53 protein-coding genes (1 of these 53 only partly in view) are annotated in these 56,796 nt (G+C 61.7%); 30 read left to right on the top strand and 23 right to left on the bottom strand.

Annotated features, from left to right (window positions below; translation table 11 throughout):
• Positions 1–729, bottom strand: the 5' portion of a protein-coding gene (locus ABL914_RS03015; protein ID WP_391561670.1) for a M14-type cytosolic carboxypeptidase. The gene continues 414 nt to the left of window position 1, outside the view; the window shows 729 of its 1,143 coding nt (coding positions 1–729); its start codon is at positions 727–729; the stop codon falls past the left edge of the window.
• Positions 726–1,316 (bottom strand): DUF4136 domain-containing protein, encoded by a 591-nt coding sequence (locus ABL914_RS03010; RefSeq protein ID WP_391561669.1) that lies wholly within the window; start codon positions 1,314–1,316, stop codon positions 726–728. Before ABL914_RS03010 ends, ABL914_RS03015 begins: the two co-directional genes overlap by 4 nt.
• Before the next feature lie 115 nt (positions 1,317–1,431).
• On the opposite strand from ABL914_RS03010, the gene galE reads away from it, so the two are divergent.
• The 3 genes from galE (at position 1,432) to ABL914_RS02995 (ending at position 3,354) form a co-directional block, all read left to right on the top strand.
• Positions 1,432–2,439 carry a UDP-glucose 4-epimerase GalE gene (galE, locus tag ABL914_RS03005; protein WP_391561668.1) on the top strand — a complete coding sequence of 336 codons (1,008 nt, stop codon included), beginning with the start codon at positions 1,432–1,434 and terminating at the stop codon, positions 2,437–2,439.
• Between the two features lie 69 nt (positions 2,440–2,508).
• Positions 2,509–2,634 carry a type B 50S ribosomal protein L36 gene (gene ykgO / locus ABL914_RS03000; protein WP_004210176.1) on the top strand — a complete coding sequence of 42 codons (126 nt, stop codon included), beginning with the start codon at positions 2,509–2,511 and terminating at the stop codon, positions 2,632–2,634.
• 105 nt (positions 2,635–2,739) lie between these two features.
• On the top strand, positions 2,740–3,354 hold the full coding sequence (locus ABL914_RS02995) for an HAD family hydrolase (RefSeq protein ID WP_391561667.1): 615 nt from the start codon (positions 2,740–2,742) through the stop codon (positions 3,352–3,354).
• Positions 3,355–3,451: 97 nt separating this feature from the next.
• On the opposite strand, the gene ABL914_RS02990 is transcribed toward ABL914_RS02995, so the two are convergent.
• Positions 3,452–3,802: a hypothetical protein gene (locus ABL914_RS02990; protein WP_391561666.1), complete on the bottom strand. Its 351-nt coding sequence runs from the start codon at positions 3,800–3,802 to the stop codon at positions 3,452–3,454.
• 203 nt (positions 3,803–4,005) lie between these two features.
• Between ABL914_RS02990 and ABL914_RS02985 the strand changes: the two genes are divergently transcribed.
• On the top strand, positions 4,006–4,521 hold the full coding sequence (locus tag ABL914_RS02985) for a winged helix-turn-helix transcriptional regulator (RefSeq protein WP_391561665.1): 516 nt from the start codon (positions 4,006–4,008) through the stop codon (positions 4,519–4,521).
• 140 nt (positions 4,522–4,661) lie between these two features.
• On the opposite strand, the gene ABL914_RS02980 is transcribed toward ABL914_RS02985, so the two are convergent.
• Positions 4,662–5,429, bottom strand: a complete 768-nt coding sequence (locus ABL914_RS02980) for a hypothetical protein (RefSeq protein WP_391561664.1) — start codon at positions 5,427–5,429, stop codon at positions 4,662–4,664.
• 7 nt (positions 5,430–5,436) lie between these two features.
• A complete protein-coding gene (locus ABL914_RS02975; RefSeq protein ID WP_391561714.1) occupies positions 5,437–6,945 on the bottom strand; it encodes a YifB family Mg chelatase-like AAA ATPase in 1,509 nt (502 codons plus the stop codon).
• A 172-nt stretch (positions 6,946–7,117) separates the two neighbouring features.
• Between ABL914_RS02975 and ABL914_RS02970 the strand changes: the two genes are divergently transcribed.
• The 6 genes from ABL914_RS02970 to yihA all read left to right on the top strand — a co-directional run bounded on the left by ABL914_RS02970 (position 7,118) and on the right by yihA (position 11,206).
• Positions 7,118–7,822, top strand: coding sequence for an alpha/beta hydrolase (locus tag ABL914_RS02970; RefSeq protein WP_391561663.1), 705 nt, complete (start codon positions 7,118–7,120; stop codon positions 7,820–7,822).
• 160 nt (positions 7,823–7,982) lie between these two features.
• Positions 7,983–8,117, top strand: a complete 135-nt coding sequence (gene rpmH, locus ABL914_RS02965; protein ID WP_309623789.1) for a 50S ribosomal protein L34 — start codon at positions 7,983–7,985, stop codon at positions 8,115–8,117.
• A 14-nt stretch (positions 8,118–8,131) separates the two neighbouring features.
• Positions 8,132–8,494 carry a ribonuclease P protein component gene (rnpA, locus tag ABL914_RS02960; protein WP_391561662.1) on the top strand — a complete coding sequence of 121 codons (363 nt, stop codon included), beginning with the start codon at positions 8,132–8,134 and terminating at the stop codon, positions 8,492–8,494.
• Complete coding sequence (yidD, locus tag ABL914_RS02955; RefSeq protein WP_391561661.1) at positions 8,491–8,700, top strand: membrane protein insertion efficiency factor YidD; 210 nt, start codon at positions 8,491–8,493, stop codon at positions 8,698–8,700. The genes rnpA and yidD overlap by 4 nt, the downstream gene beginning before the upstream one ends.
• A 70-nt stretch (positions 8,701–8,770) precedes the next feature.
• On the top strand, positions 8,771–10,567 hold the full coding sequence (yidC, locus tag ABL914_RS02950; protein ID WP_391561660.1) for a membrane protein insertase YidC: 1,797 nt from the start codon (positions 8,771–8,773) through the stop codon (positions 10,565–10,567).
• A 3-nt stretch (positions 10,568–10,570) separates the two neighbouring features.
• Entirely contained in the window at positions 10,571–11,206 is a 636-nt protein-coding gene (yihA, locus tag ABL914_RS02945) for a ribosome biogenesis GTP-binding protein YihA/YsxC (protein ID WP_391561659.1), read from the top strand.
• On the opposite strand, the gene ABL914_RS02940 is transcribed toward yihA, so the two are convergent.
• From ABL914_RS02940 to ABL914_RS02930, 3 genes are all read right to left on the bottom strand, one after another.
• Positions 11,203–12,546, bottom strand: a complete 1,344-nt coding sequence (locus tag ABL914_RS02940; RefSeq protein WP_391561658.1) for an alkaline phosphatase family protein — start codon at positions 12,544–12,546, stop codon at positions 11,203–11,205. The genes yihA and ABL914_RS02940 overlap by 4 nt on opposite strands.
• Entirely contained in the window at positions 12,546–14,822 is a 2,277-nt protein-coding gene (locus ABL914_RS02935; protein WP_391561657.1) for a TonB-dependent receptor, read from the bottom strand. Before ABL914_RS02935 ends, ABL914_RS02940 begins: the two co-directional genes overlap by 1 nt.
• Positions 14,823–14,941: 119 nt before the next feature.
• Positions 14,942–15,370: a VOC family protein gene (locus ABL914_RS02930; protein WP_391561656.1), complete on the bottom strand. Its 429-nt coding sequence runs from the start codon at positions 15,368–15,370 to the stop codon at positions 14,942–14,944.
• Between the two features lie 55 nt (positions 15,371–15,425).
• Between ABL914_RS02930 and ABL914_RS02925 the strand changes: the two genes are divergently transcribed.
• On the top strand, positions 15,426–16,100 hold the full coding sequence (locus tag ABL914_RS02925; RefSeq protein ID WP_391561655.1) for a glutathione S-transferase family protein: 675 nt from the start codon (positions 15,426–15,428) through the stop codon (positions 16,098–16,100).
• A 36-nt stretch (positions 16,101–16,136) separates the two neighbouring features.
• Here ABL914_RS02925 and ABL914_RS02920 read toward each other — a convergent pair whose 3' ends face one another.
• Positions 16,137–16,586 (bottom strand): cupin domain-containing protein, encoded by a 450-nt coding sequence (locus ABL914_RS02920; protein WP_391561654.1) that lies wholly within the window; start codon positions 16,584–16,586, stop codon positions 16,137–16,139.
• A gap of 50 nt (positions 16,587–16,636) precedes the next feature.
• Here ABL914_RS02920 and dapE point away from each other — a divergent pair, with 50 nt between their 5' ends.
• The 3 genes from dapE to ABL914_RS02905 all read left to right on the top strand — a co-directional run bounded on the left by dapE (position 16,637) and on the right by ABL914_RS02905 (position 19,647).
• Positions 16,637–17,776 carry a succinyl-diaminopimelate desuccinylase gene (gene dapE / locus ABL914_RS02915; protein WP_391561653.1) on the top strand — a complete coding sequence of 380 codons (1,140 nt, stop codon included), beginning with the start codon at positions 16,637–16,639 and terminating at the stop codon, positions 17,774–17,776.
• Between the two features lie 64 nt (positions 17,777–17,840).
• The gene (locus ABL914_RS02910) at positions 17,841–19,175 is read left to right on the top strand and encodes a dicarboxylate/amino acid:cation symporter (protein ID WP_391561652.1); all 1,335 of its coding nucleotides are present in this window, start codon (positions 17,841–17,843) and stop codon (positions 19,173–19,175) included.
• Positions 19,176–19,182: 7 nt separating this feature from the next.
• Complete coding sequence (locus ABL914_RS02905; protein WP_391561651.1) at positions 19,183–19,647, top strand: GNAT family N-acetyltransferase; 465 nt, start codon at positions 19,183–19,185, stop codon at positions 19,645–19,647.
• Between the two features lie 19 nt (positions 19,648–19,666).
• Here the strand turns inward: ABL914_RS02905 and nth are convergent, their stop codons facing one another.
• The 4 genes from nth to ABL914_RS02885 are packed head-to-tail and all read right to left on the bottom strand — an operon-like array spanning position 19,667 to position 24,152.
• On the bottom strand, positions 19,667–20,305 hold the full coding sequence (nth, locus tag ABL914_RS02900; RefSeq protein WP_391561650.1) for an endonuclease III: 639 nt from the start codon (positions 20,303–20,305) through the stop codon (positions 19,667–19,669).
• Positions 20,302–21,504 (bottom strand): M48 family metallopeptidase, encoded by a 1,203-nt coding sequence (locus tag ABL914_RS02895; protein ID WP_391561713.1) that lies wholly within the window; start codon positions 21,502–21,504, stop codon positions 20,302–20,304. The genes nth and ABL914_RS02895 overlap by 4 nt, the downstream gene beginning before the upstream one ends.
• A gap of 27 nt (positions 21,505–21,531) precedes the next feature.
• A complete protein-coding gene (gene dapB / locus ABL914_RS02890; protein WP_391561649.1) occupies positions 21,532–22,263 on the bottom strand; it encodes a 4-hydroxy-tetrahydrodipicolinate reductase in 732 nt (243 codons plus the stop codon).
• 14 nt (positions 22,264–22,277) lie between these two features.
• Positions 22,278–24,152: an acyltransferase family protein gene (locus tag ABL914_RS02885; RefSeq protein WP_391561648.1), complete on the bottom strand. Its 1,875-nt coding sequence runs from the start codon at positions 24,150–24,152 to the stop codon at positions 22,278–22,280.
• A 65-nt stretch (positions 24,153–24,217) separates the two neighbouring features.
• Between ABL914_RS02885 and ABL914_RS02880 the strand changes: the two genes are divergently transcribed.
• Positions 24,218–24,925 (top strand): NAD-dependent deacylase, encoded by a 708-nt coding sequence (locus tag ABL914_RS02880; RefSeq protein WP_391561647.1) that lies wholly within the window; start codon positions 24,218–24,220, stop codon positions 24,923–24,925.
• Here ABL914_RS02880 and ABL914_RS02875 read toward each other — a convergent pair.
• On the bottom strand, positions 24,911–25,684 hold the full coding sequence (locus ABL914_RS02875) for a HesA/MoeB/ThiF family protein (protein ID WP_391561646.1): 774 nt from the start codon (positions 25,682–25,684) through the stop codon (positions 24,911–24,913). The two genes, ABL914_RS02880 and ABL914_RS02875, sit on opposite strands and share 15 nt — an antisense overlap.
• A 102-nt stretch (positions 25,685–25,786) precedes the next feature.
• On the opposite strand from ABL914_RS02875, the gene ABL914_RS02870 reads away from it, so the two are divergent.
• On the top strand, positions 25,787–27,475 hold the full coding sequence (locus tag ABL914_RS02870; protein WP_391561645.1) for a class I adenylate-forming enzyme family protein: 1,689 nt from the start codon (positions 25,787–25,789) through the stop codon (positions 27,473–27,475).
• Here ABL914_RS02870 and ABL914_RS02865 read toward each other — a convergent pair.
• Positions 27,472–27,816 (bottom strand): hypothetical protein, encoded by a 345-nt coding sequence (locus ABL914_RS02865; RefSeq protein WP_391561644.1) that lies wholly within the window; start codon positions 27,814–27,816, stop codon positions 27,472–27,474. The two genes, ABL914_RS02870 and ABL914_RS02865, sit on opposite strands and share 4 nt — an antisense overlap.
• Before the next feature lie 81 nt (positions 27,817–27,897).
• On the opposite strand from ABL914_RS02865, the gene ABL914_RS02860 reads away from it, so the two are divergent.
• The gene (locus tag ABL914_RS02860) at positions 27,898–28,668 is read left to right on the top strand and encodes an SDR family NAD(P)-dependent oxidoreductase (RefSeq protein WP_391561643.1); all 771 of its coding nucleotides are present in this window, start codon (positions 27,898–27,900) and stop codon (positions 28,666–28,668) included.
• Here ABL914_RS02860 and dnaA read toward each other — a convergent pair.
• The 3 genes from dnaA to mutM form a co-directional block, all read right to left on the bottom strand.
• On the bottom strand, positions 28,665–30,143 hold the full coding sequence (gene dnaA / locus ABL914_RS02855; RefSeq protein ID WP_391561712.1) for a chromosomal replication initiator protein DnaA: 1,479 nt from the start codon (positions 30,141–30,143) through the stop codon (positions 28,665–28,667). The genes ABL914_RS02860 and dnaA overlap by 4 nt on opposite strands.
• 465 nt (positions 30,144–30,608) lie before the next feature.
• Positions 30,609–30,869, bottom strand: coding sequence for a 30S ribosomal protein S20 (rpsT, locus tag ABL914_RS02850; protein WP_391561642.1), 261 nt, complete (start codon positions 30,867–30,869; stop codon positions 30,609–30,611).
• A 177-nt stretch (positions 30,870–31,046) separates the two neighbouring features.
• Positions 31,047–31,862, bottom strand: coding sequence for a bifunctional DNA-formamidopyrimidine glycosylase/DNA-(apurinic or apyrimidinic site) lyase (gene mutM / locus ABL914_RS02845; protein WP_391561641.1), 816 nt, complete (start codon positions 31,860–31,862; stop codon positions 31,047–31,049).
• A 111-nt stretch (positions 31,863–31,973) separates the two neighbouring features.
• Here mutM and ABL914_RS02840 point away from each other — a divergent pair, with 111 nt between their 5' ends.
• The 5 genes from ABL914_RS02840 (at position 31,974) to ABL914_RS02820 (ending at position 35,742) form a co-directional block, all read left to right on the top strand.
• Positions 31,974–32,495, top strand: a complete 522-nt coding sequence (locus ABL914_RS02840; RefSeq protein ID WP_391561640.1) for a DUF1993 family protein — start codon at positions 31,974–31,976, stop codon at positions 32,493–32,495.
• A 228-nt stretch (positions 32,496–32,723) separates the two neighbouring features.
• Positions 32,724–33,455 carry a class I SAM-dependent methyltransferase gene (locus tag ABL914_RS02835; RefSeq protein ID WP_391561639.1) on the top strand — a complete coding sequence of 244 codons (732 nt, stop codon included), beginning with the start codon at positions 32,724–32,726 and terminating at the stop codon, positions 33,453–33,455.
• A complete protein-coding gene (gene ubiB, locus ABL914_RS02830; protein WP_391561638.1) occupies positions 33,452–35,002 on the top strand; it encodes a 2-polyprenylphenol 6-hydroxylase in 1,551 nt (516 codons plus the stop codon). Before ABL914_RS02835 ends, ubiB begins: the two co-directional genes overlap by 4 nt.
• A 3-nt stretch (positions 35,003–35,005) precedes the next feature.
• Positions 35,006–35,278 carry a hypothetical protein gene (locus ABL914_RS02825; protein ID WP_391561637.1) on the top strand — a complete coding sequence of 91 codons (273 nt, stop codon included), beginning with the start codon at positions 35,006–35,008 and terminating at the stop codon, positions 35,276–35,278.
• The gene (locus ABL914_RS02820; protein ID WP_391561636.1) at positions 35,275–35,742 is read left to right on the top strand and encodes a YbaK/EbsC family protein; all 468 of its coding nucleotides are present in this window, start codon (positions 35,275–35,277) and stop codon (positions 35,740–35,742) included. The genes ABL914_RS02825 and ABL914_RS02820 overlap by 4 nt, the downstream gene beginning before the upstream one ends.
• A 60-nt stretch (positions 35,743–35,802) precedes the next feature.
• Here the strand turns inward: ABL914_RS02820 and ABL914_RS02815 are convergent, their stop codons facing one another.
• Together ABL914_RS02815 and ABL914_RS02810 are read right to left on the bottom strand one after the other, a co-directional pair.
• Entirely contained in the window at positions 35,803–38,277 is a 2,475-nt protein-coding gene (locus ABL914_RS02815; RefSeq protein ID WP_391561635.1) for a TonB-dependent receptor, read from the bottom strand.
• Between the two features lie 110 nt (positions 38,278–38,387).
• Positions 38,388–39,998, bottom strand: coding sequence for a sulfotransferase (locus ABL914_RS02810; protein ID WP_391561634.1), 1,611 nt, complete (start codon positions 39,996–39,998; stop codon positions 38,388–38,390).
• A gap of 76 nt (positions 39,999–40,074) precedes the next feature.
• Between ABL914_RS02810 and ABL914_RS02805 the strand changes: the two genes are divergently transcribed.
• Positions 40,075–41,361, top strand: a complete 1,287-nt coding sequence (locus ABL914_RS02805; RefSeq protein ID WP_391561633.1) for an amino acid permease — start codon at positions 40,075–40,077, stop codon at positions 41,359–41,361.
• Here the strand turns inward: ABL914_RS02805 and ABL914_RS02800 are convergent.
• Both ABL914_RS02800 and ABL914_RS02795 read right to left on the bottom strand, forming a co-directional pair.
• The gene (locus ABL914_RS02800; RefSeq protein ID WP_391561632.1) at positions 41,336–42,934 is read right to left on the bottom strand and encodes a phytoene desaturase family protein; all 1,599 of its coding nucleotides are present in this window, start codon (positions 42,932–42,934) and stop codon (positions 41,336–41,338) included. The two genes, ABL914_RS02805 and ABL914_RS02800, sit on opposite strands and share 26 nt — an antisense overlap.
• Positions 42,935–42,985: 51 nt before the next feature.
• On the bottom strand, positions 42,986–44,176 hold the full coding sequence (locus ABL914_RS02795) for an aromatic ring-hydroxylating dioxygenase subunit alpha (RefSeq protein WP_391561631.1): 1,191 nt from the start codon (positions 44,174–44,176) through the stop codon (positions 42,986–42,988).
• Positions 44,177–44,234: 58 nt separating this feature from the next.
• Between ABL914_RS02795 and ABL914_RS02790 the strand changes: the two genes are divergently transcribed.
• Entirely contained in the window at positions 44,235–44,870 is a 636-nt protein-coding gene (locus ABL914_RS02790; protein ID WP_391561630.1) for a TetR family transcriptional regulator C-terminal domain-containing protein, read from the top strand.
• Here the strand turns inward: ABL914_RS02790 and ABL914_RS02785 are convergent.
• On the bottom strand, positions 44,842–46,263 hold the full coding sequence (locus ABL914_RS02785) for a M20/M25/M40 family metallo-hydrolase (protein ID WP_391561629.1): 1,422 nt from the start codon (positions 46,261–46,263) through the stop codon (positions 44,842–44,844). The two genes, ABL914_RS02790 and ABL914_RS02785, sit on opposite strands and share 29 nt — an antisense overlap.
• 130 nt (positions 46,264–46,393) lie before the next feature.
• Here ABL914_RS02785 and ABL914_RS02780 point away from each other — a divergent pair, with 130 nt between their 5' ends.
• From ABL914_RS02780 to ABL914_RS02755, 6 genes are all read left to right on the top strand, one after another.
• Positions 46,394–48,769 (top strand): putative bifunctional diguanylate cyclase/phosphodiesterase, encoded by a 2,376-nt coding sequence (locus ABL914_RS02780; RefSeq protein ID WP_391561628.1) that lies wholly within the window; start codon positions 46,394–46,396, stop codon positions 48,767–48,769.
• 132 nt (positions 48,770–48,901) lie between these two features.
• Positions 48,902–50,341, top strand: a complete 1,440-nt coding sequence (gene zwf / locus ABL914_RS02775; protein WP_391561627.1) for a glucose-6-phosphate dehydrogenase — start codon at positions 48,902–48,904, stop codon at positions 50,339–50,341.
• A complete protein-coding gene (gene edd / locus ABL914_RS02770) occupies positions 50,334–52,148 on the top strand; it encodes a phosphogluconate dehydratase (protein ID WP_391561626.1) in 1,815 nt (604 codons plus the stop codon). The genes zwf and edd overlap by 8 nt, the downstream gene beginning before the upstream one ends.
• A complete protein-coding gene (gene glk, locus ABL914_RS02765) occupies positions 52,145–53,119 on the top strand; it encodes a glucokinase (protein WP_391561625.1) in 975 nt (324 codons plus the stop codon). The genes edd and glk overlap by 4 nt, the downstream gene beginning before the upstream one ends.
• 17 nt (positions 53,120–53,136) lie before the next feature.
• Positions 53,137–53,742 carry a bifunctional 4-hydroxy-2-oxoglutarate aldolase/2-dehydro-3-deoxy-phosphogluconate aldolase gene (gene eda, locus ABL914_RS02760; protein WP_391561711.1) on the top strand — a complete coding sequence of 202 codons (606 nt, stop codon included), beginning with the start codon at positions 53,137–53,139 and terminating at the stop codon, positions 53,740–53,742.
• Positions 53,739–56,510: a phosphoenolpyruvate carboxylase gene (locus ABL914_RS02755; RefSeq protein ID WP_391561624.1), complete on the top strand. Its 2,772-nt coding sequence runs from the start codon at positions 53,739–53,741 to the stop codon at positions 56,508–56,510. The genes eda and ABL914_RS02755 overlap by 4 nt, the downstream gene beginning before the upstream one ends.
• Positions 56,511–56,796 lie beyond the last annotated feature (286 nt).

Genomic DNA, 56,796 nt, shown 5'->3' with positions numbered 1-56,796 from the left:
AACTTCGGGGCTTTTTTCCGCGCTGGGGCTGGCCCATTCGCGGTTAAGGTTCATGCCGGCGGCATTGGTGCGCAAATGCCCGCGATACGATCCATCGGGATTGGCATTGGGCACAATGTGGAACCGGCACAGCTGCCGCAGTTTGCGGCCCACCGGATCAGCCGGATCGGTCAGGCAATCAAGCGCGCCTTCGATCCACCATTCAGCCATCGATTCGCCAGGGTGCTGGCGGGCATAGAGCCAGACCTGCCGATCACCCTCACCCAGTTCAAGGCAATCGATCGGCTGGCCATCCAGGCTGCGGCCCAGCACCCGGTGATCAACCCCCAGTTCCAGGGCAGCGCCCGATATCAGATCGTGGTGGCGGTCCATCGAATAAGGCGCGAAATAGGCGAACCAGGCCACGTTGGCATCGGGGATATAGCGCACGGTCAGGGTGCCGCCATCTTCGCTCTTGTCGTATGAGCTCGTCGCCCGGCCCCAAAATTCGCGGTCTTCGCTGACCGCCGCATTGTAGCCATCCCATCCGCCCGGATAGGCCGATGCGCCCAGCCCGGTGATCTTCAGTTCCAGCTCGCGGCCCGCACAGCCAGAGACGCGAAAATGGAACCACTGGAAGAAGTCTGACTGGTGGTCCTTGCGGATCTTGAGCCGGGCCGTAGTGCCACTGATAGAGAGCACTTCGATATTACCGCTGTCGAATGCAGCGTCGATCTGGATTTGAGTCATTTGACCTCGATAGTCTCGCCCGACCGGCCGGGGAAGCCCTGGAACAAGGCTTCGCTCATCTTTGGTGCACCCAGCGCAGTTGCCGCCAGCGGCGATTTGGCCGAGACCACAAAGCTGGCACGGCCTTCCCACAGCACTGTTCCCGCTGTGCGGTCCCTTATCCTCACCGCCAGATCGGTTGCGATCTGCTGGCCGGGCTTGGGCGAGAGGTTAAGCCCGATACCCAGCCCTAACCCGCCGCCATGGGTGCCGGCCGATCCGCCCAGCCCGACACTGACCGGGCTGGATCCGGCCGGCTCTATCGTCCGGCGCGAAAGGATCATGGTGGCCACTTGCGCGCCCACGCCGGGCGATGCCTCGGTATAGCCCAGACCGATCAGCTGGCGCATGACCGCAGCCTTGTAGGCCTGCCATTCCAGGCCGTTGCCGTCGGCCCCGGGGGCCGGTTCGACAGAGATCGTGCCCTTACCCAGTGCAGAAATGTCTGGCCCATGAAAACGCGTCACCTCAACCGGGCCGACCGGGGTGACGCAGGCCCCAAGGCTGGCGATCATGGCGGCGGCAAGGCCAATGCGGATCAGGTTCATGGGCAAGCGTTCCTTGGCAAAGTGGCTGGCAGTCTGCCGCTTCCCCCCATTGCTGGCAAGCAATGCCGCATCATTAACCATTTACTCGGCTGAAAGTGCTAGGCGCAGCGATGATATGATCAACAAATGCCCTGTGCTCGTTACCGGCGGTGCCGGCTATATCGGCAGCCATGCTGTCCTTGCTCTGGCCGATGCCGGATGGCCGGTGGCGGTGATCGATAACCTGACTACCGGATTTCGCTGGGCCGTGCCCGAAGGCGTGCCGCTGTATCAGGGCGATATCGAGGACGCCGATCTGCTGGCACGGATCTTTGCCGAACAGGGCACAGCTGCGGTGATGCATTTTGCCGGATCGATCATCGTGCCCGAATCGGTTGAGAACCCGCTCAAATATTATCACAACAATACCGCCAAAAGCCGCGCGCTGATTGGCGCAGCGGTGGCCGGCGGGCTCTCGCATTTTATCTTCAGTTCGACCGCGGCAACCTATGGCATTCCGGCAGTCTCTCCGGTGAATGAGGATTGCCCGCGTTTGCCGATCAATCCTTATGGCATGTCAAAGCTGATGACCGAGATCATGCTGGCCGATGTGGCCAAGGCCCACCCGCTTAACTTCTGCGCGCTGCGCTATTTCAATGTCGCCGGGGCCGATCCGCGCGCCCGCACCGGGCAATCGACTGCCGGCGCGACCCATCTGATCAAGGTTGCGGTTGAAGCTGCGCTGGGCATGCGCGAAAAAGTTGATGTATTCGGCACCGATTTCGCGACCCCTGACGGCACCGGGGTGCGCGATTACATTCACGTTTCTGATCTGGCCGCCGCCCATGTGCTGGCGCTGGAAGCCCTGATTGCCGATCCGGCGGCATCGCTGACCATGAATTGCGGCTATGGCCGGGGCTATTCGGTGCTTGAAGTGCTGGATGCGGTGGACCGGGTGACCAACCAGACTATCCAGCGCGTCCTGGGCCCGCGCCGCGCCGGTGATCCCGATTCGCTGATTTCGGATAATTCGCGGATCAAAACCGCGCTGCCGTGGGTGCCTAAATATGCCGATCTTGATACAATCGTGGCCCACGCGCTGCAATGGGAGCGGAAATTGGGCGAGATACGGGGTAAGAGTTGACTTGGCAGCGAACCGCACTTAACGGCGCACCTTCAAATTCAAGCGGCGATGCCCGCACCCGAGGAAACCATGAAGATTCGCAACAGCCTCAAGTCGCTTAAAGGCCGCCACCGCGATAACCGCGTGATCCGCCGCCGTGGGCGCACTTATGTGATCAACAAAACCAATCGCCGCTTCAAGGCGCGCCAGGGCTAATCACCCAATGGCGGGGGTTGCAAACGCAGCCCTTGGCATACATTCCGGCCCGCCTTTCCGATGGGAAGTGCGGGCCGGAATCGTTTTAACCGGAGGACCTTGGCAATGACCGGGCGAATCGAAGCCGTGGTATTCGATGTTGGCAAGGTGCTGGTCGAATGGGAACGCGATCTGCCGTTTCGGCGTCTGATCCCGGATAGCGCGGCCCGCGAATGGTTCATGGCCGAAGTTATTCCGATCGCGTGGCACGGGATGCACGATGCCGGGCGCGATGCCGAAACGATGATCGCACAGCGCAGCGCGGAATTCCCCGATCAGGCCCACCTGATTCGCGCCTGGCTAACCCATTTCAACGAAACCATCCCTGGCCCGGTCCCCGGCAGCACCGAAATTGTTGAAGAACTGCACGCCGCCGGGGTGCCGCTGTTCGCGATCACCAATTTCGGCGCCGATACCTGGGCCGGTTTCGCGCCTACCTATCCACTGTTCGGACTGTTCAGTGATATCGTGGTTTCCGGGACCGAGAAGCTGGCCAAGCCTGACCCGGCAATCTACGCTCTGGCGGCGCGGCGCTTTGGACTTGATCCTGCGGCGATGCTGTTCATCGATGATAGCCTTGCCAATGTGCAAAGCGCACGGGCTTGCGGCTGGCACGCGCACCACTTTGCGGGGGCAGACGGCCTGCGCGCCGATCTGGTAGAGCGCGGGCTGCTAGGTTGAGCCCGGCAAAAAGGAGGCCCCCGTTCTTGCGAACGAGGGCCAGGGGGGTGTCAGGGGGCTGACTTCGATAAGTTCTGGGGTAAATTCCGGGCTGCGATCAGGCAGCCTTGGCGTTGCATTCGGCCAGTTCTTCAGCGCTGAACGCACCCTTGGGGCCGGAAAACGCGGCCAGCGGGCCGAATGCCTTGGCAACCTTGATGCAGGTGTAGATCGAGCGCGATCCATCGATTTCGCCGCTGCAGGCATCGCCTTTGCAGTTCCACACCACGCCGTTGATGATCTTGGCCTTGGGTGCTTGAAGCGCGGTGCTGAGCTGCGCCTGATAGCGATCTACCCCGGCAGCATGGGCATTGGTGGTGGTGGCGGTGAAGCTGGCAAGTGTGCCAGCAAGGGCCAGGCCAGCGGCCAGAAGGCTGCGGGTAAGTGGGCTGTAATTGGTAGCGATCATGGTTCGTATCCCTCTAAAACGTGAGGCAAGCAGGGATCGAAAGGGTCCTGGGAGGGGAGACTCGATTTGCGTTGCTAATTGCTACCTATAGTGATAGGTTTTCAGTTGCAACTAGAAACTGTGCAGTGCGGCAAAGATTTTTTTGTCGGTTGCAAAGCGCAATTGAGTTATAGCCGCACCAAGGGACAAAGAGGGATCGCCAGATGGGCAATTTGCACGAACCGCTGAACGATATGCAGAACTGCGGGCTTCCCGCAGCGCTGGAAGTAATGGGTGAACGCTGGAGCTTCATGATCCTGCGCGCCGGCTTCAATGGCCTGCACCATTTCGAAGAGTTCCTCTCTACCCTGGGGATCGCCCGCAACATCCTGTCCAACCGGCTTGCCCGGCTGGTCGAACACGGGATCATGAAGCGTCAGGCGCTGGCCGAAGATCGCCGCAAGATCGAATACCGGCTGACCGAAAAGGGCCTAGATCTGCTGCCCGCCATGCTGGCGCTGCGCCAGTGGGGTGAAAAATACGGCTGCGGCATCCCCTCAAACCCGGTGCTGTGCGACGAGCGCGATGCCCAACCGATCGCGCTGATCGGCATCCACGCCCACGATGGTCGGCGGCTGGACTATTGGGAGCTGGAATGGCGCGATGCCGCCGATGTCGGCAAACCGGCGGTGAACCATGAGGATCACGCGATCAAGCCGCAGCTTAATGTGCTGCGGTAGGGTTATCGGTCCATAAGATTGACAAAACTCGAATTTATTGTTACCCACCTCATCAAGCCGAGCATCTCGGCACCGAGCTAAAGGCGGTTGCAACGAAGTTAGCTTCTGCGCACCGCCGACCTGATCGTACCATAGGGCCGCTAATTTAGCGGCCCTATGTATTTTGAGCGTCCCGAGACAAAACCAAGATAGACATTGAAAACTCGATAATTGAGAGCCTTACGAGACTCCTTATTGAGTTTGTTGGGAGTTCCTGGGCGATCGCGCGTGATCAGATGATTGGGATCCAAGGTATCTATAAGTGCATGAAGCACACAGAAGTACTGAAGGACGCGTTGTCGCACTTCAGATTCGTGCAACTCCCCTAGGACGGCAGTCAACGGCTGTAGCCACCGCGCAGACAGTGGGTCCGGCTCTACACTTCGAATAAATTCGACAAAATTCATCGTCCGGCCCTCAATCAGCGCAACTTCACCTAAAGCCCTTTGCGAAGCTCGATCAATCAGGCGAACTTTCCTCGATTGCAGACAATTCAGGAAAGCTTGCGTTTGCCGGCCTCTGTCGGTGCGCGCAATCTCAACCGAAAGACCGCGAAAACGAACGACTTCCACCTCTGCCCAAAACTGCACGAAGAGATAAACGAGACTCGCGATTTCTGAATCAGCTAGCGAACGATCCGACTTTTTGCGGATTGGCAGAAAATCCTGCTCGGCCAAGGACCTCAACTTCCCGACCAATTCATCTGAAGCACGCAGGAGCGGCTCAAGACTCTGATCGACATTACGCTGGTGATCGCGCTTGCCTACCCGCCATTCCTTGATCTCCTTGTAAATCAATTCAATCGCCGCAAAGCTGCCCGCACCACCAAACGCAGCTGCGAACACTGCCCACCAACTCTGCTCTGCCATATCCCCCCTAACTCCGCGGCGCTGTCCGCCGATAACTAAGCGCCTCGGCTACGTGGATCCGCCCCACGCCTTCGCTTCCCGCCAGATCGGCGATCGTGCGCGCCACGCGCAGCATCCGGGTATAGCCGCGCGCCGATAGCCGCATTGCTTCAGCGGCTTGCAGCAGCAGTTTGCGGCCCGGATCATCGGGGGTGGCGTGGCGTTCCAGCATATCGCCATCAAGTTCGGCATTGCTGCGCTTGCCGGTGCCGGCCATCCGATCAAGCTGGATCGCCCGGGCTGCACCCACCCGCGCGGCCACTTCGGCGCTGCCTTCGGCGGGCGGGGGCAGCGAGAGATCGGCAGCGCTGACCGGATCGACATCAACGTGCAGATCGATCCGGTCAAGCAGCGGCCCCGAAACCTTGCTTTGATAATCCGCCGCACATCTTGGCGCGCGGCTGCAGGCCAGCGCCGGATCGCCCAGATGCCCGCAGCGGCACGGGTTCATCGCCGCCACCAATTGCACCCGCGCAGGGAATGTAACGTGGGCATTGGCCCGCGCCACATCGACCACGCCGGTTTCCAATGGCTGGCGCAGCGAATCGAGCGCCGCGCGCTGAAATTCGGGCAGCTCATCCAGGAAAAGCACCCCCAGATGGGCCAGGCTAACCTCACCCGGCTTAACCTTCAGCCCGCCCCCGGTCAGCGCCGCCATCGAGGCCGAATGGTGGGGGCTGCGGAACGGGCGGGTCCGGCTGATCCGGCCTTCCTCGAGCAGACCAGCCACCGATGAAACCATCGACACTTCCAGCGCCTCTGCCGGGCTTAGCGGTGGGAGAATGCCGGGCAGGCAACTGGCCAGCAGGCTTTTTCCCGCGCCGGGCGGACCGATCATCAGCAGGTTGTGCCCCCCTGCAGCGGCGATTTCCAGCGCGCGTTTGGCCACTTCCTGGCCTTTTACCTGTTTGAGATCCGGGCCAAAACCGGGGCTTTCAGCCTCTCCAGGCTGCGGCCGGGCCAATTGCTGCGTGCCTTTCAGATGGTTCAGCAGGCTGGTCAGATTGGGCGCGGGCACCACCGGCACGCCGCTGGCCCAGGCCGCTTCGCTACCCTGGATCGCCGGGCAGATCAGCCCGGCATCCTGGCCCCCGGCATGCAGCGCCGCCAGCAACACGCCTGGCGAGCCAACTATCCGGCCATCCAGCGCCAATTCGCCCACCGCAAAGAAATCGGCCAGTTGTTCCGCATCGGTAACCCCCATCGCACCCAGCAGCGCCAGCGCGATCGGCAGATCATAGTGCGAACCTTCCTTGGGCAGATCGGCCGGCGACAGATTGATGGTGATCCGTTTGGGCGGGAGCGACAGGCCCATTGCAGCCAGTGCCGCATGAACCCGTTCCTTGCTTTCATTGACCGCCTTGTCAGGCAAGCCGACCACACTGAACCGCGGCAATCCGGGCGCGATCTGGCACTGCACTTCAACACTGCGCGCCTCCAGCCCCAAATAGGCAACCGTACGAACCAGTGCGACCAAAGTAATGCCCCCCATCAATACAGCCCAATACTTGGGTGATGGCCTGCGCACGGCGGCTTGTCGAGCAATTGCGCCTGATGCGGATCAATCGGGCGCTGGCTGGGTTATGGCAAATTTATCTTAACCTTTGCCGTTGGCAGGTCGGTAAGGGCATCGCGGGCAAAAGCAGCGCATGCGTAAGTGGATTGCCATCACCCTGCCGATTCTGGCCCTGCCGTTTCTTGCGGTTGCCGCCAGCCCTGCTGCGGCCCAGACGACAGTGACGGTTTCGGCGGACGGAACCACCACAACTGTCACCGAATACTATGTTGAGGACGGCAATCAGCGCGTGCTGGTCCATCCGCCTGCACCAATCCCGCAGGGTGTTGCCCGGTTCGGCCCATTTCGGGTGATCGATGGCAACCGCGCGGCACTGGTCGATTCAACCGATGCCCGCAGCCCCGCGCAATTCGAAGCTATGATGGCAGCATTTCCGGGGATCACCCAGATCGACCTGATCGACGTTCCCGGCACCGAGGACGACAGGGCCAATATGCGGTTGGGCCGGATGATCCACGCCCGCGGCATCACCACGCATGTTCCGCCCGGCGGATCGGTTCGTTCGGGCGGGGTTGAGCTGTTTCTGGCCGGGCGCAAACGCATTGCCGATCCCGGCAGCGAATTTGCGGTCCACGCCTGGGAAGACGATGAAGGCCGCCAGGCGACGGACTATTCCGCCGATGCCCCGGAAAACAAGGCCTATGTCGATTACTACGTCGAAATGGGCATGGAGCCAGAGCAGGCCAAGGCGTTTTATGCCATGACCAATTCGGCGCGGTTCGAGGATGCCCGTTATCTGACCGATAAGGACATGGGCACGTGGGTGAACCTGGATTGAGTTTCCCGGCCGGGCGTGTCATCCAGCGATGCCCCGGCGCGAGCTGAAAAAACCACTCCTCGCTTGACTCTAATCCATCCCTTGATTAACGGCCCGCCTCTGATTTGACGCTTCCTGTACAGGGGGCGCTGCGAACACCGAATTTCCAAAGGTTGATACAATGAAGCGCACGTTCCAGCCCAGCAACCTCGTCCGCGCCCGTCGCCACGGCTTCCGCCTGCGCTCGTCGACTGTCGGTGGCCGCAAGATCCTGCGCGCGCGCCGTGCCCGCGGCCGCAAGAAGCTTTCCGCCTGATCGCGAAAACCAGAATGTCGGTCCTGACCAGAAGGGCCGATTTCTTGGCAGCTAACCGGGGCTTGCGCATAGCACGTCCCGGTTTTGTACTTTTGGTGAACCCCAACCAGAACGATTCGATGCGGTTTGGCATCACCGTTACCAAGAAAATCGGCAATGCGGTGATCCGTAACCGGATGAAACGCCGGTTCCGTGCCTTGCTGCGCGAACTGCTGCCCGCTGCCGGCCTGCCAGCCCATGATCACGTCATGATCGGCCGCGAAGGCGGGGTAGAGCGCGATTTTGCCCGGCTGCGCGAAGAGCTGACCGCAGCCCTTACCCGCGCCGCCGAGGGCAAAGGCGATCCGCCGCGCCGCAAGCCGGGCCCGCGCAAATGAAGCGCTTGCTGATCCTGATCGCGCGCGGCTGGCAACTGGGCCCATCGCGGGTTCTGCCGCCTTCGTGCCGCTATGCTCCGTCCTGCTCGCAATACGCGATTGAGGCTTTGGAACGGCACGGCGCGATTCGCGGTGGATGGTTGGCGTTTAAGCGGCTAATGCGCTGCCATCCTTGGGGGGGACACGGGTACGATCCTGTTCCGTGACCGGCCGGTGCCTTGATAAGCGCGGCCACCTTCCCATTTGACTGACAAGCATTTCGATAAAGGGCCATCCGTGGACAAACAGAATTTTCGCAACATGGTCCTGGCCGGGGCGCTTACCCTGCTGATCTTCATCGGCTGGGATTGGGGGATGGGTTATTTATACCCGAACGCGAACAAGGCCCCCACACCAGCGGCAAGCAGCCCGGCAGCAGGCGCACCGATCGCGGCCGCCAGCACCAGCCCGGCTGGCCAGGCTGCCCTGCCGGGGCAGGTGGCGCAGCCGGGGCAGCCGCGCGATCTGAAGGCTGCGCTTGATCCCGCCAGCCGGGTGGCTATCGCCGCGCCGGGGCTTGCCGGATCAATCAACCTGATCGGCGGCGTGATCGATGATCTGACCACCAGCCGCCACAGCACCGCGCTCGACAAGGCCCAAGGGCCTGAGCGAATCTTTGCGCCGGCCGGCACGCCGCGCCAGCAGTTTGCGCAGTTCGGCTGGTCTGCCGGCGATGGCACAGCAGCGATCCCCCTGCCCGATGCCCGGACCGTCTGGACCGTTCCAGCAGGAGCCAAGCTGACCCCGCAGACGCCGGTAACACTCAGCTGGAACAATGGCGCCGGGCAGGCATTTTCGCTGACCTATGCGATCGATGCGGATTACATGCTGACGATCAAGCAGCAAATCAGCAACACCGGGCCCGCAGCGGTTGCGATCAAGCCCATTGCCCAGCTCAACCGGGAACAACCACCAGCCGACGACAAGGAAGCGCTCGACACGTTCAATGTTCACGCCGGCCCATTTGGCGCTTTCGACGGCGCCGTTTCGTTCGGCAACAATTATGACGATGTCGCCGGGGCCAAGCTGCTGGACAACAAGGGCAAGACCGACTGGATTGGCTTTACCGACATCTACTGGATGAGCACGCTTATCCCCGAGAAGACCGATGCGACCAGCGATTTCCGCGCGATTGGCAAAGGGGTCTTCCTGGCCGATCTGTTCTATCCGCAGGTCAGCATCGCACCGGGGCAGCAAAGCGCCCAGGTGACCCGGCTGTTTGCCGGAGCCAAGGAAAGTTCGGTGCTTGATCGCTATGAAGCACAGGGCATCACCAAATTTGGACTGACGATTGACTGGGGCTGGTTCCGCTGGTTCGAAAAGCCGATCTTCTGGTTGCTGTCCAAACTGTTTGAACTGACCAACAACTTTGGCGTGGCGATCATTGCGTTGACGGTGATCGTGCGTGGCTTGATGTTCCCGATCGCCCAGCGCCAGTTCGCCAGCATGGCGGCGATGCGCGCGATCCAGCCAAAGATGAAGGCAATCCAGGAACGCTACAAGGACGACAAGCAAAAGCAGCAAGAAGAGGTGATGGCGCTTTACAAGAAGGAAGGCGTCAACCCGCTGGCGGGGTGCCTGCCGATCTTCCTGCAGATCCCGGTGTTCTTCGCGCTCTACAAGGTGCTGACGCTGAGCGTTGAAATGCGCCACCAGCCGTTCTTTGGCTGGATCAAGGATTTGTCCGGGCCCGATCCGGCACACATCCTGAACCTGTTCGGCCTGCTCGATTTCACCCCGCCGGGCTTCCTTTCAATCGGTGTGCTGGCCCTGTTGCTGGGGATCACCATGCACCTTCAGTTCAAGCTGAACCCGGCGCAGATGGATCCGGCCCAGCAGCAAGTTTTTGCGATGATGCCGTGGATCATGATGTTCATCATGGCCCCATTTGCGGCCGGGCTGCTGATCTACTGGAACACGTCAAACGTGCTGACGATCGCCCAGCAGGCCTATCTCTATTCAAAGCACCCGGATTTGAAGGCGCAGGCTGACAAGGGTGAGCAGGATGCCAAACGGGCGAAGGGACGGGGCTGAACCATGACTGAGCCCGATCTGACCGAATCGGCCCGGCGCCTGTTTTCCGGGCGGGTTGATTTCCTGCGATCGGCCCCTTCGCTCCAGTTCCTGCCCGATCCCGAGGAGCCGGAAATCGCGTTTGCCGGGCGATCGAACGTGGGAAAAAGCAGCCTTATCAACGCGGTGACCGGGCGCAAATCAATCGCCCGGGCATCGGTGACTCCGGGCCGCACGCAAGAGCTGAACTTCTTTGAAGTGGGCACGCCTACCCAGATCCGGCTGGTTGACATGCCCGGTTATGGCTTTGCCAAGGCTCCGCTAAAAGTGGTCGAAAACTGGAAAAAGCTGGTGCGCGATTACTTGCGCGGGCGGGTGGTATTGAAGCGTGCGCTGGTGCTGATCGACGGCCGCCACGGCGTGAAGGACGTTGACCGCGAAATGATGAAAATGCTGGACGAAAGCGCGGTCGGTTACCGGCTGGTGCTGACCAAGGCTGACAAGATCAAGGCCAGCGAGCTGGAAGCCGTGCTGGTGGCGACCCAGGCCGAGGCCCGCAAGCATTCGGCTGCTTTCCCGGTGGTCCACGTTACCAGCGCCGAAAAAGGCATGGGCGTAGCCGAACTGCGCACCGCGATTCTGGAAGATTCGCTGGTTTAGAAGGACAGCCCCGGCACTTCGGCCATCGGCATACTGGCTCCCATGATCCGGGCCAAAGTCGGCGCGATGGCGCGCTGGTCTATTTCTCCAAGGTTGCGGCCTTTGGGAATGCCCGGGCCCATGATCATGAAACTGGCGCGAAGTTCGGGTGAACCCGGAAACCAGCCATGGGTGCCTTTGTTTTTGGGCACCGCGTAGAGCCCCTTGGCTTGGTCCGCAAAGCTGCCAGCCGAGGTTCCCAGCTTGAAATTGACATAAAAGCTGGCGTCCGGATTGCCGCCCATCCCCTTGATTTCAGCGGCATCGGCGATCCCGGCGATCCCGCTTTCCGGCTCGCTTTGAAGCGCGGCAAGCTTGGCCGCGACCAGCGCTTTGAGCGCCGGATGATTCGGCCGCGCCAGCACGATCGCCGCGCTGCCGCCGCTGGGCCAGGGCATCGCTTCCCAGCTTTTCACTTTGCCATCGGGGCCCACCACAATCAGCCCGGCATCGATGAACGCGCGGAACAGATTGGTCACTCGCATTACCGGCGCAAAACCATGATCGCTGACCAGCGCGATGACCGCATCGGGATGGGCTTTGAGTTCGGCCGCAATCACTTGCGCCAATGCGCTGTCAATCCGTTCGAGCACGGCATGGGCGCCGGCCGTGCCCGGTCCGTCGATATGCTGCTGGTGATCGTAGGCGGTGTAATAGACGGTCAGAAATTCTGGCGCGCGGGCCTCAATCAGGCTGACCGCAAAGCGGGCGCGGTTTTCATCGCCATCGATGTCTTCGATTATCCCCTGGGCATAGGGTTCGCCCCGGGCCTGTTCCAGGTGGGCCAGCAGACCGGGCGTGGCCAGCGCCGCCAACAGCTTTGCATCATCCCCGTGGCCGGTGCGCCACACTTGCGGCAGGTTCCAGTTGATCCCGGCTGCGCCCACGCTGACCGGCCAGTGCAGATTGCCCACCGAAAGCCCTGCGCCGCTGGCCGCCTGCCACAAGGTTGGCACCTTGAAATCCTGCGCGAACCAGAACCAGCCGCCGGCGTTGATCTGCAGCGGATCGAAAGTGGTATTGCCCACAATCCCGTGCCGCGCCGGGCTGACCCCGGTCAGCAACGTGGCATGGCTGGGATAGGTTACCGTCGGCAAGACCCCGCGAACGCCGCTGGCATAGGCCCCTTCGCGCACAAACCGCCGCAGCGTCGGCACCTTCAGCCCGCGCTTGTCAGCTTCCAGCACATCGCCAGGACGCAGTCCATCAACTGAAATCAGCAGCACCGGGCCTGCCCACACCGGATTGGCGCAGACAAGCCCGATAAGCACGGCGAACGCAGCAGCGAAGCGGCGCAGCATCAGAATTCAAACCGCAGTGTGGCAAAGATCTGACGCGGCGCGCCGGCCAGCAGGGTCTGATTATCCCCGCTGTTGCCAAACCCGTTCGAACCAATGGTCGAAACGTATTCAAGATCGAACAGGTTGGTCACGTTCATTTGCAGCTCCACCTTTTGGCCCTGCGGCAGCTTAAAGCGAAATCCCAGCGATGCATCGACAATCGTACGACCATCCACCCAGCGGTCATTGGTATAGGTGAAAAAGCGCTTCGACATATAGCCAGCCGCAAGCCGGCCAAACACGGTGCCATCATCATAGGCCACTTCGCCGTGCAGCAGGTGCTTGGGCGAATCGACAACCGATTTTCCAGCCGTGGGAATCACGGTGGAGGGCAGGGTTGAAGTGATGACCACATCATCGCGGTAGGTATTGTCATTATAGCTGTAAGAGACAAACATGGTGAGCGGGCCGGTGCGGTATTCGCCGGTCAGCTCTACCCCTTGGGCGCGCACTGAACCCACATTTTGCAGCGCGTTGACCGCACCGATGATCCCGACCGACGTGGGGATGGTCAGCAGGCGGTTGCGGAAATCGACGTGATAAACCGCGACAACCCCGTGGAAACCACCAGAACCCATCCGCAAGCCCAACTCATAGGTGTCAGACTGTTCGGGCAGCAGCGATCCCTTGATCGCATCGAACCCGGCCTGGCTGGATGAGAACGGGCCCGCCGTGGTTGATGAGACATAGGCCCGGGTTACCTGGGTAAAGCCGCCAAACGCCTCAAGCCCGCTGCCCATTTTGTAGTTGAACCCGGCATGCGGCTGAAACCAGTCAACGGCCGAAAGATCACCCACGGTGCGTCCGCCCAGGATCACCGCACTGGCCTGATTATCAACGCTAAAGCCCTTCCAGCCCAGATTGAGCGTCAGATCGCCAAGCGAAAATTCGTCTTCAACATGATACTGGACCGTCGCCGTGTTGAACCGGATCTGCCACTGGGTGAAGAATGCCCCGGTCTGGAACTGCATGTGATCCAGCCCCGGCGATGTCAGGCTTTGATAGGCATAAAAGCGGCGTGACTGTTCAAAATCGTTGTTTTCATACCACCCGCCCACGGTCACGTGGTGCGCGCCGATATCAAGTTGCAGATTGCCGAAAAAGCCCATCCGCTCGATGTCATATTCGGTGGTCCGAAGCGCCATCGGCACCCCGGTGGGGCTGTTGACATAGGGAGTGGCCCAAGTGCCCTGCCCTTCGTTGAGGTGCAGGTAGCCCTTGATCTTGAACGTGGCCGTGGCGCCCAGCGGCACTGTTAGCCCCAGCGAGCCAAGCTGATCGCGGCGCAGGCCCGAAGCATCGTAATAGGCGTCATCCAGACTGGCGATCGGTGCAGGATAGACCGTTCCGGCTGCGGGGTTGAGCGGCACCGTGCCGCTATCGCCCCGATTTGCGCCGATATCGGCCACTTGCAGCGCCAGCAGGTATTGCGAAGGGCCGAAATTGTCCCAGCGATAGCCCAGCCGCCCGATCATCTCTTGCGAAAGATCCTGGTAATCGTCCTCGGCTCGGTCTGAATAGCTGTAGGTGGCATCGACAGTGGCCCCGCCCAGCGGCACCAGCACTTTGCCGTTGATCATGAATTGCTGCTGCAGCCCTTCGCCCTTCCACTTGTTGGAGCTGAGCAGTTGAACCGAGGCATAGCCGCGCGCACCATCATCGCGGCCAAACCGGACCCGGGCAAAGCCGCGCGCGGTCTCTGACGATCCATAGGTCGCGGCCAGCGTAAGGGCTGGCAGGCTGGCCGGATCAGCGGTGAAGAATTCCAGCGTCCCGCCCAGATTGTTGGTCGATTGCGCCCCGATCGAACCGGATCCCTGCGATACCAGCGTGCGACCAATATTGTCGGAAGAAACCGCACGGCTGATGTGCAGGCCGTTGTTGTTGCCATAGGTCATGTCGCCCAGCGGGATGCCATCAAGATTGAAGCCCAGCTGATTCTGGTTGAACCCGCGGATCGTCACTCGGGTTGACCATTCATAGTTCCCGAACGGATCGGCCGACTGGATGTTGACGTTGGGCAGTTTTTCGATTGCCCGCAGCGGGCTGGAACCGGGGGCAAGAATCGCGATATCGGCTGGGCGCACTGTCTGGACCTGGCGCGACTGGCCCTGGCCAAACACCACGATATCGCCGCTCGCTTCACTCGCCTCGGCCTCTGGGGCGGAATCCTGGGCAAATGCAGCCCCGGGGATGAAAGCTGCGGACACGAGCAGAACCTGGAAAAACTTGCGCATAACGCCCCTCTTCGGTTGGAAACGAGGCAGGGGGTAGGAGCGCAATGTTACGCTGCAATGCACAATTGGAGAAAGTTCAGCTACAGTTTTAGGCGCAAATGCAGGCAGCAAACCTACAGCTATGTGACCGGCTTGGCGAACAATTGGCCAAGATCGGCAAAAGCCTTCATCTCGATCGCATTGCCCGATGGATCCCGGAAGAACATCGTTGCTTGTTCCCCCACCTGCCCCCGGAAACGCACATACGGTTCGATTTCAAACTTTACACCGGCTGCCTTCAGGCGCGCGGCCAGCGCTTCCCAATCGGCCAGTTCCAGCACGATTCCGAAATGCGGCACCGGCACCCCGTGGCCATCAACCGGATTGCTGCCCGCGTCCCCAGCCGCCGCTCCGGTGCAATGCGCCACGATCTGGTGGCCATAGAAATCATAGTCGATCCAGCTATCGCTGCTGCGCCCTTCGCGGCAGCCCATAACCGTACCCCAGAAATGGCGGGCCTCTTCAAGATCACGGACTGGAAAGGCAAGATGAAACGGGCGCAGGCTCATAGCGATCCTTGTTCAGACTCGACAGTTTTTTGCTGAATAGGTAGCGCGGTATCCCATGAAGCTTATTATCGGCAACAAGAACTATTCCAGCTGGTCGCTGCGCGGCTGGCTGGCGTGCAAGCAATCGGGCCTTCATTTCGAGGAACTGCAAGTCCCGCTTTATGGCGAGGACTGGGATCAGCGAAAAAAGGAAACCGAAGGCATCGCCCCATCATCGGGCAAGGTCCCGGTGCTGTGGGACGGTGAAGGTGTTGTCTGGGATAGCCTGGCGATCATCGAATACCTCGCCGACAAGGTTGGGCGCGAACGGTTTTGGCCCAAGGCTGATGATGCCCGGGCGATGGCCCGTTCGATGGCCGCGGAAATGCACAGCTCGTTTGCAGCACTGCGGGTGCAATGCCCGATGAACGTGCGCCGCCGGGTGGAAGGCGCCAAGATCGATGAAGCCGCCAAGGCCGATATTGTCCGGATCCTGACCCTGTGGGCCGAGGCACGCGCCCGGTTCGGCAAAGGCGGGCCATATCTGTTCGGCACGTTCAGCGCAGCCGACATCATGTTTGCCCCCGTGGTCAGCCGGTTCATCTCTTACGGCGTCGGCGTGCCCGGCTTTGCGCTGGCCTATATGGAAGCGATGTGGGAGCACGAATGGATGCAAGCCTGGGTTCAGGCGGCCGAAGCCGAGGACTGGGTGATCGAGCAGTTCGAGACTAGCGGAGCGAAGGGCAAGTAGCCGTTTGTCCGGGATCGGATCCGGGACAAACTCGTCTCAAAACTCGCTGCCATCTTTCCTTTTCTGCCGCCCGGCACCGGCAAACAGATGCATATCGATATCGGGATAGTGGCAAGCCGTATCGGCTGGGCGGCCAATCGCCACGAACACACATGGCGCATCCGAACGGTTCTGCAGCACATGTCCGTTGCGATCGTTCTTGGGAAACGCCGCCACATCGCCCGCGCGCATGATGGTTTCGCCGCTATCATCAACCAGCACCGCCTGGCCGCTGATCATCACCACCAGTTCATCCTCCCCCTCGTGCCAATGGCGCTGGCTGGACCATGCTCCGGGTTTCAGCACCACATGGCTGGCGCCGAAATCGGTTAGTCCGGATGCAGGAGCCAGCCGCCGATACCAGCGTTCGGCAATAACATCTGCATAGTGCGGCGGATAGCCGGTGGCGTTGGTCTGGGGGATGGCTTCGAGATCAAGTTTGGGCATTGCGCGCTCCTGCTTGCGGGGGCTGTGCTTACACCATACGAGGGGTGACTATGACCAGCCCTGTACTTGCACTTGCCGAGGCCCTGATTGCCTGCCCCAGCGTAACCCCCGCTGCCGGGCTGGTTTTCGATTGCCTGGAAGGTCAGCTGAAACCACTGGGTTTTGCGGTTCACCGGTTTCAGGTGGGCGAAGCGCCCGATGGGCCGGTTGAAAACCTGTTTGCGATTCGCAAGGGGCCCGAGGGCAGCCGGCACCTCGGCTTTGCCGGCCATGTTGATGTGGTGCCGCCAGGCGAAGGCTGGGCTAGCGCCCCATTTGCGCCTGAGGTGCGTTCCAGCCCGGGCGGCGATCTGCTGTATGGCCGCGGTGCGGTGGATATGAAGGGTTCGATCGCAGCGATGGTGGCCGCCGCCGCCCAGGTGCCGCAAGAGAGCGGAACGCTGAGCTTCATCATCACCGGAGACGAGGAAGGCCCGGCAACTTACGGCACACAGGAGCTTATCAAGCACATGCGCGCCGCCGATGCCGTGCCCGATCTGATCCTGGTGGGCGAGCCGACTTCGGTAAACCGGCTGGGCGACATGATGAAGATCGGGCGGCGCGGATCGATGATCGTCTGGCTGGAAGTCGAAGGGATCGAAGGCCATGTGGCCTACCCGCACCTGGCCGATAACCCGATCACCAAACTGGTCCACCTGCTGGCCGAACTCAAAGCCATGCCGCTGGACGATGGGACCGACTGGTTCCAGCCATCAAACCTTGAAGTAACCGATGTTTCGGTTGGCAATCCGGCCGGCAATGTCATTCCGGCCCGCGCCCATGCCCGCATCTCGATCCGGTTCAACGATTTGCACAGCGGCAAACAACTGGGTGATAGGGTAACGGCAATTGCCTCAAAGCACGGCGGAACTGCCCGCGTGGTGGTCTATGGCGAAGCATTTCTGACCCCGCCCGGCGCGTTCAGCGCGCTGATCGCCGATGCGGTGGAGGCAGAGCTGGGGTTTCGGCCAGAGGCCAGCACCACCGGCGGCACCAGCGATGCGCGGTTCCTCAAAGACCTGTGCCCGGTGATCGAATTTGGCCTGTGCAACGCAACGATGCACAAGCGTGACGAAGCGGTGGCAGTGGCCGATCTGGATGCTTTGGCGCGAATCTATGCCAGGGTTGCAAAGGCGGCTTTGGCAGGCTGATTGCCCCCGGACGCACAGGCTGTTAGGCTGCTCTGCAACAAGCAATATCTGGGGGAAGCAAGCCATGGACCGGCGCCTGACACTCTACATCCTGATCGGCATGGTACTGGGCGTGGTGGCCGGCTGGCTGGTCTTTACGCTGGTCCCCAAGGGCATGGAAGGTGATCTGCACGGCACTTTCCTGAAAAGCTTCGGGCTGCTTTCCAGCATCTTCCTGAACCTGATCAAGATGCTGGTCGCGCCGCTGATCCTCTCAACGATCGTGGTCGGCATCGCGCACATGGGCGATAGCGCGGCATTGGGCCGGATCGGCTTTCGCGCCATCACCTGGTTTATCATCGCCAGTCTGATCTCGATCGGGCTGGGGCTGCTGATGGTCAATCTGACCCAGCCCGGTCTGGGCGTCGATACCAGCGGGGCCAGCGCCAAGGCTGTGGGCGAAGTGGCCAAGCTCGATTTCTTTGAATTCGTGCTCCACATCTTCCCCAAAAATGCGATCGATGCGTTGGCCACCAACAATATTCTGCAAATTTTGGTCTTCTCGCTGTTTGCAGGCGTTGCGCTTTCGGCAATCGGAGAGAAAGGTGCCCCGCTGGTGCGCGGCGCCGATGCCCTGGCTGAAATGATGCTGCAAATCACCGGCTATGTGATGCGCTTTGCGCCAATTGCTGTGTTTGGCGCGCTGGCCAAAGTGGTTGCCAGCAGCGGGCTCGATATTCTGTGGACTTATGTGAAGCTGGTTGGCTGGTTCTATTTCTCGCTGGCGATCCTGTGGACGATCCTGCTGAGCATTGGCGCAGTGTTCCTGCGCGGACGGATCTGGACGCTGATCCGCTATATCCGCGAACCGATGATGATCGCCTTCTCTACCGCATCGAGCGAGGCGGCGCTGCCCAAGCTGTTTGAACAGCTTGACCGGTTTGGTGTGCCGCGGCGGATATCGGGCTTCATGCTGCCTTTGGGTTACAGCTTCAACCTTGATGGTTCGATGATGTACATGAGCTTTGCCACGATCTTCATCGCGCAAGCTTACGGAATCGAGCTAAGCATGGGGACCCAGATCGCGATCCTGCTGACGCTGATGATCAGTTCCAAGGGCGTGGCAGCTGTGCCGCGCGCCAGTCTGGTGGTGATCACCGGAACGCTGGCGATGTTCGGCCTGCCGGTGGAAGGCGTGGCGATCATTCTGGCGATCGACCAGTTCCTCGATATGGGCCGCACCGCCACCAATGTGGTCGGCAATGCGGTTGCCACTTCGGTCATCACCAAGTGGGAAGGCATGCTGGAAGCGCCCGAGCCCGAATTTGTCGAACACCCCCACGCCCCGGCGCATGGCGCGGCCCATGGCCGGGCCGGGCTGGAACTTGACCCATCGAATTTCGAGGACGAGACGAAGTAGGCAAAGCATGGCGCTGCACCGGATCGAAGAGCTTAGCCCCGCAGATCCGGCCGCCACAATCTGTCTGGCGCGCTACTATGCTGAGCTTGATGCGCGTTTTTCCGGCGGCTTCATGGTTGAGCAATCGGCTGATCCTGATGCCGCCGACCTGATCCGCCCGCGGGGATGCTTTTTGGTGGCCTTTGCAGGCGATCAGCCAGTGGGCTGCATAGCGCTCAAAGGTACGGACCGGGGCTATGCCGAAATCAAACGGATGTGGATCGCGAAGCAAGCGCGCGGATCAGGCCTGGCTCGGCACTTGATGGCCCGGATTGAAACGGTCGCCCGTGAGCTTGGCATCACACTGCTGCGGCTCGACAGCAACCGCGCCCTGCACGAAGCAATCGCGATCTATCGCCACTGGGGCTGGACCGAAGTCACTAGGTTCAACGATGATCCCTATGCCGACGTGTTTTTCGAAAAAGCGATTTAGCCAGGTCGGATCGCGGACCTTACTTTTTCTCGCGCTTCGGCTTGAAGGCGCACAGGTCGGCCACGTTGCAGCGCCAGCATTCGGGGGTGCGCGCCTTGCAAACATAGCGCCCGTGAAGGATCAGCCAGTGATGCGCGCCCACCCTGAACGGCTGGGGCACCCCTTTTTCCAACGCAAGCTCCACCGCCAGCACCGTCTTGCCCTTGGCCAGACCGGTGCGATTTCCGACCCGGAAGATATGGGTATCGACTGCGAATGTTTCTGCCCCGAAGGCGCAGTTCATCACCACATTGGCAGTCTTGCGGCCCACTCCAGGCAGCGTGGTCAGCGCATCGCGGTCCGCCGGAACCAGGCCATCATACCTCCGCACCAGAATTTCAGACAAGGCGATTACGTTCTTCGCCTTGGTATTGAACAGGCCGATGGTCTTGATGTGCTCTTTCAAACCAGCTTCGCCCAGCGCAACCATCTGGGCCGGCGTCTTGACCTGCTGGAACAACGCCCGTGTCGCCTTGTTAACCCCCACATCGGTCGCTTGCGCGGATAGCACCACCGCAACCAGCAACTGATAGGTGTTGCCATATTCCAGTTCAGTCTCGGGCGAGGGGTTGTCCTCAGCCAGCCTGCGGAAAAGTTCGAAGGTGTCGGCGCGTTTCACGGCTTGGGCACGGGTTCCGCAGGAACCGGGGCCGGGTGCGCCGCTTTCCATTCCATCGCCCGCATCACCCGCTTTTCAACCGAAGGGTGAGTGTAGAACAACATTTCCACCAGGGGCGTGGGGCGCGGATAGCGGTATTCGGCGGTCTTGACCAAGGCGCTGGCCAACGCATCGGGCTCATTCACCGTCTGCAGCGAATAGGCATCGGCCTCTTTCTCGCCAATCCGGGTCAGACTGTTTGTGATGGGCGTAACTAGCAGCCCCAGCACCGCGCCAACCGCCATGAACACCGGCAACCCGCGCGCTTCACCCAATTGCGCGTCGCTGCCGAGCAGCCGTGCCGCCGGAGCAAACAAGCGATTGAGCAGATAGAAAAACAGCATCGCGAGCAGCGGCATCAACACCACCGAACGCCAGGCATGGCCGAGTTTATAGTGCCCCGCCTCATGCCCAGTCACGGCAACGACCTCGGCCAGCGATGCTTCCTTCAGCGCAACATCGGAGATCGCGATCCGCGCCGCGGGACCAATTCCGGTGACATTGGCCGTGAACCGTTCGGACTGGCGCGAACCATCGTACATGAAGATCCGATCATGCGGGATCTTCACATCGTCGGCGATCTTCTCCAGCGCGGTGCGGACTCCGCCCGGCGGCACCGGCTCGTACTTGTTGAACAGCGGTGCGATCAGACTCGGGCCGACCAGCAGCATAAATAGGACAACACCAGCGGCAAAGCCTCCGCCCCACAACCACCAGCGTGCGCCGGTCTTGCGGATCAGGGCATAGACCCCAAGCAAGAACAGCCCTCCCAGGACAATCTCGAATGCCTCGCCAAGCGCCCACTGACCGAGAAAATCGCTCAGCGGCTGTTTGGACAGATCATAGGCATGTTGGCGCTGCCAATCGGTGTAAAGCGTCCAAGGCAAGGTCAGCAGATCGGCAATTGCCATGTAGGCCGCGCTCACGGCCAAGGTCATCGCGGCCCAGCTTCGCTTCGACAGTCGGCTCGTCACCCGATCGAGCAAACCGGACCGCACGATCAGCCAGGCCACCAACAGCGAAACTGCGACCCCTGCGAATAGCAAGATGTGATTACCGGTGGTATAGGCTTGCGCCTTGGCCAGTGCTTCAGCTCCCAGACCATCGATATAGCGGGCGGTTTCTTCTGCCGGTGTCATGCGTTTCCCCTGCGTGTGTATTATTTGTATAATACAGCGGAGATGCGATCAGGCAAGCCCCAAAACTTGCGCCATCTGGTAACGCCCAGCCGCTTTGCCGACCAGCCACTGTGCAGCACGCACGGCGCCGCGCGCAAAGATGCTGCGGTTTTCGGCGAGGTGCGAAAGGCAGAGGCGTTCGCTTTCCCCCAGGAACAGCACGGAATGATCACCCGCAACGGTTCCGCCGCGCAAGGCCGCAAAGCCGATGTCACCGCTGATCCTCGCGCCGTTGATCCCGTCTCGGCCGCGCGCGCTGTGTGCGCCCAGATCGATTTCGCGGCCCTTGGCGGCGGCTTCGCCAAGCAGCAACGCGGTGCCCGAAGGCGCATCGACTTTCATCCGGTGGTGGGTCTCAACCACTTCTATGTCCCAATCATCCCCCAGCCGCTGCGCTGCCTCGCGAACCAGGTGGGCCAGCAGCGTCACCCCCAGCGAGGTATTGCCGGTTTGCAGCACCGCGACGTGTTCGGCAGCAGCATCGCACATCCAGTGGTGGCGCTCTTCCAGACCGGTGGTGCCGACCAAGATTGGAATGCCTGCCGCGATCGCTGCATCAAGATTGGCTTCGAGCGCGTGGGGCGATGAGAAATCGACCAGCACGTCCGACGCTTGCACCAGGGCAGCAAGATCACCGTCCTTGTCCACTCCGCCCGAATACACCTCGTCCGCAGCCGCAATCGCCGCGACCAGCGCATGGCCCATCCGTCCTTCGCTGCCGATAATCCCGATCCGTGCCACGTGCATTCCCCGCTTTAGCGGCGGGGATCTGCGGCCAGAACCGCCCGTGCTCCCGCCAGACTTAGATGATGCGAATCGAAGTAGAGCGGAACGCCGTCCTTCACAATCCGGCTGTGCTTGCCATCGATCAGCGCGCGGGCGGGATCGATCACGCGCACACCTGCGGCCAGCCAGCGCGGATAGGCCCCGGTAAGCCAACGGGTATCGCGCTGGTAGTCACTGAGCGGCGCGCCGATGGCCTGATCCGCCGTGCCAAAAGCAGCCGCATGGGCCAGATGGCGCGGTACGTTCCAGGGCTGGGGTGGAACCGGGCCGATCACCACCACCCGCTTGCCCAGCGCCGTCACTGCGGCAATGGTTGCATCAAGGCGGGCCAGTGCGCCCGGATCGTCGCGGTATTCGCCCTGCGCCCACAGCGCCGAAAGATAGACCGTGGTGATGCTGGGGCTTTTGCCCAGCAGCGCCAGGACATCGGCGTTGAAGGCTGCGCAGCCGGGATCTTTCGCCCGGTCAAACCCGGCCAGCGGTGGACACGATCCGCGGGTCCGCTGGATCAGGGCCTGCCCTTTGGCGGCGTATTCCTGGCCCAGCAGCCAGGCAAATTCGACCCCGTGACTATCGCCCCACAGCAGCGCAGTCGGCGCCGCACCGCGCGCACCCAGTGTGCATTCGGGCCGCAGGCCGCCGATCGCATCGCTTAGGCAATCGGCGCGTTTGGGGCTGAAATCGCTTTTGGCCGCGGTGAAGTGGGCAACCTCTGCCGGGAACCGCCCAGGCCAGCCGCCCAGCGGCACCAGCGCGGCGGCGCCAATGGCAATCGCAGCCATGCCCAAACCGCTCCACACGAAGATCCGCTTTTGGCCAAAATCCTGCGAGGACCGGAACGGGCGCTCGATCCAGCGCCAGCTGGCCCAGGCAGCCAGCACCGATGCGGCGATGACCCCCAGCTGCCAAACGCCAGACAGCTTTTCATCACGGGCATATTCGGCAAACACGATCAGCGGCCAGTGCCACAGGTAGAGCGAATAAGAGATCAGCCCGATCCCGACCGGAACCGGGCTGGAAAGCAACCGGCCAACACCTGTGCCCGGCGCGGCATGGATCAGCAGCGCCGCACCCAGCACCGGAGGAATGGCGCTGATTCCGGGAAAAACCGTGGCCGCGCTATAGGTGAAGACCGCATAGAAGATCAGCGCAAGACCAGTGCCCGCCAGCGCTTCGCGCAACCAGCGCGGGCGGGCATCGGGCAAAGCGCCCACCGCCAGCAGCGATCCGGCAAACAGTTCCCACGCACGCGGAGGCAGCATGTAGAAGGCAAAGCCATCGCTGTCGGCGGCTTTCAGCATTGCCCAGCCCAACGAAACAGCGGCAGCCCCGGCAATTGCCCCCACCCGCCAGCGCGGACACCACCGGGCAATGCCCCACAACAGCAGCGGGAAACCAATATAGAACTGTTCCTCCACCGCCAGCGACCAGCAGTGCAGCAAGGGCATGGTTTCCGCCCCGCCCGCGAAATAGCCAGTGCTTGTGAAAAACCACAGGTTTGAAAGAAAACCCAGCGCCATCAGCGCCGATTTGGGCACAGCCTCAAAATCGCCGGGCAGATACAACCATGATGCCATGGCCAGCACAAAGGCCAGCATCGCCAGCAAGGCCGGCAGGATCCGCCGCGCCCGGCGCTCGTAAAAGCGCACCAACGAGAATTGCCCGGCATCGATTTCGCGCGCGATGATCCCGGTGATCAAATAGCCAGAGATCACAAAGAACACGTCCACCCCAACAAACCCGCCGGAAAATCCGGGGACATGGGTGTGGAACAACAGCACTGGCAGGATCGCCAGCGCCCGCAAGCCATCGATATCGCGGCGATATTGTTGCCCTGCGCTCAACTTTGGTCCCCGGTTGCTAGAGCCCTGCGCATAGGCGAAAAAGGTTAAGAATCGGGGGAACTGCATTGACCAAGACGATCCAGAACATCGTGATCCTGACCGGCGCCGGGATCAGCGCGGAAAGTGGGATCGACACCTTTCGCAGTTCCGGCGGACTGTGGGAACAGCACCGGATAGAGGATGTCGCGACGCCCGAGGCCTTCGCTCGCGATCCCAACCTGGTTCACCGCTTCTACGATATGCGCCGCGCCAGCATCCAGGAAAAGCTGCCCAATCCGGCGCACGATGCGCTGGCCCGGCTTGATGCAACTTGGCAGGGCAACTTGCTGATCGTTACGCAAAACGTCGATGACCTGCACGAGCGGGCCGGAGCACGGCGGCTGCTCCACATGCACGGCGAACACCTGAAAGCCTGGTGCACCATGTGCGACATCCGATCGGCCTGGCGCACCGAAATGGCCAGCCGCCCGCCCTGTCCAATCTGCAGCGCACGCAGCCTGCGTCCCGATGTGGTCTGGTTTGGCGAGATGCCCTACCGGATGGGCGAGATCTATGCCGCGCTGCGGGCGGCCGATTTGTTCGTATCGATCGGCACATCAGGCGCGGTCTATCCAGCTGCGGGCTTTGTCCAGAACGCGGCGGAGCTTGGCGCGCAAACGCTTGAGCTCAATCTCGAAGCCAGCCAGGGTTCGGCCATGTTCGACGAAAGCCGGCTGGGCCTGGCGAGCGAGATTGTGCCGGCCTGGGTGGATGAAATCCTAGCCGCCGCCTGAACACCCAGCACACGCAGGATCCCTGGCAATCCGCATGGTTCGCAGGCTTGGCACCAGCCCTTCGAACAGGTGCAGCTGCCCCCACTGCGGATCGCCCAGCGTGGCCGCGCCCTGAACCAGCACCCGGATCGCCTGCATTGCTGCAAATGCACCAACCATCCCGGCCATCGCCCCCAGCACACCATCATCGGCGCAGCTATCGCAATCTTCTGCATCGAAGGCATCCCCAACGAAACAGCGATAGCAACTGTGCCCATCAAGATGTCCGGCAAAGTTCGCGATCTGACCTTGAAAGCGCCCGATCGCGGCACTGGTTAATGGGATGCCCAGGCGCACACACGTGTCTGACACAGTCAGCCGCGTCGCGAAATTGTCACTTCCGTCGAGCACAAGGGTCGCGCCCTCAAGGAGCGCATCCGCGTTGTCCCCCCCCACCGTCCCAACGTGGGGCGCTACCTTGAGGGCAGCATCAAACCGGCGAACCCAATCGGCCGCAGCTTCGGCCTTTGGCCGGCCAAGATCTGCCTCGCGAAAGATCGTTTGGCGTTGAAGGTTACTCAGATCGACTACATCGCGGTCGATCAGGGTCAGCTGCCCCACACCCGCCGCGGCCAGGTATTGCAATACCGGCGATCCAATCCCGCCGCAGCCGATCAGCACCACATGCGCCGCAGCCAGAGCAACCTGCCCGGCCCCGCCCAGTTCGGGTAGAACGATGTGGCGGGCGAAGCGATCAAGGCGTTCGGGCGGCAGGTCCATGGCCAGCCCATAAGGCCAAAGCGCCGGACCAACAACGAATCCCTTGCCCCCCGTGCAGCGATACGGCAGTTAATTGGGCAATTAACAAAAATGGGATGAGCGATGCATTATGCCGAGCTGCGCGCGGTGCGCGAAGAATTGACCGGGCCGGGCGGACAGTTTGAAATTGTCGAACAGGAAATCCTGGGCAACCGCATCAAGACCTTCAAGAACGCGCCGCCTTCGGTGCGCGAATTCTGGCTTTCCACCGCCGCCTGGGGCGATCGGCCATACCTGATCTATGAGGGCGAAGTGCTGACATACGCCCAGGCCCACACCGCTGTGAACGCGCTGGCAGCATGGCTGACCGCCCAGGGCGTTGTGCCGGGCGAACGGGTGGCGATCGCGATGCGCAACTACCCCGAATGGATGCTGGCCTATTGGGCCTGCACCGCGATCGGGGTAGCGGCGGTGGGCATGAATGCCTGGTGGACCGGCGAAGAGCTGGACTATGCCATCAAGGATTCGGCGCCCAAGGTGCTGATCGCCGATGCCGAGCGGCTGGCGCGTTACCGCCAACTATCCGGGCATGATCTGATGCTGGTGGGCGTGCGGCTCTCTGATTATGCTGCCGAAGTCACCCCCTGGGCCGATATCGTCGCGGCGGGCGGCGTCATGCCGGCAGTCAGCGTCGATCCCGATGCAGATGCCTGCATCTTCTACACCAGCGGCACAACCGGATTTCCCAAGGGTGCGCAGTTGACCCACCGGGGCTGCGTGGCGAACCTTTTGAACATGCTCTATTCAACCACCGCGCAGGCCCTGGCGACCGAGCGCGCCACCGGCGTTTCGCCGCCAACCGAAGCGCCGGTGCCGGTTTCCCTGCTGACCACCCCGCTGTTCCACGTGACCGCCAACAATTGCGGCGCCTATCTGACCAGCGCGGCCGGCGGGGCGATTGTGCTGATGTACAAATGGGATGCGGGCGAAGCGCTGAAACTGATCGAGCAATACGGGATCACCGGCGTTTCGGGTGTGCCGATCATGGCGCGCGAGATTATCAATCATCCTGATTTCGCCGCAACCAACACCTCGACCCTAACCGGGCTTTCAGGCGGCGGGGCGCAGGTTCCGCCAGATCAGGTGGGCGAGATTGCCCGCAAGATGCCCGCCGCCAGCCCTACCACCGGATACGGGATGACCGAGACCTGCGGGATCATCACCTCGGTCGCCGGCCCTTATTTCATCGATCGGCCCGATAGCGCCGGGCCCTATATGCCCAGCTTCGATGCCAAGGTGGTTGATGATGCCGGCAATGAATTGCCGCTGGGCGAAGTGGGCGAGCTGTGGGTGCGCGGTAGTCCGGTAATCAAGGGCTACCTCAACCGGGCCGACGCCACGGAAGAATCGATCACAGACGGCTGGCTTCACACCGGCGACATCGCCCGGATCGATGCGGACAAATTCGTCTATATCGTTGATCGCAAGAAGGATCTGGTGATCCGCGGCGGTGAAAATATCAGCTGCACCGAAGTGGAAGCCTGTATCTATCGCCATCCCGCCGTCGCCGAATGCAGCGTGTTTGGCGTAAAGGATGATCGAATGGGCGAGGAAGTGGGCGTGGCGGTGTTTCTGAAGGGCGATCATGCGCTGGACGAAACTGACCTCAAAAAACACTGCCTTGATCTGATGGCGAAGCACAAAGTGCCGCGCTATGTCTGGTTCATGGCCGAACCGCTGCCGCGCAATGCCAGCGGCAAATTCCTGCGGCGCGAGCTGCGCGATACCTTGAGCGCGGAGGTGGCGGGTTAGGCCATCGCCCGCCGCTCACCCAGCAGCAGAATTTTAACATCGCCTTCGCAGCGCCCGATCTGAACCAGCAGGTAGACCGACAGGAACAGCATTCCGCCAAAGAATGCCAGCGCGCTCAGCACCAGCCCACCCGGACTGAACTGGTGGCGCCACGCAGTCCAGATTGCCGAAAGGGTCAGGAATCCAAGAAAGTCGAAATTGAACTGACCCGGCCAGGCCATGATCGCAATATCGCCAAAAAATTGCGGCAGCAGATTGATCCCGTGGTTCAGGATGGTGATCGAGGTGTAGCTGACGATTGCCAGCAGGTAGGCCAGCAGAAACAGACGGAACAGGTTCATAGCAGCATCCTTCGCGGCTGAGCATCGCAGGTTCGCAGCCGTGATGCTAGTCTTGGCGAATCAGGCGAGAGGAGTGAAGAAATGGGCGATCTGGACGGGCGTATCGCGTTGGTGACCGGTGCAGCGACAGGACTGGGCGAGGCAGCCGCGCGAGCACTGGCCGCAGCCGGAGCCAAAGTGGCGGTAACCGATCTGGCCGCTCCCGATGCCCTTGCCGCCGAACTGGGCGGGATCGCCCGCGCGCAGGACGTGACAAGCGAAGCCGATTGGGCCAAGGCGATGGACTGGCTGCGCACCGAGGCCGGCGGGCTGGATATTCTGATCAACAATGCCGGGCTGTGGCTGTTCAAACCGATTCTTGAGACCACGTTGGACGATTGGCGACGGATGCATAGTGTGAACGTGGAAGGCGTTTTTCTGGGCACCCGCGCGGCGGTACCGCTTTTGGCCGAGCGTGCGCACCTGTGGCGCGGCGGCAGCGCTATCGTCAACATGTCCTCGGTCGCCGGGATCGAAGGCGCGGCAGGTGCCACTTGCTACAATTCAACCAAGGGCGCGGTCCGGCTGTTCACCAAGGGTTGCGCCAAGGAGCTGGCGGCGGCGCGGATCCGCGTCAACTCGGTCCACCCCGGCGTGATCGACACCAAGATGGGCCGTCATCTGATCGATGATTTCGCCAAGGCCCAGGGCGTGGGTGACAACGAAGTGCTGGCCAATGTCTCAGCCATGCACCCGCTGGGCCACCTGGGCGAGCCGCAGAACGTGGCCGATGCGGTGGTGTTCCTGGCCAGCGACCGCGCGGCGTTCACCACCGGCAGTGAGCTGATCGTTGATGGCGGGCTTTCGGCCTAACTTTCCAGCTGCCGCAGCAGGCTGCGCACATCGCCGTCCATATCGGCATCGCGGGTCCGCAGGTCTTCGATCAGGCGAACCGCGTGGATCACGGTAGAATGATCGCGCCCACCAAATTTGCGGCCGATTTCAGGATACGAACGCGGGGTCAGCACTTTGGCGAGATACATCGCCACCTGGCGCGGACGCACCACTGCACGGGCCCGGCGCTTGCTGCTCATCTCGGTCCGGTCAACCCGGTAGAACTGGCAGACGGTGCGCTGGATCTCGTCAATCGTGATCCGGCGGCGGTTGGCAGAGAGGATATCGGTCAGCTGTTCTTCGGCCAGTTGCAGCGAAACGGCCTGGCCCGTCAACTGGGCATAGGCGATCAGCTTGTTGAGGCCGCCCACCAGCTCGCGTACGTTGCGGTTAATCGTGCGGGCGAGGAATTCGATCACATCGGCCGGCACATGGGTGGGGCTGAAGCGCTGAAGGCGGTGTTCAAGGATTGTTCGGCGCAGTTCGATATCAGCCGGCTGGATATCGGCAACCAGGCCCATCGAAAGCCGCGAAAGCAGCCGCTGTTCAACCCCATCAAGCGCCTGCGGAGCCCGGTCTGCGGCGAAGACCAGCCGCTTGCCTTCGGCCAGCAGTGCATCGATCGTATAGAGCAGCTCTTCCTGGGCCGAAGCCTTGCCGATGATGAACTGGATATCATCCACCAGCAGCAGATCAAACCCGCGCAGCCGCGCCTTGAATTCGATCGTCTGGTTCTGGCGCAGTGCCTGGACGAATTCGACCATGAAGCGTTCGGCCGAGCAATAGAAAATCCGTGCCCGCGGATGCGCGGCCAGATAGGCATGGCCAATCGCATGCAGCAGGTGGGTTTTGCCCTGCCCGGTCGCCGCCTTGAGATAGAGCGGCGCAAACTGCGGGGTTTCGATTGCCGCCATCCGCTGTGCGGCATTGCCGGCCAGCACATTGGCGCTGCCGCTGACAAAGGTGGTGAACGTCAGCGAAGGATCAAGCCCGACCGGGCCCTGCCCCAAGCCGCCCAGTTCGGCCGCGCTCATCCCCAGGGCATCGCCTGGCAAGGTGATCGCCCCGCCATTGCCCATTGCGCGGCGTCCGCTTTCGCCCGCGCCAAAGCGCAAACCTTGCGGTGCCCGGCGGCCCGGCAACACCGAGATGCGAACCTGCCTGAGATCGGGCCGGGTGATCTTCCACGCCAGCGAAAGCCTGTCTGCAAAGCGGTCTGATACCCAGTTGGCGGCAAATTCGGTCGGAAGGTACAGATCCAGCGTGGCGCTGTCCTTGCACACAGTCCCAACCTGAATCGGCTTGATCCACTGGCTGTGCAGCTGCTGGCCCAGATCCTTGCGCAGGCCTTGGCTGATGTCAGCCCAGTCTGCCGAGAGATCGAGCGCGTCCTGCTCCTCCCGCACCCGGTCTGCATCCGTCTTTACGTGAGCAGAAGGCCCGTTGCCTTGCATTCCGCCATTACCCAATTCTGTCACCCGTTTCGCCCCCGAAACCTATTAGTTTCCCCGCCACATGTTTCCACGCAGCCACGCTGTCAGGCGCCCACCCCGACTTTAGAACATCTTTTTTCATGCAAAGCCCGGGAGGCTAGATTCGCCCCGGAGCCGAGGCCCGGTTATGGACGGATGATTGGTGAGAGCAAGGCGCAGACTGTAAATAATTTGAAATAATTGCCCTTGACTCTGCATGACCCCCGGAAAACTCCCGGCCGCCAAAAATATATATAATTTTCAATTAACTAGCCATACCCCCGGAAGCGAATCGCGGGATTCCATGGTCTTAGTGCAACGCAGCAAAAATGCTGCGTCGCGCAACGAAAAAGGCCGACTGCAAATGCGCCGGCCTTTCGTGTTTTTTGTTCGCATTTCGTCCCGGCCGGCCCGCGGAAAAACCGCGATTCGCCCCGAGGAAACGAATCAGAGCGAAGCTACTCGCTTGGTCAGGCGCGAAAGCTTGCGCGCTGCGGTGTTCTTGTGAAGAACGCCGCGGGCAACACCGCGAGCCAGTTCTGGCTGGGCCGCATGAAGCGCGTCAGCAGCAGCAGTCTTGTCACCACCATCAAGCGCCGCTTCAACCTTCTTTACGAAGGTCCGGATGCGGCCCAGGCGGTTGCCGTTGATCTCGGCGCGCTTCTCGTTGCGACGGATGCGCTTCTTGGCTTGCGGCGTATTGGCCATGTTCGTCCTTAGAAATCTCGTGCAAAACGGGGGTCCGATATGGAATCGGCCCCTCGGGAAGCGCGGCCCTTAACTGTGGTCGTCCGAATCGTCAAGCAAGAGTGAGTCATTGTCTGGCTGAAGCTGGTGGTGCAAGGCCGATCGCGCAGCGATTGGCGCTCCGATCTAAAAAATTCCTCACTTCTGGCATCCCGCGCAATGCCAGGTGCTGCGGCCGCCTTGGGCAAGGCGCTGGACTGGCGCCCCGCAGCGGGTGCAAGGCTGGCCGTGGCGATCATAGACATCGAATTGTTTTGAGAAATAGCCCAGCTCTCCATCAACCTGCGCGAAATCGCGCAGGCTGGATCCGCCGGCCTCGATTGCCTCGGCGATCACCGCCTTGATCTGCGGGACTAGCCGGGCCAGCGCCGCTGTGCTGACTTTTCCGGCCGCCTTGCGCGGATCGATCCCGGCACGAAACAGCGCTTCGCAGACATAGATATTACCCAACCCCGCCACGATGCGCTGATCCAGCAGCATCAATTTGATTGCCGCACTGCGCGCGCCAAGGGCGGTTTTGAGGTGCGCAGGGGTCAATCCGTCTTCCAACGGCTCTGGACCAAGCGCGGCAAAGGCCGGCCACTGCGCCAGTTGCGGTTCTGCAACCAGATCAACCGATCCGAACCGGCGCGGATCGCACAGCGCCAGAACATGGCCGCTGTCCGTTTCCAGCACCAGGTGATCGTGCTTGCCCAGCTCGTCAGGCTCGATTCGCCAGCGCCCGCTCATCCCAAGGTGAAAGACCATGGTCTGGCCGCGATCGGTGTGGATCAGGCCATACTTGGCCCGGCGGCCCAGCCCGGTGACCGTTGCGCCGGTCAGGGTCTGGACCAGATCGACCGGAAACGGGCGGCGCAATCCAGCCCGGCGGGTTTCCACCCGGGCCAGCCGCGCACCATCCAGATAGCGCGCTAGCCCGCGCACTGTGGTTTCAACTTCGGGAAGCTCTGGCATGGGCGGTGACTAGGCTTGGGTCTAACCCGGCTGCAATTAGTTTCTTATTGCAACTGAAAATTGGCTGAGCTAGGAAGCTGCGCAAATACCAACCTTCCCGGGAGAACCACAATGTCCACTTCGCTTCATGCCACCCACGTACCCGGCTTTATCGCCATGCTTAACAATATCAAAGGCTGGCTGGATGTGGCCGCTGCATCGGGCAACGAGGCTGAGCTTGTTCAAGCCAAGCTGGCCGACGACATGTTTCCGTTGGCCCGCCAGATCCAGATCGCTTCGGATGCCGCCAAGGGCGCCGGCGCGCGGATGGCCGATGTGGAAGCCCCGGCGATGCCCGATGAGGAAACCACATTTGCCCAGCTAAACGCGCGCTGCGACAAGACTATCGCCTTTCTGCAATCGATCGATGCCGCTGCGTTTGATGCGGGAGCTGGCCGCGAAGTGGTTATCACCTTTCCCAACGGCGCCGGATTGAAGTTTGATGGGCAGACCTTCCTGACCGGGTTTGCCGTTCCCAACTTCTATTTCCACGCCACCACCACATACGCGATCCTGCGTGCGGGCGGCGTGGCGATCGGCAAGCAGAATTTCCTGGGCCACCTTGCCCCCTACATGTTCGCTCCGCCTGCGTAATTGTTTGGTGCGGGAAGGACCTGCGTCCTTCCTCGCCAGGCCGGCCCGCTCCCCCGGCCCGGCCACCCATAGGATATCCTCAGCGGGTGGCCGGGCCGGGGGAGCGGGCCGGCCTGGCCAAGCTGGTCGCAAACGCGAATAGCGCACCCAACAAAGACTTCGCTCCGCCTGCGTAACCACAGCATATTCACTGGCACCGTGCGCGGCTTGTCGCTAAGGCGCGGCGGTATGAGCGAACAGGTTTCTTTCGGCTATGAAACGGTCGATGCGGCAGAAAAGGAAGGCCGCGTTGGCGCGGTCTTTTCTTCGGTGGCGAAAAAGTATGACGTGATGAACGATGCGATGTCGGTGGGCATGCATCGGTTGTGGAAGGACAAGTTCGTGCGCCGGGTCAAACCGCGCCCGGACGAGCAGATCCTCGACATGGCCGGCGGCACCGGCGACATCGCTTTTCGCATGGCCCGCGAAGGCGCCGCTGTCACCGTATCGGACATCAATCAGGACATGCTTGATGTTGGTATCGAACGCGCGCTGGAAAAGGGCCTCGATGCGCTGGTCTGGTCACGCCAGAACGCTGAGGAGCTGACCTTTCCCGACCGGTTTTTTGATGCCTACACAATCGCTTTCGGGATCCGCAACGTCACCCATATCGATGCTGCACTGGCCGAGGCGTACCGGGTTCTGAAACACGGCGGGCGGTTCTTTTGCCTGGAATTTTCAACCACCGAATGGCCCGGCTTCAAGGAGGCTTACGACCTCTATTCGCACAAGCTGGTACCCCGGATTGGCGAGGCGATTGCCGGTGACGGTGAAAGCTATCGCTATCTGATCGAATCGATCCGCCGCTTTCCGCCAATGCCGGAATTTGAACGGATGATCCGCAGGGCTGGATTTGCCCGCACCAAAGTTGAACCGATCCTTGGCGGATTGGTGGCGATCCATTCCGGCTGGAAAATTTGACCGGCCCATTCACTCATACGCTGCGCTTGCTGCGCTGGGGCCGCACTTTGGCGCGGCATGGCGCGCTGCGCGGGATTGAACGCGATCCCAATACCCCGCCGCAGGTGCGCCGGATGGTGCGGATTGCCCGGTTGGGCACCTTCCAGCCTGCCCAGCCGAATTATGCCGGGGCGTTCCAGGCGATTGGCCCAGCCGCGATCAAGCTTGGCCAGACACTGGCCACCCGGCCCGATGTGGTTGGTGAAGATGCTGCGCACAATCTGCTGCAGCTGCAAGATAGCCTGCCGCCGGTGCCGTTCGCCGCGATCCGCCGCGAGATTGAAGCAAGCTTTGGCAAGCCCATCGAAAGCCTGTTTGAAAGCATTGAGGAAATGCCGGTGGGCGCAGCCTCGATCGCGCAGGTCCACCGGGCAGTAACCGCCGATGGGCGGACCGTTGCGGTCAAGGTATTACGGCCCGGCATCCGCGAAAAATTTGGCGCCGATATCCAGACCTATGAATGGGCAGCCGCCCATCTGGAGGCCCTGGGAGGCGAAGCGGCGCGGCTGCGCCCGCGCATGGTTATCGCAAATTTCAAACGCTGGACCCTGCGTGAACTTGATCTGCGGCGCGAAGCGGCTTCCGCTTCGGAATTGACCGAGGTGATGAAGGGCAGCGAAGGTTACCGCGTGCCCGGCGTCGATTGGGATCGCACCAATGGCCGGGTGATGACGATCGACTGGATCGACGGCATCAAGATCAACGAAACCGATGCCCTGCGCAGTGCCGGCCATGATCTGAATGCGCTGGCCGAAAAACTGGTGCTGACCTTCCTGCGCCAGGCCATCAGCCACGGCTTTTTCCATGCCGATATGCACCAGGGCAATCTGTTCGTGCAGGCCGATGGCACGATTGCCGCGATTGATTTCGGGATCATGGGCCGGATTGATCGCCGGGCCCGGCTGTGGCTGGCTGAAATCCTCTATGGCCTGACCACCGGCAACTATGCCCGCGTGGCAGAGATCCATTTCGAAGCGCAATATGTGCCAAGCTACCACTCTGTCGATGAATTCGCGACCGCGCTGCGGGCAGTGGGTGAGCCAACCCGCGGCCGCCCCGTCAGCGAGCTTTCGGTTGGGCAGATGCTCGATTCACTGTTTGCGATCACCCGCGAATTTGACATGCAAACCCAGCCGCATCTGCTGCTGCTGCAAAAGACCATGGTGATGGTTGAGGGGCTGGCAACCCAGCTTAACCCCCAGATCAACATGTGGAATGTGGCCGCGCCATTTGTGCGGTCCTGGATCCGGGACGAATTGGGGCCCGAGGCCGCGATAGCCGATCGGCTGCGCAAGGATGCTGAAACGCTGCTGCGCCTGCCCGATCTGGTCCGCCGGATCGAAGACAAGTTTCCGGCCAAAGGCGGTGCGCCCGATGCGCCTCCATTGCCCGCGGTTGAGCTGATCTGGGATCGCCGCCAGACCGGGCGGCGCTGGCCGGGCTATCTGCTGGCCGCTGTGCTGGGCGGCGGGGCGCTGTGGGCCGCGCAGGCGCTGGGTTGGCTCTAGGCCATGGACCTCGACGCGCTGTTGCTGCATTTTTTTGGCACCGATGATCCATCCAGCCTGACCAGCGATGAATTTGAACGCGCGCTGGGCCAGTTGCGGATCGGCTTTGGGGTTGAGCGCGAGCCTGGCCGCAAGTTCGCGCTGTGGTGCCTGCTTGATGCGCTGGGCGATGCGCCGCTTCCGGCCGACGCTTTTGCCAAGGAACCGATGCTCAAGGCAGCGGCCGAGGACTATCTCAAGGCCGCCTACCGGCTTGAACGGGACAACGAACGATGAGCGGTGAAAGCGTAAAGGCATGGCTTGAAACCCATGCTCCCGATCTGAAGCTGATCGATCACACGCGCTCAACCGCGACGGTGATCGAGGCAGCTGAGGTGCTGGGCGTGGAACCGGCCCGGATCGCCAAAACGCTGGCGTTCAAGGTTGGCGATGCCGTGATGCTGCTGGTCGCGCGCGGCGATGCCCGGCTCGACAATGCGCTGTGCAAGGCCGAATTTGGCGGCCGACCGCGGATGCTTGATCCTGAAGCGACTTTGGCGGCAACTGGCCATGCGGTTGGCGGGGTCTGCCCGTTCGGGCTTAGCCAGCCGCTGCCGATTGTCGCGGATAGATCGCTGCTGGCCTTTGCCACGGTATTCCCGGCTGCGGGCACCCAGACCAGTTCGGTCGAAGTTGAACCCAAACAGCTTGCCGAACTGATCGGCGCGCGCTGGGTCACGATTTGCAAACTTCCTGAATAAAGAAAAAGGCCCCGGTTCCCATAAGAACCGAGGCCCCATTTCTAGATCGATTGGCTGGGATCAGAAATCATAGCCCATCCGCAGGCCGATCGTGCGCGGCTGGATCGCCACCACATAGGGGCGCTGGCCGCACTGACCGCATTGCAGGAAGCGCGAAGTCTGGCCCCGTTCATCGAGCAGGTTCGACACGAACACTTCGATGTTGAGCTTGCTGAGATCAGCACCGAACGCCAGGTTGAGCGTTCCGAACGAGGGCAGCATGCCGATCGTTGCGGCGGGGCCAGCCCGCACTTCGCTGCTGGCCGAACCCTGGTAGGAACCATTGATCTGGCCATAGAGCTTGGTGTCCGGACCCATCGGAACGGCATACCGCATCGTGCCCGACATTTTGAAGCGCGGCGTTACCGGCAGGCGGGTGCCAGCGGGCGACGAGATCGAATTGCCCGGCGCTGTGCAGGCGAAGGTAGGATCATCAACCGCGCACAGATTCTTGGTCATAATCGCATCGGTATAGGCCGCAGCCAGACTGATAGAGAGCGGGCCGCCTGAGTAGTTCAGATCAACGTCTACCCCGCGGATCCGCGCATCGGGTCCGTTGTGGATTTCGGTGAAGCTGTTCGCGCCCAGGAACGAGAACTGGAACTTCTTCCAGTTCTGCTGATAGACCGCGCCGTTGAAACGCAGACCCGGAGCCAGCGTAGCCTTCCAGCCGAATTCAAAGTTGTAGAGGTAATCCGGCTCATACGGGGCAACATCGGCGCGGCGGTTGATCCCGCCCGGGCGGTAGCCCTTCGATGCCGTACCGTAGACCATCAACCGCGAAGTCGGCTTGAAGGTCAGGTTGGCGCGCCAGGTCAGCCCGTCACCCTTGGCCTGAACCGGGACTACTTCGCCGCCGCTCCACACGCCCAGATTGGTACATGGGGATCCGGCAACCGCCGGCGGAGCCAACACAGTGCCTGGCGTGCCTGCCACCGGGCGCAGCCGCGATCCGGTGGTGGTAAAGCAGCCCGCCACACCAGTCCGCGAAGAGCCAGCCGCGTTGAACGGACCGTCCGAATACCAGTTGCCGGGGTTGCGGCCAAAGCCGAAGAACCCGATCAGCGAGTTATCAAAGCGGAACGCGCGGACCCCGGCGGTGAAAGTTACCTTGTCGGTCAGGTCAAAGCTCGCTTCGCCAAATGCCGCGTAATCGCGGTCAATCCGGTGCTGCTGGGTAAGCCACAGCGTGCCCGGCAAGCCATTTACCGAAACCAGCGGGCCCAGACCGGTAACCTGGTAATCCTGATGGATATCGTTCGACTGATATTGGTAGAACAGCCCGCCAACCACGCGAAAACGCTTGTCCGAAGGCGAAGCGACCCGCAGTTCCTGGCTGAACTTCTTGAAGTGATCGCTGCCCAGAACCCGCTGGCGCGGATCGATCGGATTGCCGAACTGATCCCAGACATAGAGATAGCCAGCGATCCCGCCGGAAGCCGCATAGAGCGCATCATAGGCTTCGGCATAGTCTGTATAATCAGCGGAACTGGCGGTCTTTCGATCAAGGTAAGCACCGGCATAGGTTACATCCCAGCTGCCGATCTTGCCCTCAATAGTCAGCGCGGCCTGGGTGAACCTATCGGTCCGGTTTTCATCGAAAGAATGCTGCACCTGCAGATCGCCAACCCTTGGATCAAACGCATACATGCCGTTTGAATTGGTGCTCTGGAACAGGACGCTGGGGGTAACGGTCCAGTTATCGTCCAACTCAATCCCCAGCGCAGCACGGCCGCCAATCGTTTCGGTTTCGTTGTAGTCCTTCTCAACATAGGCCGCGTTGTTGAAGCAGCCGGTGGTCAGAAAGCAGCGTTGACCTGGTACGTTATCGATGAAGCCGGCATCGCGCTGATAGAAGCCAGACACGCGCAGCGCCATGTTGCTGTTCAGCGGTGCGTTGCCATAGAATTCAGCCTTGCCGCCAAACCCGCCGCCCGTAACCGAATTGATTTCCAGATCCATCCCGCCTTCGGCCCGCGAAAGATTGGGCTTGTTGGTAATGATCCGGATGGTCCCGGCTTCTGATGAAGCGCCATACAGCGTGCCTTGCGGGCCCGACAGGCTTTCGATCCGGGCAACGTCATAGATGTGAACATCAAGATTGCCGCCAATCGTGGTGACCGGCTGTTCATCCAGATAGACGCCAACCGAAGGCAGCGAGCCAGAGTGGTTGCCATCACCGCCCGATGCCACGCCGCGCATGTAGATCACATTGACGCCGGGTGTGCCACTGCCCTGGAACGAAACCGAAGGCAGCTGCTGGGCATAATTGCTGAAATTCGAGATGTTGAGATCTTCGAGCTTCTTGGTGCCCAGCGCCTGGATCGAGATCGGCACGTTCTGAAGGCTTTCCGAACGCTTCTGCGCGGTAACCACCAACTCTGGCGGCGGAGCCTCTTCTGCCGCCGGGGCGTCCTGCGCGAAAGCAGGCGCTGCGATCAGCGCGGTTGATGAGACAAGTGCCGCGAAAGTGGCGCGAGCGAAACGCTTGGACATGAGAGACCCCTTGTTGTCCGGGATGAACCGGCGAATCCTGATTCTTGATCGGCCTCCCGTCAAGCACGGGGGGTTAAGAAGCTACCCAATTCCAACCGAGCGTGACACATTTACAACGTTTTTGGCGGATTTGGGTAGCTATCGAGCACTTCGCCCAGCGCCTTGCGCAATGGATCCAGGTGCTCAGCGAACGGTTTCCAGGCCTCGGTCCCTTCGCGGAAGATTGGCTGACGGACCTGTTCGCTGCTGGGTGTGCGCACGGCGCGCTCGTTCTTGTAGAACGAAAGGCACCCTTCCTCGAACGGGACATCGCAATAATCCAGCAGCGCGCGCACCTCGTCTTCGGTATTATCGACCATCCGTTCATAGCTGACCCGGTGAATCCGGCCCGGCAGCACCCAATCAATATGGGCCATCAGCCGGACATAATCGGCATAATACCGGCCCATATCATCAAGGCTGTAGCTGAACGCCTGACCGCGCGCGAAATGCTGCTTGAAGTTGGAAAAGCAGCAGCCCAGCGGATGCCGCCGCGCATCGACGATCTTTGCCCCCGGCAGGATCATCAGGATGTAAACCACGTGCAGCCAATTGTTGGGCAGCTTATCAATGAACAGTGGCCGCTCGGTCTTGCGCTGGATTCGGCTGCGGCGCAGGAATTCCTCGCCCAGTTCCTCCAGCTTTTCGCCTTTCAGTTCGGGCAGGTTGAGCGGATAATTCTTCGCGCGCCTGGCCATTGCCGGAATATCGGGCAATTCGGTGGTGCCTTCGATCTGGCTGTGGCTGGAGAGGATCTGCTCGATCAGGGTAGATCCGGCTCGGGGCATCCCCAGAACGAAAATCGGATCGATCGCATCGCAGCCCTGCCCCGCCCGCGCGGCAAAGAATTCGGGCGTGGCAATTTCGATCAGCCGGTCAACCAGGCGGCTGTTCTCTTCGGCCGAATAGTCCAGGCTTTCGCGGCGCAGCGCATTGGCCTTGGCATAGTGCGCGAAGGCGCCATCGGCATCGCCGCGATCCTCAAGCGCCTTGCCCAGCGCAAAATCGAGGTGGAAACGGTCTTCCTCGGCCAATTCGGGTGATCCCGCTGCCGCCAGCATCGCGGAAATATCATCATCGGAAAACCGCACGGTCTTCAGGTTGGCCAGGCTCCACCACACTTCGCCCAGCGTGGGCATCAGGGCAATTGCGCGGCGATATGCGGCAATCCCTTCTTCAAGCCGGCCAACGGTTTTGAGCATGTGTCCAAAGCTCATCCAGACCCGTGGCTGGTTCTGCGCCTTGGCCAGAACCTGCTGATAGAGCGCGATGGCTTCCTCAAATTCACCAATCCTGCCCTTGGCAGCGGCCTGAAGGTTGGCGTGGCCGGGAACCTCTGGTTCTTCGGCAAGAACCTGGTCCAGCTGCGCGATCGCCTCATCCGGGCGGTTCTGGCGATAGAGCACCAGCGCCAGATTGGCCCGCGCTGCGGTGAAGGCGGGCGAAAGCTCCAGCGCGCGGCGCAGCAGCGTTTCGCTGTCCTTGTAACGCCCGATCCGCCCGGCAACCTCGGCAAACATCCGGATCGCGGCGACATCGAAAGGGTCTTCCTTAAGATGCGCGCGCAGCACGTGTTCGGCGCGCGGCACATCGTTTTCGTTCATCGCCAGCGCAGCCTCGATCAGGCGCGGATGATACTTGCCCAGGCGTTCAAGCCAGGACCGGGTGGTAACGGTTGCCATGCGCACAGCAGAAACATGGTGACGCGCGGCAATCAAGCGATAGGTTGTTGGCAATTGGGGATTGAGGAGAAACCGGGTGAGCAAAACCGACCAGCGCACTCTGGGCTTCTGGGCATTACTGGCATTGGTGATCGGCAATATGGTGGGATCGGGCATCTATGTCCTGCCCGCGCAGCTTGCTCCGCTTGGCTGGAACCAGTTTGCCGGCTGGGCGATTACGATCGTCGGGGCCATAGCCCTGGGTGTGGTATTCGCCGCGCTGGGCCGGCGACTGCCGCTGGCAGGCGGGCCCTATGCCTATGCTCGCGCGGCATTCGGGCCGCTGGCCGGGTTTGTCGCGGCCTGGGCCTATTGGGTGATGAGCTGGGTTGGCAATGCGGCGGTGGCGGTGGCTGTGGTCAGCGCGCTGGCAGCGATCTATCCCGCCCTGGCCACCACCACTGGCGCGCCTGCTGTGCTGGCGGTTGCCTGTGTCTGGATCGTGACCTTGGTCAATATCCGCGGGATCAGCGCAGCGGGGCGCCTGCAGGAATGGACCGTGGTGCTGAAATTGCTGCCGCTGGTTGTGCTGATACTGGCCGCCTTGTGGTTCGTGCTGACCGGCGCACCGCGTGCACCCGATCCAGGCATACCCTTTACGGCAGACAAGATCGCATCGGCCGCCGGTCTGACATTCTGGGCGTTCCTTGGCCTTGAGGCCGCGACAGTCCCGGCTGACAAGGTGGCCAATCCGGCGCGCAATATTCCGCTGGCAACGCTGTGGGGCGTGGCTCTGGCCGGGCTGGTCTATCTGGGGATATCGGCGGCCTTCGCCTTTTACATGCCCGTTGCCGAGGCCGGCGCCTCAACCGCGCCGGTGGCCGATTTCCTGGGCCGGGTTTTTGGGCCGGAAGTGATGGTGGTGGTGGCGCTGTGCGCTGCGATCAGCGCGTTCGGCACGCTCAACGGCTGGGTTCTGGTTCAGGCCGAAATGCCCTGGGCGATGGCCAAGGGCGGTGTATTCCCGGCCTGGTTTGCGGCAGAGAATGCGGCCGGCAGCCCGGTTCGATCGCACCTTGTTTCCAGCAGCCTGCTCTCCATCGTGACCCTGATGAACTATCAGCGCGGACTGGGCGATCTGTTCAATTTCATCGCCTCGGTCAGCCTGTCTGCCGGGCTGATCGCCTATTTGATGAGCGCCTTTGCCGTGCTGCGGCTGGGCCGCGACAGCGTGCTGACGCTGATCGCGGCGGTGACCGCTTCGGCCTATGTAGTCTGGGCCGAATACGGTCTGGGGCTGGAAGCCATGACCTATGCTGCTGCGCTGCTGGTTGCGGGCCTGCCGGTTTACTGGTGGGTCAGCTCCGCAAGATCTTCCGGATAAGCGGACGGTCCGCCAATATCGCGTGGGCCGCATTGTGGCCCGGTGCGCCGGTCACACCGCCGCCCGGATGGGTGCCCGCGCCGCACATGTAGAGGCCTTTGATGGGGCCGCGATAGTCACCGTGGCCCAGCACCGGACGCGCCGCCCAGAGCTGATCGATCCCCATCGAGCCGTGCATGATATCACCGCCGATCAGGCCAAATTTGCGCTCCAGATCAAGCGGTGAATGGATCTGCGTGGCGATCACCGACTTCCTGAAATTGGGGGCATGATCGTTCACCGTATCGATGATCATATCGGCCACCGCCTCGCGGTGCTTGTCCCAATCAACCTTGGGGTCGAACTGCTGGCAGAACAGGCTGGCGACGTGCTGGCCAGCAGGGGCAAGTGTATCGTCCACGGTCGAGGGGATCTTGATCTCGACAATCGGCTTTTTTGACCAACCGTGCTGCTCGGCATCGTAAAACGCCTGGTCCATGTAATCCATGCCCGGCGCAATGATGATCCCGGCGGTGTGGTGTTCGGCCTTTTCCTTGCCCGGCAGCACCGAGAACGAGGGCAGTTCGGATAGCGCAACATTCATCCGGAACGTGCCCGAACAAGTCTTGAAGCCTTGGATCCGGCGTTTGAAATCATCATCCAGATCGGACTGATCGACCAGCTGGCGATAGAGCAGCGCAGGCCCGGCATTTGATGCAACGATGCTTGCCGCAATCTCCTCGCCGCTTTCCAGCTTCACGCCGGTAACCCTGGCTCCATCGACCAGTACCTTTGCTACAGGTGCTTCAAGGCTGATCTCTACCCCGGCGTCCTCACAGGCGCGGGCCATCGCCTGGGTGATCGCGCCCATCCCGCCGACTGCGTGGCCCCAGGCCCCCAGCTTGCCGTTCACTTCGCCAAACACGTGGTGCAGCAACACATAGGCGCTGCCCGGCGTTGAAACCCCGGCATAGTTGCCAACCACCGCATCGAAGGCGAAGGCCGATTGGACATAGTCGTGCTTAAACCAGCCATCGAGGAACTGGCGAGCGCTCTTGGTGAAAATATCGAGCAGATCGCGCTGCACCGAAATATCCAGGTTTGCCATCGGCCAGCCCTGCTTGGCCGCCGCAACCAGCGATGATAGCCCGCCGCCAACATTGGGCGGGATCTGCAACGAAAGATCGCGCAGCACATTGGCAACCTTTTCCAGCGCCGCATCATAGGCCGGATAGGCTGCCGCATCTTTTTTGGAGAACCGCGCAAATTCTGCCTCGGTCCGGCCCGGGCCGCCGCCCAGCTTCACATAGTCGTTCTCAAACGGGAAGAAGTTGCTGATCGTGCGCTCAATCACGCGGTAGCCGTAATCGTGCAGCTTCATGTCTGCGATCACCTTGGGCCGCAGTAGGCTGACCGTATAGCTGGCGGTCGAATTGCGAAAGCCGGGGTGAAACTCCTCGGTAACCGCCGCGCCGCCAACGATGTGGCGCCGTTCCAGTACCCGCACCCGCATCCCCGCCTTGGCGAGGTAGAAAGCGCAAGTCAGCCCATTGTGGCCGCCGCCGATGATGATCGCGTCATAGGTCTTGGTCATTTCCGAATCTCTCTCCGCTTCGTCATCCCCGCCTCCGCGGGGATGACGAAGTTATGATTGTTTGTGTGTGCTCCAGCCCGGCTTGGGCGCGAAAGGTTGGCGGGCTTGCGGGATCAAAGCGCGGATTTTCTTGGCGAAACTGCGCAGGCAGACCTCGCTAGTTGCGATCGGGCCGGTGCCATAGCTTTTGCTGGCCATGCCCTGCTGGACGCGGGAAATCAGCCAGGTATCCTCGGCATTGACGTTGCGGTTGATCCGCCAGTTGGCATAGCGCACCGCCTTCATTTCGCGGCGATCATCCGGGATTGCATAGGCTACTTCGCGCAGGATGCACTCGGTCGGCGAGATCGGCAGCCACTGCATGAAATCGATCTGATCGGCATAGATATCGAACGCCATGTTGGGCCACAGCTTGTAATAGAGCCAGCGCCCGTGGGCCTCCTGGGGCAGGTGATCGACTTTCGGAAGATGGGCTCCGTAGACCTTTTCCCAGAAGTTCTGTTTGTCGTTCTTGATCACATCACCATAAAGCCGGTCTGCCCAGCCGTGCGCCTCGATCCGATAGGTCTTTCCCACCAGGCGGCTCAGCCCATCATGCGCGATCGGGATGTGGAGATTGTCCGAGTAATTATCGCCGACATTCTTCCAGTTGACGCCGCGGGGGCGCAGCCGAACCGGGCCCATGCTGCGCATATCCGCAAACCGGTATTGCGAGACTTCGGCATCAAACGGGGCCATCATTTCAGCAACGCTGGGAAAGCCGGCATCTTCCAGCTGGACGAAGATGAAGCCTTGCCACACCTCCAGCCCAACCGGGACCAGCCCGTTTTCTTCAAGCTTGAGCGTGGGATATTCGCGCCTGTTCGGCACCCCGGTTAGCCGCCCGTCGGTTTCATAGGCCCAGGCATGATAGGGGCAGACCAGCTTTTTGGTACAGCCTGCAGGCCCTTCGACCAACCGCATCGCGCGGTGCCGGCAGACGTTGGTGAACGCGCGCACTTCGCCATCATCACCGCGGATCACCACCACGCTTTCGCCCAGATAGTCCAGCGTCTGATACTGCCCCGGCTGAGCCACTTCGCTGACATGGCAGACGATCTGCCAGCTGGGGCGAAGGATCCGCTCCACCTCAAGCTTCAGGAATTCCTCGTCGGTGTAGATCCAGCCCGGCAGGGAAAAGTCGGCGTCGGGATCAACATCGCGGCTTTCGATCTCTGCAAAGGCGTGGTCGAGCTTGGTCATCCGGGCGAATCCATCTTGCTTGTTGGACGATCGTACAACAAGTGCTATTGCGGCGCAAGTGAGTGCCAAACCCGCCATTACCCGCGCCGAACGCGCCTTTACCCGGGCAGAGCCCGATGCACGCCGTCAAAGTCTGGTCGAAGCCTGCGCGCGGGTTCTGGCCCGTGATGGCGTGGGCGGATCCAGTGTTCGAGCGATTGCGCTAGATGCCGGGGTTTCGCCGGGGCTCGTCGGCCACTATTTTTCCGGGGTCGATGCGCTGGTTGCCGAAACCTATGCCCATATCGAAGCGCAAGTGAGCGCGGCTATCAATGCGGCGCTGGATGCGGCCGGAACCGATCCACGTGCCCGGCTTGATGCCTTCGTTACGGCCAGTTTCCGCGCGCCAGTAGCCAGCGGCGAACTGCTGGCAACCTGGATCGCGTTTTGGAGCCTGGTTCGCAGCCGTTCGGACATTGCCCTTCAGCACGATCACCAATACGCCGCCTTTCGCGCCCGGCTGGAAGGCCTGCTGAGCGAATGCGGTGTCGCCAAGGCTGGCCTGCGCCGGGCGGCAATTGCGATCACGGCGCTGATCGATGGGCTGTGGCTGGAACTTTGCCTTTCACCGCAAGCCTTCAGCGCGGGCGAAGCCGAAATGATCGCCCGCGCCGCGCTGGACAGCCTTATTTCGACAGATCGGCGATCAGACTAAGGTAATAGTTGATCGCCGGTGCAATGTTTGACAGCGGCACCCGCTCGTTCAGGCCATGGGCAAAGCTATCGCTATCTTTCATGAACAGCGGGCTGGCGTTGTAGGCTGGAACGCCCAGCGCGCGGTACCACATCGAATCTGATGCACCCGAAGCCTGGCTGGGGATCACAGGCACGCCGGGATAGCCAATCCGCACCGCTTTTTCGGCCGCAGCGACAAAATCCGGCCGCATTGGCGATGCTGGTGATGAAATCGAATCCTCACCCGATGTTGCCGTGACCTTGACCACCGGCATCCCGATTACCTGGGCAAGTTCCGCGCGGATTTCTTCACGGGTATGGCCGGGAAAAACCCGGCAGTTGATATTGGCGGTGGCGCGCTGGGGCAGCGCATTCTGGGCATGACCGCCGCCCAGCATCGTGGCGACGCAGGTCGTTCCAACCTTGCCGACATAGGCCGGATTGGCACGCAAGACCGCAGCCGCGTCTGCATCACCCGGGTTGGCCGCGAAAGTCCGCATCGCCGCTGCGGTCTTTGGATCGCTTTCGAACTGGGCCGCGCGTTCGAAATAGGCCTTGGTGATCGAATTCTGTTCGGGCTTGAAATAATAGGCTCCCACTTTCGCCACTGCGGTTGCCAGTTGAACAATCGCGTTATCTGGTCGCGGGGCAGAGCTGTGTCCGCCCGGATTGGTTACCTCAAGCTGATAGTCATCGTAGGTCTTCTCTGCGCCTTCCCAGGTCCAATAGAGGGCGCTTCCGGTCTTTTCATCCAGCGTTCCGCCGCCGCCGTCGATATTGAGAACCAGCTCGGCATGTTTAAGCTTCTGGGCGATCACCCGGCTTGAAGCCATGGTGGTCTCCTCGTCTCCAGAAAATTGCAGCACGATGGTGCGCTTGGGTTTATAGCCCGATTTGCGCAGTTCGATCAGGCTGGCGGTAACCAGCGCCGCATCGAATTTCATATCGCTGGCGCCGCGCGCAAACAGATAGCCATTTTCAACCACCGGGGTGAACGGATCGCGCTGCCAATCTTCAGGCTTGGCTTCAACCACGTCCATATGGCCCGAAATCACCAGCGGTTTAAGGCTGGGATCGCTGCCGGGCCAGGTGGCGATCATATAAGCGGTATCGCCAAACGGCGTGATCTCAACTTCCGCCGGTTTCCAGCCCGCAGTCTGCAATGCTGTGCCAACCACGCCCAGCGCCTCACCAGTCTTGTTGCCCGGGCCCTGGACCGAGCGCAGGGCCAGCACCTGCTTGGCCAGATCCAGCCCTTGCGCTTCGGCTTCGGGGTGCGCCTTGGGCTTGGCCGGCCGGGCAACCAGTTGCGGGGCGGCAAGTGCGGCGGTCAGAACCAGAGCAAAAGCAGTGGCGGCAGGGTTAAGGCGCATCGACGAATCTCCTTTTGCAGACTGCTTAGAACCAAGCGGCATTTCCCGCAAAGGATCAGCTTGTTGAAATATTAACCGAGCCGCCGCTATTGGTTCGGCCTTAGTCCGAGCGGGGGGTCGCGGGGGTTCTATGGTTAGCAAACAGGCCGCGCTGCGCGCCGCCGTACCGCCAGAATTGCGCGAATGGGTCGATAATCGGCTGATCAGCGCGCACATCCGCATCGTTCGCATCATGGCGGCGGGCACATTGCTTAATGCTGCTGTGATTTGCCTGGCGCTGTTTGGCGAGGCGCTTGCAACCGTTCAACTAGCCTTGTTTGCCAGCTCTACAGTTGCTGCGCTGCTTCACCGGCTGTGGCTGGCCGAAGGGATCGAGCGGGGCCGCCGCCGCCGCCGCACCGGCAAGGTAATGAGTGCATTCACGCTCAATTCGGTTTGGCTGGGCTGCAATTTCGGCATTCCGCTGGCGCTGTGGTTTCCGCTGGTTTCGTCTGGCGATCAGCTGCTGCTGGCAATCAGCGGGGTCGCCCAGATCGCATCGGCAGCCTATACTGTGCGCACCCTGGTTCGATCTGCCGCAGTTTTCATCCTGGCTCAGGCGTTGGGATTGACGATCGGCCTCGCCCAGCTGGGCGGGATCGACGCGTTCGCAGCAATCGCCGTGCTACTTGCGGCAAGCGCACTGCTGGTCCGTATGACATTCACAGCCCGCGACATGTTCGTGACGCGGATTCTGGCCGATCGCGAACTGGGCACCGCCACCCGCACGGTCAAGCTGCTGCTTAACGCCTATGAGGAAAGCGGTTCGGACTGGTTGTTCGAACTGGACGCCAAGAACCGCCTGGCTGGCGTGTCCAAACGGTTTGCCCAGGCTGCCGGCGATGCTGCTGCCAGCCTCAACGGGACCAATTTCATCAACCTGTTTGCCGATGATGCCGGCCGCGCCGCAATCGATGCGGCGATCAAGGCCCGGCGGGTGCTGCGCGATGAAGTGGTGGCGCTGGACGGCACCGGAGGCGGCGAGCCGCGCTGGTGGTCTGTCAGCGGGCGGCCCAGCAAGGCCGGCGATGGGGTGTCCTATCGCGGGGTTATTTCGGATGTTACCGAACAGCGCCGCGCCGAACACCGCGCGCACCGGATGGCCTTTTTCGATGCGCTGACCGAATTGCCAAACCGCGCCCATTTCACCGAATCGCTTGAAACCATGTTTGCCGGGCGCACCGGCGATGAACACATCGCGCTGTTACTGCTGGATATCGATCACTTTAAGACCATCAATGATATGTATGGCCACCCGGCCGGCGATGCCTTTCTCAGGATCTTTGCCGATCGGCTGGCCAAGCAAATCGCCGGAAGCGGCCTGGGCGGTACCCAGCCAACATTGACCCGGCTTGGCTCAGACGAATTTGCAATCGCAGTGTTTGGGGCTGATGCCTGCGATCACGCGGTTCGCCTGGCCGAGCTGCTGGTGCTGACCATGACCGAGCAGATCGAAGTTGACGGCCATGAATTGCCTTGCGCAATCAGCATTGGCATTGCCCTGGCCCCGGTCCATGGCGATAATCTGCGGCACGTTCAAAGCTATGCCGATATTGCGCTGTCTGCCGCCAAAAAGGGTGGCCGGGGGATCTGGGAAATGTTTGAGCCAGGCATGGACGAAGCACTCCACGCCCGCCACACGATGGCCCACGATCTGCGCCATGCGATCAGCCGCGGCGAGCTGAAGCTGTTCCTCCAGCCGCTGGTCGATGTCGCCAGTGAAAAGATGACTGGCTACGAAGCGCTGCTGCGCTGGGAACATCCGGTTCGCGGCATGATCCCGCCCGATACCTTTATCCCGATTGCCGAGGAAACCGGCCTGATCGTGCCAATCGGTGAATGGGTAATCCGCGAAGCCTTTGCTGAAGCGGCCCGTTGGCCCGGCAAGGAAAGCATCGCGATCAACCTTTCGCCGGTCCAGTTCGCCAGCCCCAATTTGCTGCCGGTGGTGGTCAACGCGCTGGCCGACAGCGGGGTTGAACCGCACAGGGTTGAGTTTGAAATCACCGAAGGCGTGCTGCTGCACAATTCCGAGGCCAATCTCGATGTGCTGTGCCGGTTGCAGGCCCTCGGCCTCAAGATCGCGCTCGACGATTTCGGTACCGGCTATGCCTCGCTGAACTATTTGCTGACCTTCCCGTTTGACAAGATCAAGATCGATCGCAGCTTTGTTTCCGGCCTGGCGACGCGCGAAGAATCGCGGGCCATTGTCGCTGCGGTAATCGCGCTGGCCAACCAGCTGGGCATGTGCACCCTGGCTGAGGGCGTTGAAGAGCGCGATCAGCTTGATGCCTTGCGCGAACAGGGCTGCGTGATGGTCCAGGGCTGGCTGTTCGGCAAGGCCCAGCCATCCGAGGTTTATCACCCTGCAGTCAACCGGATCGCACCCTTGCGCCGGCCCGCCACGCTGGCCGGCGCCCGCAGCCGCCACGGCACGCAGACGTATTCAAAGCGCGCGCGGGTCTGAATTCCAACCGGATTGGCCGCTTTCGGCCTTTGAATTGGAATGCGCTGGGCTGGCGCGGCCCAGACCCGGCTGCTAGTTCCATACCCCTAGCGGATCCCGCAATGTCCGGGGCCCGATTTGGGGAGTGCGCCGATGAGCTTCACCGCAGACCGCCTGCTGCTGTTTGGCGCAACCGGCGATCTTGCCCAGCGGATGCTGCTGCCTTCGCTGTGTGCGCTGCATGATGATGGCTTGATCGCCCCGGGGCTAAGCGTGATCGGCACAGCCCGATCAGACTATGACGATGACAGCTACCGCAATTTCGCGCGCGATGCGCTGAACAAGTACCTGCCCGATTTTCGCAAGGACGCGATCGACAGCTTTCTGGGGCGGCTTAAATACCAGACGCTTGATGCCACACAGCCCGATCACTTCGTAACCCTGGCGGATGAGATCGGCACGATCGACCAGGGCATGGCGATTTTCCTGTCCACCGCGCCAAGCCTGTTTGAGCCGACAATCGCCGGACTCTCTGCCGCCGGCCTTACCGGAGACAAAGTGCGGATTGGCCTGGAAAAGCCGCTAGGCACCAGCCTTTCATCCAGCCAGGGCATAAATGACGCCGTGGCCCGCGCCTTTCCCGAGGATCGCACCTTTCGGATCGATCACTATCTGGGCAAGGAAACCGTCCAGAACCTGCTGGCGCTGCGCTTTGCCAACATCATGTTCGAACCGCTGTGGAACGCAGCGCATATCGACCATGTCCAGATTACAATCGCCGAAACCGTCGGGCTGGAAAGCCGGGTGGGCTATTATGACGGAGCCGGGGCGCTGCGCGATATGGTCCAGAACCATATGTTGCAATTGCTGGCGCTGGTCGCAATGGAGCCGCCCGCCAATTTCGATGCCACCGCGATCCGCGATGAAAAGGTCAAGGCGCTGCGTTCGCTTAGGCTGGTCGGGCCCGATGAAACGGTAACCGGGCAATACCGCAAGGGCGCCATCGATGGCCAGCCGGTGCCAGGATATGACGATGAACTGGGCCAGGAAAGCGAGACCGAGACGTTCGTAGCGATCAAGGCCCATGTCGATAACTGGCGCTGGAAAGGCGTGCCGTTCTATCTGCGCACGGGCAAGCGCTTGCCCGAACGAACCACCGAAATCGTGGTCCGCTTTCGCCCGGTGCCGCATTCGATCTTCGCCTCACGCGGGGCGCGGACCGTGCCCAACAGCCTGGTGATCGGGATCCAGCCCGAAGAAAACATCCAGCTGACCCTGATGGCCAAAGTGCCTGGGCTGGACCGCGAAGGGATCCGGCTGCGCCCGGTTCCGCTGGATATCGCGATGGACGATGCCTTTGCCGGACCGCAAAAGCGGATCGCCTATGAACGCCTGCTGCTCGATCTGATTGAAGGCGATCAGACCCTGTTCGTGCGGCGCGATGAAGTGGAAGCGCAGTGGGACTGGATCGACGCGATCCGCGCCAGCTGGGAAACGCACGGAATCAAGCCGCGCAGCTATACGGCCGGTTCATGGGGGCCATCATCGGCAATTGCCCTGGCCGAACGCGATGGAGTAACCTGGCATGACTAGTCTGCACCCCGCGGTTGAACGCGTGACCCAGCGGATCATAGAGCGATCAGGCCGCAGCCGCCGCGCTTATCTTGATCTGATCGCGCGCGAGGCCGAACGGTTCCCGGTCCGTAGTGCGCTTTCTTGCAGCAATCTGGCCCACGGCTTTGCTGCGGCGCTGGATGACAAGGCCGCGATCAAATCGGGCCGGGGTGCAAATCTGGCGATCGTAACCGCCTATAACGATATGCTTTCGGCCCATCAGCCCTATGCCCGTTACCCCGAAGCGATGAAGCTGTACGCGCGCGAAGTGGGTGCCACGGCGCAAGTGGCCGGCGGGGTTCCGGCGATGTGCGATGGGGTAACCCAGGGCCAGGACGGGATGGAGCTTTCGCTGTTCAGCCGCGATGTGATCGCGCTAAGCACCGCTGTTGCGATGAGCCACGCGATGTTTGATGGCATGGCCTTGCTGGGGATCTGTGACAAGATCGTGCCGGGTCTGGTGATCGGCGCGCTGCGGTTTGGCCATCTGCCTGCGGTGTTCGTGCCTTCGGGCCCAATGCCATCGGGGCTGGCCAACAAGGACAAGCAGAAGGTCCGCCAGCTATATGCCGAAGGCAAGGCGACCCGCGCCGATCTGCTGGAAAGCGAAAGCGCCAGCTATCACAGTCCCGGCACCTGCACATTCTATGGCACAGCCAATTCGAACCAGATGATGCTGGAAATGATGGGGCTGCATGTCCCCGGCGCAGCCTTTGTTCCGCCCGGTACTGCGCTGCGTTCCGCGCTGACCCGCCAGGCGGTGCACCGGTTGACCCAGATCGGACGGGAAGGCGCAGACTATCGCCCGATGGGCCGTGTGGTCGATGAGAAGGCGATTGTGAATGCAGCCGTTGGCCTGCTGGCCACCGGCGGTTCAACCAACCATGCGATCCACATCCCTGCCATGGCCCGCGCTGCCGGGATCCAGATCGATTGGCAGGATCTGGACGAACTGTCCGCTGCGGTCCCGCTGATCGCGCGGGTCTATCCCAATGGCGGGGCCGATGTGAACCATTTCCACGCCGCTGGCGGTATGGGGTATGTGGTGCGGCAATTGCTGGATGCGGGATTGGCCCACGGTGATCTGCTGACGATCAGCGATCAGGGCATGGCGGCCTATGCAACCGAGCCCGGCCTTGATGGCGATGCGCTCAGCTGGCGCCCGGCCCCTGTGACCAGCCTTGATCCGGCCATCCTGGCCCCGGCAGACGCGCCGTTCCATCCCGATGGCGGAATGCGGCTGGTTCAGGGCAATCTGGGCCGCGGAACTTTCAAGACCAGCGCGGTTGATCCCGATCGCTATTCGATCGAAGCACCGGCCCGCGTGTTTGAAAGCCAGGAAGCGGTGCAGACAGCGTTCAAGGCGGGCGAGCTTGACCGCGACGTTATCGTCGTCGTGCGCTTTCAAGGCCCGCGCGCCAACGGCATGCCCGAACTTCACAAGCTGACCCCGCCACTGGGCGTTCTGCAAGACAAGGGCTTCAAGGTGGCGCTGGTTACCGATGGCCGGATGAGCGGGGCTTCGGGCAAAGTTCCCGCAGCGATCCACGTAACACCAGAGGCGCTGGGCGGCGGCCCCCTGGCGCGGCTGCGCGATGGTGATGTGATCCGCCTGTGCGCGCATGACGGTGTGCTGCAAGTTGAAGCCGATCTATCTGCGCGCGAGCCGGTCAGCCCGCCAGAACGGCAGACCGGAATGGGCCGCGAACTGTTTGCGATGCTGCGAAATCATGCCGACGGCGCCGAGCAGGGCGGATCGGCGATGCTGGTGGAGGCAGGGCTGTGACCCAGATCGTAACCGTGGACATCGGCGGAACCCACGCCCGTTTTGCAATTGCCACTTTTGGCGATGACGGCGCGATCACGCTGGGCGATCCGGCCACGCTCCACACTAAGGATCACGCCAGCTTTCAGACCGCATGGGAAGATTTCGCGCGGATCCAGGGCGGCGCTCTGCCCAGTGCCGTCGCGATCGCAATCGCCGGGCCGGTGGGCGGCGAGGTGATCCGCTTTACCAACAACCCCTGGGTAATCCGCCCGGCGCTGATCCCTGAAAAGCTGGGTGCCAGCCAGTACACCGTAATCAATGATTTCGGCGCGGTAGGCCATGCGGTGGCCTGCGCTGATGAGGCCCATTTCGTTCATCTGGCCGGGCCTGATGCGCCGCTGCCCGCCGCTGGCACGATCAGCATTGTTGGCCCCGGAACCGGACTGGGCGTGGCGCATATCTGGCGCAGCGGTGATGGCGATTACCGCGTTCAGGCCACCGAAGGCGGACACATTGACTATGCCCCGCTTGATACGATTGAGGATGCGATCCTGGCCCGGCTGCGCCAGCGCTATCGCCGGGTATCAGCCGAACGAGTGGTTTCTGGCCCCGGGCTTGTCGATATTTACGAGGCATTGTCGGTGCTTGAAGGCCGCGCGATCCAGCCGGTGGATGACAAGACCCTGTGGCAACGCGGAACCAGCGGGGAAGACAGTCTGGCCGCCGCCGCGGTGGACCGGTTCTGCCTGTCGCTGGGCTCTTTTGCGGGTGATATTGCCCTGGCCCAGGGCGGCAGCGGTGTTGTGATTGCCGGCGGGCTGGGCCTGCGGATCAAGGACACGCTGCTGAAGTCCGGCTTTGCCAACCGGTTTACTGCCAAGGGCCGCTTTGCCGAACTGATGAGCACCCTGCCGGTCAAATTGATCACCCATCCTCAGCCGGGCCTGTTCGGGGCCGCAGCCGCCTTTGCCAAGGAGCATTATTTGTGAGCCGGATCGAAGACATTATGCGCATGGCCCCGGTGATCCCGGTGCTGGTGATCGAAGACGCCGCGCACGCCGCCCCGATTGCAGCGGCGCTGGTCGCGGGCGGCCTGCCGGTGCTGGAAGTGACCCTGCGCACCGCTGCTGCGCTCGACGTGATCCGCGAAATGAAGCGCGTTCCAGGGGCCATTGTTGGTGCCGGCACGGTGCTGAACCCGCATGCGCTTGACGATGCGCTGGAAGCTGGCAGCGAATTCATCGTCTCGCCCGGACTGACCGAGAGCCTGGCCAAGGCCGCAATCGCGGCTGGCGCCCCGTTGCTGCCCGGAATTGCCAATGCCAGCGATGTGATGCGCGGGCTAGATCTGGGGTTGGATCGGTTCAAATTCTTCCCGGCCGAAGCCAATGGCGGGATTGCCGCACTAAAGGCCATCGCCGCGCCGTTTGGCATGGCCCGGTTCTGCCCAACAGGTGGCATCACTCAATCCAGCGCAGCCAATTGGCTGGCGCTGGATGCGGTGCTGTGCTGCGGCGGATCATGGCTGGTGGGCGCTGGCAAAGATGGGGCCGGCCCCGATCTGGCGGCGATCGAAGCTGCTGCTCGCAGCGCCGCAGCCCTGGCGCGGTGACCTTGCTTGCGCAGCTAGACGCCCGGCTGCAGGCGCTGCACGAACACACGGCCGAAACCCCGCTGTTCAATCCGGTTTTCCAGCTGAGCCTTGAGCTTTCGCGCAGAATCGAAAGCGGCGATCTGCCGCTGGCTGAGGTGGCCGGACTGGTTTCCGAACTGGAATGCGAAGGCCTGCTGGCCCGCGCCGCGCGGCTTGAACGGCTGGTTGCCCCGCTTGATCCACAGACCAACCTGGCCCGGCTTGGCCCGGCGCACGGCGATAGCTTTGAACAATTTGCCACCCGGTGGCGCCAGCCGCTGCTGCACGTGGTTTTCACCGCGCACCCGACATTTCTGCTGACCCGCCGCCAAAGCGAAGCCGTAGCCCAGGCGGCAACGCGCGGCACGATCGAAGCCGGCACCGCCTGCATCGCCCCGCATGAGCGCGACGTCATCACGCTTGATAGCGAGCATGCCGATGCCATGGCAGCCATCGCCCGGGCCCAGCGCGCGCGCGATGCGATGGTCCGCCAGCTGCTGTCCGAAGCGCGACGGCGCTGGCCCGATCAGTGGCGCGACCTGGCCCCGCTGCCGCTGCGCTTCGCCAGCTGGGTTGGCTATGACATGGACGGCCGGACCGACATTTCGTGGGCCACATCGCTTAGCTATCGGCTGTCTGAAAAGGCTGAACGGCTGGCGCACTATGCCGCCGATCTGGCCCCGTTTGCATCCGATCTGGCCCAGCGGCTTCAGGCCGCCGCCCTTTATGCCAAAACCATGTCGGTGCGGCTGGCCGAAACCGATCCGGCTGATCCAGCCGCGCTTTCGGTAACTGCCAATGCCCTTTCGGCCGATCACCCCTTCAAACTGACCAGCCTGGCACCAATCATCGCTGATCTGGAAGACCTTGCGGCATCGGCTGACGAGGACCGCGCCGAGGCATTGTTGACGGTAGCAGCCGCGATGCGGGCCGATGGTCTGGGGATGGGCTGGATCCATTTCCGGGTCAACGCCAGCCAGCTGCAAAACGCGATCCGCCGCCGGATCGATCCCAGCGGCAAGCTGGATCTGGCCAGCCAGGCTGCATTGGCGGCGATGCGCGAACTATTGGCCAAGGTGCAGCCGCTGCGATCAAACATGGCCGCGCTGGGGATAGAAAGCAGCACCGCTGTGCGCCAGTTTCTGGCGATGGTGCAGATCCTGGAACACGTTGATGCCGATGCTCCGATCCGGATGCTGGTGGCCGAATGCGAACAGCCCACAACGGTGCTGGCCGCGCTCTATTTCGCCAGGTTGTTCGGGATCGCGGACAAGGTTGATGTCTCGCCGCTGTTTGAAACCGAAACGGCACTGGAACACGGCGGCCGGTTTCTTGACGCCTTGCTGGCCGAGGAAGCCTATCGCAGCTATGCCCGTCAGCGCGGAAGGGTAGCGATCCAGACCGGATTTTCCGATGCCGGCCGCTTCGTCGGCCAGATCCCCGCAGCGCTGGCGATCGAACGGCTGCAAGGCCGCCTGGCCGAAGCCATGGCCGCCAATGGACTGAACGATGTTGCCGCGCTGGTCTTCAACACCCACGGCGAGGGGATGGGCCGCGGCGCCCATCCATCCAGCTTTGCCGATCGGACCGAATGGCCGCTTTCTCCATGGGCACGGCGGCGGTTTGTACGCGCTGGGATCCAGCTTGAACCCGAAGTCAGCTTTCAGGGCGGCGATGGTTATCTGTTCTTCGGCACGGCTGAACTGGCGCTGGCAACGCTGACCCGTTTTGCCGAACTGCGCCCGGCCGAAGCCGATCCCGATGCGCCAACCGATCCGTTTTATCGCCGGACAGACCTGAGCCTCGATTTCTACCGGGCGATCCGGCGGTTCCAGGCCGCGCAGCTGGTCAGCCGGACCTACCCGCGCGCGGTTACCGCGTTTGGGCTGGGCATGCTGTGCGATACCGGCAGCCGCAAAAGCCGCCGCCAATCGGATCTTGCCGCCGACCGCGAGATGAACCTGCGCCAGATCCGCGCGATCCCGCACAATGCGGTGCTGCAACAGCTGGGCTATCCCGTGAACGTAATCGCCGGGTTTGGCACTGCGGCCGAAGGCAATTACGAGGCGCTGGCTGAGCTGCTGACCACCAGCGCGCGCGGTCGGCAACTGGTCCGGCTGGTTCGTTCGGCCAATGCGCTGGCCTCGATCAAGACCGTTGCAGCCTTCGGGGAACTGTTCAATTCGGCCTATTGGGCCAGCCGCCCCTATCGCGGCGGTGAGGATGCAATTGCAGATACCTGTCTGGCTTTGGCCGAATACCTGACCACCGATGATCGCACCGGCGTGTTCCGGCGGCTGGCATCGCGGCTCAGGGTCGATGCGCTCAAGCTCCACCGGCTGCTTGATCTGGTACCCGATGAAACACCAACGGAGGCCCGCGAGCATACCCGCCGCCTGCTGGGTGTGCTGCAAGCGCTGCGTCTGGCGCTGTACCAGCACATGTTCCTGCGCGCAGTATCGGTTCCCGCGTTCAGCCGCGCCAACGATATTGCGCGCGAAGACGTGCTGGAAATGGTCTTCACCCTGCGGATCGATGAAGCTTTGGCACAGCTGCGCCGCGCTTTTCCAGTGATCGTGCCCACGCTTGACGATTTCAGCGTGGCAGAGCCAAGCGACTATCCCGATGACGCTGCGGTGGGTTACGAAGCGATCCACCGCGATTGCATCGATCCGATCGCCGCCGCGCAGGCCCTGTCACTCAGGATCGGCACTTCGATCGCCAACCTGTTTGGTGCGCACGGCTGAATTGCTGACGTTAACCTTTAGCTGCTAGGCAGTCCCGCAGCGAAACGGGGCAAATCCAGCGCTGGATTTGGCCGCAAGCTGTTGCCAATCAAGGCCAAACTTGAATTGACGCTGGACCCGACGCAATGAACATTAACCCACTTTACCTTTTGGGCGGCCTGTTTGGCGCGGGCATATTGGGCGGCGGCGCGCTGTTGCTGGCGGCGCCTGACAGTGCCCGCGGCCTGTTGTTGCCCGGCCCCGATCCCGAACTGGTGGCCAAGACAGCCCCTGTCCAGGCCCCAGC

The organism is Novosphingobium sp. (assembly GCF_040079535.1).
GTDB lineage: Bacteria > Pseudomonadota > Alphaproteobacteria > Sphingomonadales > Sphingomonadaceae > Novosphingobium.
This window is presented reverse-complemented; position numbering and strand designations above follow the sequence as displayed.

Bases quoted from the DNA above. Each gene is read 5' to 3' on its own strand.
- ABL914_RS03010 (WP_391561669.1), bottom strand. From the start codon at position 1,316: ATGAACCTGATCCGCATTGGCCTTGCCGCCGCCATGATCGCCAGCCTT.
- galE (WP_391561668.1), top strand. From the start codon at position 1,432: ATGATCAACAAATGCCCTGTGCTCGTTACCGGCGGTGCCGGCTATATC.
- ykgO (WP_004210176.1), top strand. From the start codon at position 2,509: ATGAAGATTCGCAACAGCCTCAAGTCGCTTAAAGGCCGCCACCGCGAT.
- ABL914_RS02995 (WP_391561667.1), top strand. From the start codon at position 2,740: ATGACCGGGCGAATCGAAGCCGTGGTATTCGATGTTGGCAAGGTGCTG.
- ABL914_RS02990 (WP_391561666.1), bottom strand. From the start codon at position 3,802: ATGATCGCTACCAATTACAGCCCACTTACCCGCAGCCTTCTGGCCGCT.
- ABL914_RS02985 (WP_391561665.1), top strand. From the start codon at position 4,006: ATGGGCAATTTGCACGAACCGCTGAACGATATGCAGAACTGCGGGCTT.
- ABL914_RS02980 (WP_391561664.1), bottom strand. From the start codon at position 5,429: ATGGCAGAGCAGAGTTGGTGGGCAGTGTTCGCAGCTGCGTTTGGTGGT.
- ABL914_RS02970 (WP_391561663.1), top strand. From the start codon at position 7,118: ATGCGTAAGTGGATTGCCATCACCCTGCCGATTCTGGCCCTGCCGTTT.
- rpmH (WP_309623789.1), top strand. From the start codon at position 7,983: ATGAAGCGCACGTTCCAGCCCAGCAACCTCGTCCGCGCCCGTCGCCAC.
- rnpA (WP_391561662.1), top strand. From the start codon at position 8,132: ATGTCGGTCCTGACCAGAAGGGCCGATTTCTTGGCAGCTAACCGGGGC.
- yidD (WP_391561661.1), top strand. From the start codon at position 8,491: ATGAAGCGCTTGCTGATCCTGATCGCGCGCGGCTGGCAACTGGGCCCA.
- yihA (WP_391561659.1), top strand. From the start codon at position 10,571: ATGACTGAGCCCGATCTGACCGAATCGGCCCGGCGCCTGTTTTCCGGG.
- ABL914_RS02940 (WP_391561658.1), bottom strand. From the start codon at position 12,546: ATGCTGCGCCGCTTCGCTGCTGCGTTCGCCGTGCTTATCGGGCTTGTC.
- ABL914_RS02935 (WP_391561657.1), bottom strand. From the start codon at position 14,822: ATGCGCAAGTTTTTCCAGGTTCTGCTCGTGTCCGCAGCTTTCATCCCC.
- ABL914_RS02930 (WP_391561656.1), bottom strand. From the start codon at position 15,370: ATGAGCCTGCGCCCGTTTCATCTTGCCTTTCCAGTCCGTGATCTTGAA.
- ABL914_RS02925 (WP_391561655.1), top strand. From the start codon at position 15,426: ATGAAGCTTATTATCGGCAACAAGAACTATTCCAGCTGGTCGCTGCGC.
- ABL914_RS02920 (WP_391561654.1), bottom strand. From the start codon at position 16,586: ATGCCCAAACTTGATCTCGAAGCCATCCCCCAGACCAACGCCACCGGC.
- dapE (WP_391561653.1), top strand. From the start codon at position 16,637: ATGACCAGCCCTGTACTTGCACTTGCCGAGGCCCTGATTGCCTGCCCC.
- ABL914_RS02910 (WP_391561652.1), top strand. From the start codon at position 17,841: ATGGACCGGCGCCTGACACTCTACATCCTGATCGGCATGGTACTGGGC.
- ABL914_RS02905 (WP_391561651.1), top strand. From the start codon at position 19,183: ATGGCGCTGCACCGGATCGAAGAGCTTAGCCCCGCAGATCCGGCCGCC.
- ABL914_RS02875 (WP_391561646.1), bottom strand. From the start codon at position 25,684: ATGGACCTGCCGCCCGAACGCCTTGATCGCTTCGCCCGCCACATCGTT.
- ABL914_RS02870 (WP_391561645.1), top strand. From the start codon at position 25,787: ATGCATTATGCCGAGCTGCGCGCGGTGCGCGAAGAATTGACCGGGCCG.
- ABL914_RS02865 (WP_391561644.1), bottom strand. From the start codon at position 27,816: ATGAACCTGTTCCGTCTGTTTCTGCTGGCCTACCTGCTGGCAATCGTC.
- ABL914_RS02860 (WP_391561643.1), top strand. From the start codon at position 27,898: ATGGGCGATCTGGACGGGCGTATCGCGTTGGTGACCGGTGCAGCGACA.
- dnaA (WP_391561712.1), bottom strand. From the start codon at position 30,143: ATGCAAGGCAACGGGCCTTCTGCTCACGTAAAGACGGATGCAGACCGG.
- rpsT (WP_391561642.1), bottom strand. From the start codon at position 30,869: ATGGCCAATACGCCGCAAGCCAAGAAGCGCATCCGTCGCAACGAGAAG.
- mutM (WP_391561641.1), bottom strand. From the start codon at position 31,862: ATGCCAGAGCTTCCCGAAGTTGAAACCACAGTGCGCGGGCTAGCGCGC.
- ABL914_RS02840 (WP_391561640.1), top strand. From the start codon at position 31,974: ATGTCCACTTCGCTTCATGCCACCCACGTACCCGGCTTTATCGCCATG.
- ABL914_RS02835 (WP_391561639.1), top strand. From the start codon at position 32,724: ATGAGCGAACAGGTTTCTTTCGGCTATGAAACGGTCGATGCGGCAGAA.
- ABL914_RS02825 (WP_391561637.1), top strand. From the start codon at position 35,006: ATGGACCTCGACGCGCTGTTGCTGCATTTTTTTGGCACCGATGATCCA.
- ABL914_RS02820 (WP_391561636.1), top strand. From the start codon at position 35,275: ATGAGCGGTGAAAGCGTAAAGGCATGGCTTGAAACCCATGCTCCCGAT.
- ABL914_RS02815 (WP_391561635.1), bottom strand. From the start codon at position 38,277: ATGTCCAAGCGTTTCGCTCGCGCCACTTTCGCGGCACTTGTCTCATCA.
- ABL914_RS02810 (WP_391561634.1), bottom strand. From the start codon at position 39,998: ATGGCAACCGTTACCACCCGGTCCTGGCTTGAACGCCTGGGCAAGTAT.
- ABL914_RS02800 (WP_391561632.1), bottom strand. From the start codon at position 42,934: ATGACCAAGACCTATGACGCGATCATCATCGGCGGCGGCCACAATGGG.
- ABL914_RS02795 (WP_391561631.1), bottom strand. From the start codon at position 44,176: ATGACCAAGCTCGACCACGCCTTTGCAGAGATCGAAAGCCGCGATGTT.
- ABL914_RS02785 (WP_391561629.1), bottom strand. From the start codon at position 46,263: ATGCGCCTTAACCCTGCCGCCACTGCTTTTGCTCTGGTTCTGACCGCC.
- ABL914_RS02780 (WP_391561628.1), top strand. From the start codon at position 46,394: ATGGTTAGCAAACAGGCCGCGCTGCGCGCCGCCGTACCGCCAGAATTG.
- zwf (WP_391561627.1), top strand. From the start codon at position 48,902: ATGAGCTTCACCGCAGACCGCCTGCTGCTGTTTGGCGCAACCGGCGAT.
- edd (WP_391561626.1), top strand. From the start codon at position 50,334: ATGACTAGTCTGCACCCCGCGGTTGAACGCGTGACCCAGCGGATCATA.
- eda (WP_391561711.1), top strand. From the start codon at position 53,137: ATGCGCATGGCCCCGGTGATCCCGGTGCTGGTGATCGAAGACGCCGCG.